This window comes from Clostridioides sp. ES-W-0016-02 (genome assembly GCF_020641035.1).
GTDB lineage: Bacteria > Bacillota > Clostridia > Peptostreptococcales > Peptostreptococcaceae > Clostridioides.
This window is the reverse complement of the sequence record NZ_CP061361.1, coordinates 536,542-594,212: the sequence shown is the minus strand read 5'-3', so window position 1 is coordinate 594,212 and position 57,671 is coordinate 536,542. Positions and strand designations below refer to the sequence as shown.

Sequence of the window (57,671 nt, the reverse complement as noted above, 5' to 3'; positions counted from 1 at the left end):
TCTATCAGAATCTCTCATTTCTTTTGCAATAGTTCTAGCTGACTCAGGATTTTCAAATACATTTGCATACTTTACCAATAAATCAGCATTTTTATTTGAAGTTTTAAGACCTTTTCTAAATCCAGATTCATATTTATCTCTACTAGAGCCTTCAACCCCTCCTATAAATCCTACTTTACCAGTGTCAGTCATTTTTCCTGCAATAAGACCTGCCAAATATCCAGTGGAATTATCTTGAAATGATACAGAAATTACATTAGCTGGTTGAACCTTATAATTATAATCAACTATTGCAAATTGCTGTTTTGGATATTTTGTAGCAGCTTGTTTAATCGGTTCTGCAAATCTAGTTCCAACTGCTATTATCAAGTCTGGTTCATATTTATATAATTTTTCTATGCTATTTGCAAAGTCATTAAAAGTCTTTGGTCTTTCAATCTTCTCTCTAATATCAAAATCCTCATCAGCTCTTTTTAAAGCTGACAGTACATTATTATTATACGATTCATTACCTAAATTTTCAGTATCTAACAATACTCCAACAGTTTTTCTTACATAAGAATCATCTTCCAATTCATCCTCATCATTGCTACTTTCACTATTTGACTTATCTTTATCAGACAAAGTTGACACATTCTTAGATTCACTTTGTTTAGACTTATTATTATTTATATTAGAATTATTATTTACTCTATTAAATCCAAAATCAAAATTACAGATAAATAGTATAAAAACTGTAAAGAGTATGACAAAACAAAACATCAATATCCTTTTTATTTTCACAAAACTCACTCCCTGACATAGAACATGAAGTCTCTATAAATTATTTATTGTTCTTATTTACATATTCTAACACATCAGGAGGAATATTTTGAGAACTATTTTGAGCAAGTCCAGTACTTCCAGACTTCATTGTATTTTCTATAACTTTACCACCCTTATAATCTCCTTTTACAAAGCTTTGTATTAAGTCATAAGTAGGCTTTTCAAAGTCCTTTACAATAGAACTTATAACATTTTCTGGAGCCAACTCATGCTGATCTTTATTAATTGCTATCACTTTTTTATTCTTTGCTCTAACCATATTTATTACACTCTTTGAATCATCTTCAGTATTAGAAAAAATAATATCTACTCCACTATCCATCATTTTTTTAGCAACAGATTCAGCAGATTTACTATCTTTAAAAATATCTACATACTCAACTGAAATATCTTTTATATTGCTATTAGAAAATTTAACACCTTCTTTAAAGCCAGATTCAAATTTATTTCTACTAGAACCCTCTACTCCACCTATAAAACCAACCTTATCTGTTTCTGTCATCTTTCCAGCAACTAATCCAGCCAAATATCCAGTCTTATTATCCTCAAAAGAAATTGAAGTTATATTAGATGGTTGTTTGTCATACTCATAATCTACAATGGCAAACTGTTGCTTTGGGTATTTCTTGGCTATCTTTTCTAGAGGCTTTGCAAATCTAGAACCAACAGCTATAATCAAGTCAGTATTATCATTACATAAAATATCTATGCTATTAGAAAAAGTTGATGAATCCTCTGATTCCACTTTATTTGTATCTATGTTAAGATTTTTTTGTGCAGTATCTAACGCTAACAAAGCTGAATTATTCATGACTCCATTATTTGACCCTTCAATATCTAATATCATAGATACAGATTTTTTTGAATTTTCTTTGTTACTTAGCTTATTTTTATTATCTTGATTAGAACTAGAATTATTACTTGAATTACTGCTACATCCAACTAACATTCCAGCAGTCATTGCTACAGTTAACATTAATACCAACAATTTTTTTAAACGCATCAAAATCCACTCCTTATATTTTTGTGACATTTTTACATACTATTTACTGATTTGTTATACCTCATTTGCAAGTATTTATTTAATTTTTTCAATAAACTTACCATAAAAAAGTGTGTAATAGATTTCTATCTATTTACACACTTCCCTAAAAACTCAACTTAATATATCAACACTTAATTCTATCTAAAACAAATCATATCTAGTGTATCAATGTTTAACATATCTTATCATAAATTAATAAAAAAATAAATAATCCCAATATAAAAAATTGTTATTTATTTTTTAGACATATAATTCCAGTTACACCAGGACCAGCATGTGCACCTATACACACACCAATTTGGAAAAATTTAATTTCCTTAGGTCTCAATTCATCCTCTATAACTTTAGACAATTGTTCTTTTTCCTTAATGTCATCACTATATCCTATATATATAACTTGGTCTGATAAATCATCCCCACAATTCGATTTTATCAAGTCCATCATCTTAGAAATTACATTCTTCTTACCTCTTACTTGAGATAATTGTGAGACTAACCCTCCTTTTATTTCAAGAATAGGTTTTATATTTAATATACTTCCTATTGCCGCCTTAGTAGATGATATTCTTCCTCCCTTTTGTAAGTACTCCAATGTATCCACTGAAAATATAACAAAAGCTTTTTCTTTTAATTCATCTAAAACAGGTAATATTTCATTAATAGATTTTCCTTCACTTGCAAGCTCTCCTGCTTTTATTACAAGCAGACCAGTTCCCATACAAAGTAAGTTAGAATCATATGTATATATTTCACCTTCTACATCATTCTTCGCCATTACAGCACTTTGATATGTTCCTGTAGCTGTAGCCGAACCAGCTATATAAAGTATTGCTCTACCTTCACTCGTGTATTTTTCAAAAACTTCCTTAAATTGGGCATAAGTAGCTTGAGAAGTTTTTGGATATGCATTTTCTTCTCTAAGTTTTTTATAAAATTCATCTCCAGATATATCAATCCTATCCTTGTATTCTTTTTCTTCTAATATAACTGTTAATGAAACAATATCTATATCATATTTATCTAACAAATCTTTTGGCACGTCCGATAAACTGTCACAGATTATCTTTAGATTTTTCATTAAGTATGCTCCTTTCTAATTTAGGATTATTTAAACTACCTCATATTAGGGTATCCTATTTGTCTTAAAGCCTCATATACTACTATAGCTACTGAATTTGATAAATTTAATGACCTAGCTTTTTCAACATCTAACATAGGTACTCTAATACAAGTATCCATATTTGCTTTCAACAAAGACTCTGGTAATCCCTTTGTTTCTTTCCCAAATACTATAAAACAATTTTCTTCATATTTTACATCTGAATGCGATTGTTTAGCCTTTGTTGTAGAAAAAAAGTATCTACTGTTTGGATATTTTTCTTGTAATTCTTCAAAGCTATCGTAATATTGTATATCAGCTATATCCCAATAGTCAAGACCACATCTTTTTAAGTGCTTATCATCCAATGAAAAACCTAATGGTTTTACTAAATGCAAAGTTGAACCTGTTGCTGCACAAGTTCTTATTATATTTCCTGTATTTTGAGGTATTTCTGGTTCTACTAATACTATATTTAATGACATTTTTATCCTCCTAAATATCGTTCTTGTTTACTAAACTTTATTTTATAAACAGAATAACAATAATATTATACTATCATATATAATAATGTTAATAATAATTTTTATTTTATTATATATAATAGTTTTCTATCTAACATTTTCATAAGTATTATTATATCAGAAAATCACTCTTGTACAACTTACTTTAGAAAAGTTATTTCATTTCTTTAAGTTCTTGATAATAATTACAATCATCTTTTATTGGACAGTTTTCACACTCTGGATTTCTAGCTTTACACATTCTTCTTCCATGAAAAATTAATACATGATGTGAGTGTGACCATCTTTCTTTTGGTATGGCTTCCATAAGTGCAAATTCTGTTTTTTGAGGGTTTGGCTCATCTACTATTCCAATTCTATTACTGACTCTAAATACATGTGTATCTACTGCTATTGCTGGATGATTAAAGGCATTACTAAGAACAACGCCTGCTGTCTTTCTCCCAACACCAGGAAGTTTTACAAGCTTTTCTAAAGTATCTGGTACCTCACCATTATATAATTCACACAACTGTTCAGATGTAGCTTTTATTTTTTGAGCCTTACTTTTATAAAGACCACAACTTTTTATCTCTTTACTAATTTCTTCAATACTTAAATCTGCAAAATCTCTTGCTGTATTGTACTTCTTAAACAATTCTGCTGTAACTTTATTTACTCTTACGTCAGTACATTGAGCGGATAATATAGTTGCTATTAAAAGTTCAAAGGCTGTCCCATAATTTAGTTCACATGTAGCATCTGGATACAATTTTTCTAATTCATCTAAAATTTTATTTACATCTTTTTCGTTTTCAGATTCTTTCTTATCCACAGATTTACTTTTAGCTTTCTTATTACTCACTTTTTGTATATTTTTACTAGATTTATTATCTTTTAATTTACTATCTTTTTCACTTTTTTGAGAATCTTTTTTGCTAACCTTGGCACTTTTTTTATTATCCTTAATATCTACAAAATTTTCTATATCTTTTTCATCAATTATTTCATCTACTTCTTTTTGAGTTTCAATTTTATTTACATCATTCTTACTTATATCTTTCTTATTTACACTTTTCATAATTATCCCCCTTAAAATACCAATTTATAAAACATTATTTATATATAGTTTAATCATATCAACAAAAAATAAACATCAACATACAAAACAAAACTTACTCTACAGATATTTCACAAAAAAAGCAAAAACTTATTAAAGTTCCTGCTTTTTATTATACATATAAATACCCATTAAATTCTATTATAAACTTATTCTTTTGCCTCAATTTGTATCTTACTAAAAGATAGTAGTTTTTCTTTGACCAATTTTTTTATTTCTTCAAATTTGACATCTGTCAATATCTCTATAGCTTCTTCTACTCTTTCAACTGTATATATTTTAAATTTTCCATCTTTTATAGCATCATTAACTTCATCTGATAAAACAAGATTTCTCTGATTTTTTTTAGGAATTATTACACCCTGTTCATTGTTTAAGCCTTTAGTTTTACATATAGAATAAAATCCTTCTACTTTTTCACTTATTCCACCAACTACTTGTATATCTCCCTTTTGATTTATAGAGCCTGTAACTGCAATATTTTGCTTAATTGCTACACCACTAAGAGATGATAACAATACATATAACTCCGCAGAAGATGCACTATCCCCATCTATACCTCCATAATTTTGCTCAAAACAAATATATGCATTTAATGACATCAATAAATCCTGTGCAAAGTTTTCAGAAAGATATCCCCCTAATATAAGCACTCCTTTATTATGTATTGAGCCACTCATATTTACTTCTCTTTCTATATTTACTATACCATTGCTTCCTGGACTAGTAGTTGCTGTAATCCTTGAAGCCCTACCAAAAGAATATTCTCCTGTACTTAAAACTGATAGCCCATTTATTACTCCAACTTTTTTCCCTTCTGTTTCTATTAGAGTAAAACCATTTTCAATTGATTCATCCATGTGTGTCTCTACTCTATTAATACGCTTTTTCTTTTCACTTATTGCTTTTTTAATATCATCTCGCTCTGTATAATTGGAACTTCTAAATTCTGCATATGCACTTCCTTCTATTATAACTTCCATTATTTTATTAAACTTAGTTGATAGCTTCTCTAAATCACCAGACAATTTAGTGCTAAACTTAACAACTTCGTCAACTGCATCTTTTGTAAAATGTTTTAAGCCATTTTTATTGCATTGATATGCTATAAATCTAGCTATTCCATCTTCATTATTTTTATTCTTATCCATTTCGCTATCAAAATCTACAAATATTTTAAAATATTTTCCAAAATCTTCTTCATATCTATATAAAATATCATATATATAATGACTTCCTATCAATATCACTTTGACATCTAAGGGCATATTTTCTGGTTTAATTGCTGTCTGTGTTTCCAAAATCACTTTTTTTGTTTGCAACGTCTTTTTAAGAATTTCCCAAGACATAGTATACTTTAATAACTGGTCTGCATAAAGCACCAAATATCCGCCATTAGCTCTATGAAATGCTCCTGATAATAATTTTGTAAAATCAGTCTTTATATTTCCGTTTGCATAATCATATTCTGCCTTTCCAAATAGGTTTGATGGGCTTGGATTTATCTCTACTATGACAGGTGCTGATTCCTTCTTTTTCGAACCTCCATTATCTACAAATAAATTAATTTTATACTTTATAAAGTGTTCTTTATCATACTTATCTTTCAATTCTTCTTCATCTAAGTAAAATAAATACATGTATTCTATGATATCTTTTTTTATATTTTCTAAGTAAAGTTGAATTTTTTCATAACATTCATATTTTTCGCACAACGTTTTAATATGAGGTTCTACTACAAGCTTAGCTATCTCTTCTTCAAGCTCTAACACAGCCTTTTCAGCTTTTTCTTCCAAGTTTCTAATTTTATATACAACTTGTATTGCCATGTTTTCGAGTTCTCTTTTAGCCTTATAAAACTCTTCATCTGATATATCACTTTCTTCTTCATCTTCCTTCAAAGGTATGAAAACTATTCCCATTTTACTTTGTTTTAGTTTAAATCCTTTTTCTTCTCCATATTTTTTAATCTGCTTTAGTAACATATCTTTTTCTATTTCATATTCATCCAAAAGTTTATTTTTCTCTATTTCAAAATCTTCACTTTCAAATGCATTTTTAAAATCTTCTAAAAGACTTTCTACTAACTTTTCCATATCTTTCTTAAGTTCTCTTCCAAACCCTTTTTCTAATTCAACTATCATAGGTTCTCTAGGGTTTTCAAAATTATATATATAGCACCAATCTTTATGTGTACTTTTTTTAGATGCATATTCATTTAAAACCTTTAAGGCATAAGTACTTTTACCTGTTCCAGATTCCCCAGCTAGGTATATGTTGTAGGCTGGATTATTTATCTTTAAACCTAACTCCATAGCTTCTACTGCTCTTTCTTGACCCAATATACTATCTAGTGGACTTATTTCAGATGTATTATTATATTTCAATATTCCCCCACCTCCTCATATTTAACTTTAATGATATAATATGACTTTTACACCATAAGTGTTAAAGTAAATACACATTAAAGTATATGAAATAGACTCTTATTATTAGTCATCATACTTATCTAAAATTATTTCCATATTTCTCTTTATTATATTTTTACCCCTCCAGCTAAAAGCTCTATCTCCATATCTCCTCTTAAATTCTTTATTTGATATATTTTGTATCTCATCATAATCCAAATAGTCTATTATATCTTCCTTAAATTCCAAGATGTGAGTTGTTGGTATTTCAATATTATGAGGACATACTTCTTGACAAATATCGCACCCAAATATCTTTTTACTTTTCTTTAAAACATACTTTTCTTCCTCTGACAAATCTCCCTTTTTTTGAGTTATATATGATAAGCATTTTTTAGGATTCATATCATAATTTCCCAATATAGCATTTCCCGGACAATATTTTACACACTTTCCACATTTAAAACAGCTTTTTTCTAGTGGTTTATCTTCTTCAAACTTATAATTATTTACTATATATCCAATAAATATATAAGAACCATATTCATCAGTTATAATATTATTATTTATTCCAAAATATCCAATACCTGATAAATAAGCTAAATATCTGTCAACTAATGGTCCATTATCAGCAAATATCTTATATTTAAAACCTTCTACATTTTTGGAAATATAATCACAAATTTGTTGTAAAAAATCTTTTACTACAATATGATAGTCCTTTCCATGACAATATTTTGATAAATTTGAATTTTTATTCTTTTCTTGTCTATTTATATGGTATGGAAAAGCACACACTATTATAGAATTAGCATCTTCCATTATATTTCTAGGATTAATTCTATTTTCAATTATGGTTTCTTCCATACCTGTTAAATAGTCTTTTTTCTGTCTATTTTCAAGTATCTCTCTCAGATTTTCATACTTATCTACTCCAGCTATTCCTACACACTTTAATCCTATGAGGTTACAAAATTCTTTTAATCTGTTATTATCCATAAAATTATTCCTTTTCAACTTAAATTCTAAAATCACAATTATGCTACATATGTTTCTTTGTTTAGACATAACAACATTTATATAGTCTAAATAGTCTAATTTTTAAAATTCACATGTCTATATAATTTATTTACTATATAATTTGACTTTTATATGCTGTTATCTTAGTATAATTTAACATCTATCTATTTTTAATTTTTAACTATTTTACTCTTATAACACTACTTATTCTTCACTATCTATATTTTGTTATTCTTCACTATTTGTATAGTTTAGCTTTCATCCATATTATATCTTTAGCTATTTTACTCTTATAACACTACTTATTTTTCACTATCTATATTTTTTTTGTTCTACAACATTATCATAATTTAACTTTCATATCTCTTCCCTCTATTGCTACCTTGTATTTCTTCTATAATATATCTTTCATATCTACAACAATCTAATATATATTACACTATTAAAATCATATCTTATCCAATTAGACTTTGTTATTCAGAAAGTTACAACAAATAAGAATTTGCTTTTAAATCATCCACAGATTATAATAAATACTGTATAAGGATGGTGAATAAATTGATTAAAATAACAATACCAGGTAGACCCATTAGTAAATCTAATTTTAAACTTCATAATATAAATGGTCAAGCATGGATGCCTTCAAAGGGAAAATATTCTAAGTATTTAGCATATGAGAACATGATTGCAGGTTTTATAAATCAACAGTATCAAGGAGAAACTGTTGAAGAAAATTTAATAACAGTGTTAAAATTATTCTTCCCTAACAAGAGAATGGGCGATTTACATAACTATCCAAAGAGCATTTGTGATGGTATTGAAAAAAGTGGAATAATAAAAAATGATAAGCAGCTTAAGCCAGTACTTTTATTTGATTTTATAGATAAGGACAATCCTAGAGTTGAAATTGAACTTTATCCAATATCTAAATACGATATATCTTATAATATTTTTGAAAAATAAAAATCTGTATATGCTATATAAATCTATATTGATGCAAAAACAATATTTATATAATAATTAATACTTGCATAAACATAACACTTAATAATTGCACAGACATAACACTTAATACTTTCATAAACACAATCTTATCATAATAATTATACTTACATAAAAAAAGAAATCGGCGTAAATTTATTACACCGATTTCAATAAGTAAAATCTATCCTAGCTTTTCAACAACAGTCTTCAACATTTCTCTTATAGGAAGTTCATATGGACATCGACTTTCACAAAGACCACAGTCAATACATTCAGTAGGTTTAACATCCATAACCTCATATTTTTCCTTAGCCCACTCCTCTAATCCATATCTAGTGTAATATCCTTCGCATAAGAAGCTTAAAGGTATATTTATTCCAACAGCACAAGGCATACAATATTCACATCTTCTACAGAATTTTTTACCTAGAGAATTTCTTATTTCTTCAATTTTTTTCTCATCATCCTCATCTAATACAAGATTTTCAAGCACAGCGACATTTTGTCTAACTTGTTCAACACTATCCATTCCTGGTATAACCACATCTATATAATCCTTAGACAATATATACTTAATAGCCAATGTAGCATTATCTAAAGCTCCACCAGCTAAAGGTTTCATTACTATTATACCAATTCCTTTTTCATGAGCTTTTTTAAATACCTCATCTGCTTGTCCTTCAACTATATTGTAAGGAAATTGTATAGTATCAAATTTGCCACTTTCTAAAGCTCTTTCTATAGTGTTTAAGTTATGGCTAGTTATACCAATATGTTTTATCTTCCCTTGTTCTTTTGCTTCTAAAAGGGCACTATAAGCCATTTTATCTTTAAAAATATTGTCATACTCTTCTTCTTTAACATTGTGAAATTGATATAAATCTATAAAATCAGTTTTAAAGTTATTTAAACTTATTTCCACATCTCTCTTCATTGAATCATAATCCCTAGACATACTTTTAGTAGCTAGGAAAAATTTATCTCTTTTTCCTTCTATAGCAATTCCAATAGCTTCTTCACTTATTGTGTATCCCCTTGCGCTATCAATAAAGTTTATTCCTTGTTTTTCTAGCTCATTTATAACTAAATTAGTATCCTCTTGTGTAATTCTTTGTATTGGAATTCCCCCAAAACCGACTCTTTTTATCTTCATACTAGTCTTGCCTAAATTTCTCATAGCTTTCCCCACCTAACTTTTAATTAATTTTAAACATTATTAACATGTTACTTTTAATTATACAACAAATTATGAGAATTTTTGCAATCTATTTATATACTATTTAAAATATATACACATTTTATCAAGTTTATTTATATAGTTTATAATATGCTCTTTTATATTACATCAAAATTTTATTTAATATGCTTCATAATATACCAATCTATATTTCACTAGCATATAATCTAAATTTAATCCAAATATAATCAAAATGCTACTTAAATAGCATCAAAATATTATTTACATCATATCAAAATACTATTTACTAGATAAAATTTCTTTAATCATCTTAATCTCTCTCTTATGACCTTCTTCATCAAAAGGTGTTTCTAAGAAGAATGGCAAATCTTTAATGCTTGGATGTTCCATAAAATCAGTTAAAGCTTTTAGCCCTATCTTACCTTCACCTATAGGAGCATGTCTATCTTTTTTATCCCCAAATGGCATCATACTATCATTTAAATGTATAGTTTTTAATCTATCTATACCTATAATCTTGTCAAATTCTCCTAAAACTCCATCCAAGTCATTAACTATATCATAACCAGCTGAAAAAATATGACATGTATCAAGACACACACCTATTCTTTCTTTATGTTCGACATTGTCTATTATGCTCTTTAACTGCTCAAAACTAAATCCTATTTCAGTCCCTTTTCCTGACATTGTTTCAAGGAGTATAGTTATATTTTCATCTCCTTTAATAGCATTGTTTAGCCCTTTTACTATCCTATCTATACCAAAGTCTACTCCACCACCTACATGACTTCCAGGGTGAAAACACATGTATTCTATACCTAGTGAATCCATTCTTCTTATATCTTCATCTATTACTCTTGTTGCGAATTCATAAACATCATCCTTCACTCCACCTAGATTCATAGTATATGGAGCATGTGCAAGTAATGGTGCAAAATTGTTTGCTTTTCTAATTTCTTGAAATTTAGCTATATCTTTCTCATCAAATTCTTTAGCATTTCCTCCTCTTGGGTTTCTACTAAAAAATTGAAATGTATTTGCATCAATATATACAGCTGTTTCAGCTGCCTTTGCAAATCCTTTTGCTATTGAAATATGTGTTCCTAATTTAATCATATTAATCTCCTTTTGGTTGTACATAATTTTAATTTATAAATTTTTGATACTTAAGTCTTAATTTTAGTATAACTATAATTAATTTCGTATATATTAATTCTAAATTTTAATATTTATAGTTTAATTATACCCATTTTGATAAATTTCAAAGAGTATATTTAGTCATTCAAATAACAAAAAAATAGAGATTAAAAATCATTATTTTACTCATGCTCAAAAGTATTTTTTGATTATTAAGTAAATTCTGATGTTCAATCTCTAATCTTATGTTTTATAACTAATACATAATTAATGATTCTAATTAGGACATTCTTCTTCAACTGTAGGAACTACAACCATAGCTATATCATACTTAGAACCTTCAACGCTGTCTTGTCTTTTATTTAAAATTTCATCTATCTTTGATTTCATAGTATCATTAAGTTCAACTAATTCATCATGAGTAAGAGAAATATCATGATAATCAACTATATTTTCATTTTCTAAAACATCTTCCTCTGCTGCTTTATAAAAAACTTCACTCATATTTTCAAATCTTGATATGTACAATTCTTCTTTTTCTTCCCCATTGTCTAAAGAAAAATTAAGTATCCTATTCCCTATAACCACATTTTTTGCACTTGGATAATAATATTTTTCCACAATCCCCGACTTTATTTTTTCCTCAACTAATTCTAAAATACCAACTTTGTATAACATTTTTATGTGGTAGTTTATTTTTGCATGAGGTTCTTCCAATAATTGAGATAATTGTTTTGCTGACAATGGCGATTTGTCAAATGCTTTTAGAATATCTATTCTACGTGGATGTGCAATAGCCTTTATGCACTCCAAATCTCGTAATACCAATACCTCTTTCATTGACCCCTCCTAAAAAATTTATTTAATTCATATTTCTTTACAATTTAATTATATATTAAATTATATGTTGTTGTCAAAAAAATCCTTTCTTAAAATTTTAAAAAATATTTAATCTGAGTTTATTTGACAACTCCTCTAAAACTTTAACTCCTGCGACGCTGTTACCTTTTTTGTCAAGTGCAGGTCCATAAACACCAATACCCATACGTCCTGGCACAGAAGCCATTATACCACCCCCAACTCCAGATTTTGCAGGAATTCCAACTTTAATAGCAAATTCCCCAGAAGCATCATACATTCCACAAGTCATCATAAATGTCTTGACAATTCTAGATACCATTTCACTCATTAAATGCTCTCCATTTTCTATGTCTACTCCATAATTAGCAAGATTTATACCAATTCTCGCTAAATCTATAGAATCCACCTCAATTGAGCATTGTTTAAAATAAAGGTCTAAAACATCTTCTACATTACCTCTGATAAATCCATCACTTTTTAACAGATAAGCCATAGCTCTATTTCTATCTCCAGTCATTTTTTCAGACTTATAGACATCATAATTTATTCCTATGTTATCATTTCTTGCCAATTTTCTAAAAAAGCTAAGCATTCTTTCTTCTTTTTCTTCCAAACAGCTCCCATTTATAAGAGAAGTGGTAACTATTGCTCCTGCATTTATCATTGGATTACAGGGCTTTTTAGTATCATTAATCTCAAGTTTCATTATAGAATTAAATGGGTCTCCACTTGGCTCCATTCCAACATTTGAAAAAACGTCTTCCCAGTCATTGTCCATAAGTGCCATGGCAAGCACAATTGGTTTTGAAATGCTTTGTATTGTAAATTTTGTGCTACAATTTCCAGCACTATAAATGTTATTTTCACTATCTATAATACAAATTCCTAAATCATTTCTACGAGCATTTTTTAATTCTGGTATGTAACTAGCAACTTGTCCATAATTTGTATATTTTTTATTAGAACTTATAATTTCTTTTAATAATGTCTCATCTAACGTATTCATATGCACCTCATCATCTTATGTTATATACTCTATTTTAGCACAAGTTTATACTATAATAAAACAGTGTTAAAAGAAATTATACTTTAAAACTATTTTTTGCAGACTTAACTTTATTTTTCAAACATATTATAAAAAATATCATAATATTATAAAAGGAGTATTAAAGTTAAATAGTATTTATTATCTATACTAATTCTCACAAAACAAAGAATTTTTGATAACTAAATAGAATTTTCACTTTAATACTCCAGCAATATTACTTAAAATATAAACCATAGATTATTCAGTATCTCTAAAAAAATATTTAGTTCAATATGAGTACAATAAAATAATCAATAATACATGCTAATCAACTATTTTACTTCCTCCAATAAATTCCCTAAGGATTGAAGTTCCTGGTATATCAGAAATATCATCTAGTTCAACAAAATACTGTAAAAACTTTAATAATCTAGTAGCTTCAATATAAGCAGGATTATCTTCATCTATTTCCTCCAATAGAGGCTTAGCAAATCGCTTTAAAACCGCTAATTCATACACACAAGCGGAATTAAATATAGCATCTGCTTCATCTTGATAAGGGAATATATTTTTCTTTTCTCCTCTTCTAACTGATGCCCATTGCAAAATAGTATTATCAGCGCTATATCCTCTAAAATTATAATCTCTAACAATTCTTCTTATCATTCTCAAATCGGCAGTAGGAATTCTATTATGGTCATCTAAATTTATTTGAGTAAGGGCACTTATGTATATCTTAAATTTATCTTCATCTGGTATAGATGCTGTTAAAATAGGGTTTAGCCCATGTATACCTTCTAATATAATTGGTTGATTTGAGTCTATCTTTATCTTTTTACCAGTATATTCTCTTTCCCCAGCTTTAAAGTTAAACCTTATATCCTCAATTTCTTCACCTGCTAAAAGTTTATTTAAATCTAAGTTGAATCTCTCTAAATCTATAGCATAAATTGACTCAAAATCATAGTTTCCATATTCATCTAAAGGAGTATGTTTTCTATCTATAAAATAATCATCTAAAGATATTGAAATCGGATTTAAGTTATTTACTCTAAGATGTATTGATAGTCTATGAGCAAAGCTTGTTTTTCCAGATGATGATGGTGCTGCTATTAAAACTACTCTCTTATTGTTATCTTTTATCATATCTGCTATTTGAGATAGTTTCTTTTCATGTAATGCTTCAAATGTTCTTATTATATCTCCATATTCATTATTTTCTATTATTCTGTTAAGTGATACTACCTTATCAATTCCCATTAGTCTTGACCATTCTTCTGCTTCATAATATACGTTTGATAGCTTAGGTTGAGGTATAAATTTCATAGGTAGAGTCTTATCTTCTTCACTAGGCCCTAAAATTATAATACCTCCATTGTAAAGTATGATATCAAACGATTTTATATAACCAGTTGATGGCAACATATATCCATAAAAATGGTCTATATAGTTTCTACATTTATATACTTTAGCACTATCATATTCCTTGTATTTCAAAAGTTCTGCTTTTTCATACATCTCATTATTTTCAAATATAGAAATAGCTTCATCCCTCGTAACTTCTATTTTTTCTATAGTGTAGTCATTATTTATTATCTCTTTCATTTTATTTTTTATATTTTCAACATCAACTTCTTTAAGTTTTCTCTCTATATGAACTTCACAATATAGTCCACCAGATAGTGAATGTTCTATTGTAACTCTGCTGTCCCAAAATATCTCTCTACAAGCCATCACAAACACAAATGACATGACTCTAAAGTAAACTCTTTCTCCATCTTCATTTGTCGTATCCAAAAACTCTATCTCACAATCCTTTTTCACTCTATAATTTAACTCTTTCAATTTATTATCTACAACCGCAAGTGTTATATATCCTTTATGTTCATCACAAAACTCTTTTGCTATATCTCCTAGTCTAATTCCCAAAGAATTTTCGTCTAATGAATACTCCTTACTTCTTCCGTCTATTTTTAAATTTATTTTCTTCACTTCAACATCTCCTTCCTTTTGATGAATATACATTTTAATCAACGAGGCATATCAACAAGATAAAGAGAGGTATTTAACCCTCTCCTACAATATGATTCAATTTACTTATAGTATCTTCAATGTCTTCGTAATTTATTTCTAATACTAAATATTCTGCATCTAATTTTAAAACCTCTTTAACACTCTCTTCAGATAAAATACCTCTTCCTATACCAACATGTATATCATTGATACCATCATTATCACTTAAATGTATCAATTTTATCTTATCTTTCAAGTTATTTAAATAATCATCCTCATCAATTAAACAGTGTCCAGTATCGTAACAAAAACAAATCTTAGAATTTTTAATCCTCTTAAATATATATTCAAAATCATAGGATATATTTCCAATATTTGAAAAATCCCCACCTTTTGAATAAGTATTCTCTATACAAATATGTGAATCTGTATTTATTTTATTAAAAAAATCTACACTATTATCTAAATACTTGTCCCTATTATTTTTAAGTCTATTTGTCATAACATAACCCAAATGAAGATTAAAGTACCTTATATCAAATCCTTTTAGCTCTAATTCTATCTTCTCAATAAAACTTATCCATGAAGCTCGTATATATTCTATATTTTCACAAGTGTTTAATTCCATAGGTAAATGTATCCCTATAGACAACCCTAGTTTAGAAATTCTCTGCTTATATTTACATAACTCACTACATTCATATATATTATCAATACCAATTTCCAAATGAGTTATTTCCTTTGTACTTTCACAAAGTTTTAAAGCACCCTCAATATTAAATAACAAAGATGCCACACCAACTGCCATACAAATCACCTACTCAAAAATACCTATTTGTGTAAAAGGAAACACTCTTAAAATAACTTTTCCTTTAATATTTTGTTCATCCACTAATCCTACTTCTTTATACCTACTATCTAAACTTACTTCTCTATTATCTCCCATAGCAAATACTTTACCTTGAGGAATCACCATATCAATCTCGCCTTCAGTATAATTATCATGTATATATGAAACTTCATTTAATAACTTACCATTTATATAAACCTTAGAATCTTTAATTTTTAAATGGTCTCCTGGTACACCTATAACCCTTTTTACTAACTCTTTTTTTCTCCCATTATCTTGCAACAAGTCAGTCTTAAATATCATTATATCTCCACATTTTGGTTCTGATAATTTATATGTTATTCTATTTGCCACTAAGTAATCGTGTGGTTTAAGTGTTGGGTACATTGATTCTCCATTTACTAATGTTGGTTTTATAAAGCGAGTTATAATAAATGCCAAAAAAAGTGCAGTAATAATTATTTTTATCCACTCTACAATCTCTTCTTTAATAGTTTCATTCATTCACAAATTCTCCTTTATAGTTATATTATCTTTATTGATAATGCTACTTTTAAGCACTATCTTTTAGATAAGTCTACTAAATAAGGTGTTGTCTTTTTTATATAGACAACTATTGTGCATGGTCTGGTGATTTCAGTTAATCAGCGATTGCTCCAAATTTTATATTTATAATGTTTAGTCAATAGTTCCTATCTTAGAAAATGGATACAATCTGACTAGAACTTTTCCTAGAACGGTGTGCTCGTCGACCAATCCAACCTCATCGTATCTACTATCTAAACTTCTTTCTCTATTGTCTCCCATTGCAAATAATTTTCCTTCTGGAACTACTATATCAATATCTCCATCAGTACGATTATTATGTATATAGGAAACTTCATCTAACAATTTATCATTTACATATACCTTGGAGTCTTTTATCTTTACATGGTCACCAGGAACCCCGATAACTCTTTTTACTAAATCTTTTTTCTTTCCATTTTCTTCTGTTAAGTCGGTTTTGAATACTATTATATCTTTGTATTTTGGCTCTCCTACTTTGTACGCAATTCTATTGACTATCAAATAATCACGTTCTACAAGCGTAGGATACATTGATTCTCCTTTAACTATTGTTGGCACTATAAAACGCGTTATTGCAAATGCCAAAACAAGAGCTATGACAATCACTTTTATCCACTCTACAACTTCTTTTTTAACTGCTTCACCCACTAAAATCGTCTCCTCTGTGTTCAATATTAAGTCAATCTACAGCAAAACTAATCTACCATAAACTTACAATATAAATATTATACTTCTTTTTTCTAATAGTTTAAAATACTTTTCTAAGACCTTTAGGGTAATGATTCTTAATTGTACCAGCAGATTCTTTTCCCCAACCTAAAGGTATATCTTCAACTGATACCAAAACCCATCCTCTACTTTCATTAGAATTTATAACATCCCCTTTTAAATATTTAAGAATTGATTCGCTTTGTACACTAAAGTTTTCAACGTTTTTTACATCTTCAACTTTTAAGTAATGAGATAATGCATGAGAAGGCTCAAATCTATTCTTCTTTAAAACCCCTAAATGCAAACCGTATCTCAATACTTTTAGTTTTTTTGTATCTGGATATATTTCAGGAAGTAGGTACAAATTTTCTCCTCTTAAATAAAATTTATTTTTTTTATTACTATAAAAATCAGTCTTTAAAAATTTCTTTTCAAACTCCCTATAATCCTTTATTTCTTTATCTAAATTTTTTATTTTTAATTCTTTTACATTACTTTCTTCTTCTTCTAATTTTTTTATCTTAGCTACAAAATGACCTTCTCCCTTTATTTTATGAGGCCATAGCCTTTCCATCTCAACAAGTTCTGCATGTGGATATTCACTGATAAACTCATTTATAACATGTTCATTCTCCTCTTTTGAAAAAGTACATGTTGAGTAAATTAAAATACCATCTTTCTTTAACATTTTATATCCATCTCTTATAATCTCTTTTTGAATAGATTGGCATTCAATTACTTTTGCCTGACTCCAATCTAAGATGGCCACTTCATCTTTTCTAAACATCCCTTGCCCAGAACAAGGAGCATCTATAATCACCTTATCAAAATACCCATTAAATGTCTTTCTTAAGCTATTAGAATCAGTATTTGTTATTATACAATTTCTCGCCCCAAATCGTTCTAAGTTTTCTCCTAGAGCTTTAATTCTACTTGTATTAATCTCATTAGAAACCAATAAACCTGTGTTGTTTAATCTAGATAATATATATGTAGATTTGCCACCAGGTGCAGCACACATATCAAGTACTTTATCTCCTTCTTTAATATCTGCTTTTGGTATTACACTCATTGCAGAAGGCTCTTGTAAATAATATGCTCCAGCCTCATGTAATGGATTTCTACCAGGCCTATTAATTTTATCATCATAATAAAAACCTTCATCTGCCCACGGTATCTGATATAAATCAAATAAATTTAAATTCAATAGTTTTTCTTTATCAATTTTTAGTGTATTTATTCTAAGACCAGTAGTCTTTTCTTCATTATAACTTTTTATAAAATCATCATATTCATCTTCTAGTATTTCTCTAATATCTTCTAAAAATTCTTTTGGTAAATTTGCCAAATTTATAATCCCCCTTTTTATCTGCGTTACTTGTTCGTCATTTATTTTCTTTTCTTTTTCTTTAAGTTTCCAAAAAACACTTTTTTAGAGTTATTCATATATTTTTCAAGTTTATCAAGATTTATTTTCCACAAAATTATGACATAAACTATAAATAATATAATAGCCCATCTATATTCTATCATCAATATAAAATCAAAAACTCCATGTAATAAAATCGGAATTAATACAGCCATAAATAAGTATTCACGTTTTTTAATTTCATTCCCCTCAAACTTATACTTAGAAATATAATATCCCATAGTAATAGCAAACATTACATGAGCTGGAATGGAGATAACTGCTCTATTAATACCAACCTGTAGTGCTAAATTTCTACTTTCAGAGAAAATATAAACTATATTTTCAATTGTTGCAAATCCTAAAGATAAAAATACAGAATAAATAATACCATCTAATTTTTCAGTAAAATGCTTTTCTTTAATCAATGAAGGAATTAGTATTAAAGCTTTTACACCTTCTTCCACAAGACCTGCAACTATAAATGATACATATAATAATTCTGAATATCCTTCAAATACATTAAACTTCATTAATAGATTTTCTAAAAGAATAATTATAACACTTAAAAAAGCACCTATCATAAAAAATTTAATTAAATGGATTAGTGGCTCTCTACAATATTTATCTTTAGATCTTATCCAAAACATACCTATTAATATAGGTACTACTGCTAATAAAAATAAATCCAGCTTCATAGGTAATTTTCCTTTCAAAGTTTTTAATTCATTCATGTTTTATAATTACTACTTATTTTTAGTTTATTTGTGTTTTAAATATACACTTACTTTTAGTTTATTTTCTTTCAGCTTTTATTTTAAATTTTTCTACACTCAAATTTATATACTAAACTCTTTATCATTTGATAGGTTAAAAATACTTAAAAAAATTTAAATTTATATCTATATTATTTAACAAATCTCAAGCCATATTCATATCTTGAAATATAAGGGAACTAAATTCATTTAAAGAAAGGGTGATTTGATGCAAGATGGTTTCTTAACAGTAAGTATAATTGATGCTACTAACAATAGACCCATTCAAAATGCAACAGTAAACATATATTCAATGTCTAATGGTAGCCAAAGCTCATCAACTTTATACCAGAACCTAATAAGTAATGAATCTGGTCAAGTGACTGGATTAGTATTACCAGCACCAGATGTAGATTACTCTCTACAACCATCTGATGTTAGACCTTACAGCCAGTATATAGTAGAAGCTATAGCAGATGGATATGAGACAGTTGTCATAGAAGGGACACAGTTACTAGCTACAATTGAGGCGAGACAAGGAGTACCTATGTTTCCTAGAACAAGAAGTAAACGTTCCTTCTCAAGACAAAGTGAATTGATTTTTGATATAGGAGAACATACTTTATATGGTACTTATCCTCCTAAAATTCCAGAAAGTAACCTAAAACCATTACCACCACCTACTGGTTTTGTTGTATTAGATAACCCTGTAGTGCCTGAATTTATAGTAGTTCATGATGGTTTGCCAGAAAATACATCAGCGGCAAATTATTGGATTCCATTTAAAGAGTACATTAAAAACATAGCCTCATCTGAAATATATTCAACTTGGCCTGAGCAGACAATCTACGCAAATGTAATAGCTATAATATCATTTACTTTAAATAGAGTCTTTACTGAATGGTACAGAAACAAAGGATATAACTTTACAATCACCTCATCAACAGCATATGACCATAAATTTATAAACAATAGAAACTTATTTGAACCAATTAACGTAGTTGTAGATGCTATATTTAATACATTTATAAAAAGACCTCCTACATCAAGACAGCCACTACTAGCTCAATATTGTGATGGTCAAAAATCTCAATGTCCTAATCAAATGACTCAATGGGGTAGTAAGGACCTAGGTGACCAAGGATACGATTATGAAAGAATACTAAGATATTTCTATGGAGACGAAATAGTGTTTGAAAAAGCTCCAGTAGTTAGTGGTGTACCAGTATCATTTCCTGGAACTACACTACAAGTTGGTTCTTCTGGACAATACGTTAGAACTATACAAAACCAGTTAAATGCTATATCTAATTCTTATCCAGCTATACCAAAAGTGAGGGAAGATGGAATCTATGGTACAGATACAGAAAATTCTGTAAAAATATTCCAAGGAATTTTTGGTTTACCTCAAACTGGAGTAGTTGACTTTAAGACATGGTATGAAATATCCAGGGTTTACGTAGCTACAACTAGAATAGCTTCTTTAAATCCTCTAATTTAGATTTTAACTAACCTATTAGCTTAACATAAAAAATGGCTGTTATAAACTACTATCTGTTATAAGTTTTTTAACCTATAATCATAATAGTCTTAGCAGCCATTTTTTGTAGTTATAACTTATTATTTTAGAACCTTAAAACTCTTAAATGGGGGATTTTAAGCTTCTTAAAAACAGCAATCAATAATTCTAACTTAATAACTCTAACTTTATTAATAATCTTAATTTGTAGCTTTAGATTTATTGGCTAATGCTAAAATTAATCCTAGAGCTATAGATGCAAAAGCAGAGGCAATTACTCTATATTCAGCAGGGAACAAGAATACAATTGTATGACATGGTATCCAGAAAAATGGTATAGTTTTCAAAACACTAAAACCAAGATAGGCATTCCAGTCTACAACATTTACTACATCTTTAAGAACTACCTTAACACCCTTTCCAACTTCATATTTTTTATCTATAAAGCAATCCATAACCTTATGGAATAAAAATACAGTTGGTGACATTAATATATTCATAGTTGCACTCTTAAATAGAGCATTTGCAAAAGCTATTCCTTCAAATGGAAGCATACCATCTACTTGTGCCTGCCCTACACCTGCTGAGTAAATTGACATAGCATATGTTGTAACTACACCTATAATTCCCCAAACTACAGCTCTGTAAAAGATTCCTACTGGTATTTTCCAGTCTTTATGCAAAATTCTAGCACCAAGTAAGTCTCCCATTGTTGCTAACACAGCAAACTTGAAAAAACCTCCAATATATGGATGTGCACCTGTTGCTTCCATAAATACCGCTCTACTACTTGGTATCACTAAAATAGCAATAAGACAAATAAGAACTCCACTCCATATAAAATCGCCTTTTTTCATATCATAAATACTATTTAATAATCTAAATAGTTCTCCTTCCTTTCAAGTATTTATTTTATTGTTATCTCTATATAAATATATTTATTAAATATTGCTTACTTAGGTATTCATTTTCCATGTTTAAATTGATAAAATTTCATTTTTAAATAACTATCTCAGTAAATAGCTATTGCATTAAATAACTATTACATATAGTTTTTTTTGCAATTATTTTTTAACCCTTTATATATTATATTTTTAATTAATCTTTCCTAACCCTTTTTGTATTATATCTATAATTAATCTTTCCTAACCCTTTGTATATTATATATAATTATTTTTTCTGATTCTTTATATAGTTTTTTATCTGTAATTTTTATTTTCTAAATATTCATCCCTTCTCTTAAAGCTTTTATATTAATTTCTATAAACTTAGGTTTAACCTGTTGTGATACTATCTTTTCCCAATCTATATCATTTTCTAACTGTAAAGCCTTAATCAATGCTCCCAAAAGTACTACATTCATAACCTTCTCATTTCCAAAACCTCTGGCAATATCAACTGCCTTTATCACTGTTACATCCACTTTTTCTTTAATATCGTCTATTATATTTTCAGGATAATCCACTCTACCTGTTAAAATTGGTGCAGAAGGCATTTCATAATCATTTACTACTAATTTACCCTCAGGCTTAAGAAAATCAAGATATCTTAAAGCCTCCATAGTCTCAAATGAAACTAATACGTCAACATCTCCTTTTCCAAGTATAGGAGAGTGTACTTTTTCTCCATATCTAACTTGTGTTGTTACACTTCCACCCCTTTGAGCCATACCATGAACCTCTGACATCTTAACATCATATCCAGCATCTATAAGACCAGCAGAAAGTATTTTACTTGCTAAAACAGTACCCTGACCTCCTACTCCTGATAACAATACATTTTTAACCTTTTTCATTACTTTTCACCAACCTTTTTTATAGCATTTACTGGACATACTTGTGCACATACTGTACATCCTACACATTGAGCCTGATTTATACTTGATTTCTTTTTAGATTTATCAAATCTCAAAGCAGGGCATCCTGTTGTAAGGCATTTCTTACATCCAATACATTTCTCATCATCTACGCTACAAATTGATGGTGTAAGGTCGAATCTTTTTTTATCATCTTCTGTAAATTTTTTTAATGCACATGGCCATCTAGTGATTATTACTGAAGGTTCATCAATTGATAAAGCCCAATTTAATGCTTCTTTAACTTCATTCAACATGTTAGGATTAACTACCTTTACATTTTTACAACCCAAAGCTTTTACTATAGTCTCAATGTCCATCATTTCAGTAACATCACCTTGCAATGAAAATCCAGTTCCAGGATTTTCTTGATGACCAGTCATTCCAGTAATTCTATTATCAAGAATACATGTTACAGTATTACTTTTGTTGTAGATTATATCTATGAGACCATTTATTCCTGTATGAAAGAATGTTGAATCTCCTATTGTAGATATAGTCCTCATGTTAATATTATTTTTAGTAAATATCTTTTGTGCTCCATGAGCTACACCTGGCCCTCCTCCCATACATATACAAGTATCTTTAGCATTTAAAGGCTCTGCTCCTCCTAGACCATAACATCCTATATCTCCACTTATAAGTACATTTTTAACCTTTCCTAGCTCATAGAAAAATCCTCTGTGTGGACATCCTGCACATAAAGTTGGAGGTCTGCCAACTATTTTTTCTTGGCTATACTCTATTAGTTTTCTTTTTTCTCCCAAAATTGATTGAGCTATAATATCTGGATTTAACTCACCTATATTAGGTATCTTTTCTTTTCCAATACATGGTATGTTATTTTCTTTAAGATGTTCTTCTATATAAGGTTCTAATTCTTCGATTACATAAACAGTTTCTACTTGTTCTGCAAAACCTCTTATCTTCTTTGTTGGAAGAGGATATGTAAATCCTAATTTTAAATATGATACAGTATCTCCAAACACATCTTTAGCATACTCATAAGAAGCTCCTGAAGTTATCACGCCTATTTTCTTATCATTCCATTCTATAAAGTTTAAGTCAGTTTCATTAGAAAACTCTTCAAGCTTTTTTAATCTATCTTCAAGTTTAATTCTTAATCCTCTTGAAGTTGCTGGAATAGCATCAAACTTAGAAAGATTTCTTTCATATTTTTTTACAATTGTTTCTTCTTTTTCTCCTAACTCAACAAGTCCTTTACTATGACATATTCTAGTCACCATTCTAAATAAAACTGTTGTATCGTATTTTTCACTTATCTCAACCGCAGCCTTTAGCATATCCTTACATTCTTGGCTGTTGCTTGGTTCTATCATAGCTATCTTTGCAAATTTAGCATAATGTCTATTATCTTGTTCATTTTGTGATGAGTGCATGCCAGGGTCATCTCCAGATACAATAATCATCGCACCATTTACTCCCATATATGCATATGTAAATATTGGGTCTGCAGCAACATTTACTCCAACATGCTTCATAGCTGCAAGGGCTCTACCTCCTGCAATAGAGGCTCCTATTGCTGACTCTACTGCTACTTTCTCATTTGGTGCCCACTCTGCAATTATGTCATCTTTATATAGTGCTATATTTTCCAATATTTCAGTACTTGGTGTTCCTGGATAAGCAGCTGCATAAGATATGCCTGCTTCGTAAGCACCACGTGCTACTGCCTCATTTCCTGTAAGCAATTGTTTCATGCTTTCCCCCTCCTTAGAAATAATACCTCTTTGATAACTTAGTGTATTTGTTAGCGATACATTTTAGAAGCTATCAACTATATATTTATTATCAATACAATTTAAATATTGATAGCAAATAATAATATGAATCCATAAATTTATAATATTGTTCTTATTTTATTTACTAAGCAATTGCCATGCCAATAGCCTTAATTTTTTTAAAACTCACTTTTAAAATACCAAATTGCCATTTTTCTTTAAATTTTAATGACTCTAATAATTAAGAATTAATTTTCGTTAGAATTTTCATAATATTTTCAATATTATTTTAAATAAAAAAAAAGTAATGTTAACATTTCTTAACATACATTAAAAAATGTTAACATTACAAGCTGAATTAGTACTCTTACTTTGTCTAGATTTACTTTTGTATCATTTAATTATTTAACGACCATAGAAACCTATCAATCCATTTCCATTGTCTATTCTAATAGGTTTCATAATCTTTAAACCTTCATTTTTTATCTTTTCTAAATCTTTTTCCATACTCTTAATTGTATTTTCAAGGTCTTGTGAACTTAAGTCTTTAACTTGTGTAGTGTCTTTAGCATACTCTTTTAATTCTTCAATACGCTTAGCATATTCTTCATAAGTGTAATACTCAACTCCATATTTTTCTAAGTCAGCAGGCTCAGTTATTCCTGATTTTATTAGAGAATCAAATTTATCTAACGTAATATTAGATACATCACTACTTCCATCTGCAAATACTGCTCCTGTTCCTCCTAATACTATAGCAGATGCCATCATTGTACTTATAAGGGATTTTTTTATTTTCATAACTCATATTCCTTTCTTAGAGATTTATTTGGGTAGTGTAGTTCACAATGACTATTGCAATAGTTATTAACTACACCTTTAGACTATCATAATAGTCATATTTATGTCAAGTATTTCTACAACGTTTTTTAGTAAAAATCCATATTTTGAATAAAAAAAGTAATGTTAACATTTCTTAATACATATAAAAAATGTTAACATTACAAACTGGGTTTAATACTTTTACTTTGACTAGATTTATTTTTATACTATTTAATTTGTTTATTTTTTACTTCTCTATCTTCATATAGACTTTAAGCCTTTTGTTATCGTTTATTTGTTACTTGTTTTGTTCTTGTTTACTATGTTTAATTACGCTTATTTAGTTTTTTAAATACTTTTTCCACCTATATCTAAAAAATTTAATATTAATTATTCAGCTCTAGATAAAGAAACTGCCAATTGAGTTCCATCTTCATTATCTATTACGATAGGTTTCATTATCTTTAAGCCTTCAGTTTTTATCTTTTCTAAATCTTTTTCCATAATCTTAATTGTATCTTCAAGGTCTTTTGAACTTACATCTTTAACTGCTGAAGAGTCTTTAGCATATGCTTTTAACTCTTCAATCTGCTTAGCGTACTCTTCATAAGTATAATACTCAACTCCATGTTTTTCTAAGTCAGCAGCATCAGTTACACCTGATTCTACTAGAGATTTAAACTTAGATAACTCAATATTAGATACATCGTCATTTCCACTTGCAAATACTGCTCCTGTTCCTCCTAGTACCATAGCAGATACCATCATTGCACTTATAAGGGATTTTTTTATTTTCATAATTTATATTCCTTTCTTAGAGATTTATTTGGGTAGTGTAGTTCATTATGACTATTGCAATAGTTATTTACTACATCTTTAGACTATCATAATAGTCATAATTGTGTCAAGTATTTCTATAAAATTTTTTAATAAAAAATACTATCTCAAAATAAATTTAATTATTTTAAGATAGTATTCCTAATTCTCAACCCATCCTTATTTGTCATATATCTAGTTGCTTTCAGAATCTTTATACTGCAATTTATTATTTGTTAAAATCTTCATACTTTTTGTTACAGATATCTTCTTAGAAATATTATCAGTTGGTACAACTGAATACTTTGACATATTAGAATACACTTCTTCTACATCAACCTTTGAAGTAATTTTCTGCATTTTATATGTTTCTGATGTACTTAAATCAATGCTTTCATCACTTTTAGCTGATAATCCCACAGAAATATTTGTATTATTTATCTTAGATTCTATTTTTAATGGCTGACCTCCTATTGAAAAGTCGTTTTTATTACTTTGCTCAATTTCCATTAGATTAAAAGATTCAACTTCATCAATTTCTTTATTTCCAGTTGCAAAAACAACACTAGTCCCACAAATTAACACAGCTGAAACTAAAAAAGTAATATAGGTTGATTTTTTAAACTTCATAACATTAACTATTCTTTCTTCTATCTTTGTCTTTCCAAATCCGTTATAAAGTGTCATTGGAAATGTATTATGTTCCTCTGCTAAACTTATAAGCGTAGTTGCATAATCAGCTCTATATTCTTCACCAACTATACTCATTACCTTTTCATCACAACTAAATTCTATATCTTTATTCAATAAAAAAAGCATTACCCAAACTAAAGGATTGAACCAATGGACAGCAAGAGCTACAATCATAAACAACTTCAATATATTGTCAAACCTATTGATATGAACCAATTCATGAGTTAAGACAAAGTTTAGAGTTTGGTTATTGCTATAGTCCATTTGTTTTGGCAAAATAATATTCGGTTTTAAAATACCAGTTGTAAGAGGTGTTTTAGTAAATTCAGAAATACAAACAAAGAATTTTCTAAGACCTCTATTATCATATGCCCACTTTTTAATAAATTCATGATTTTTTATATGTATCGAAGTTTTAAAAAGATTAATCGTCCTGGTATACTTAAAGCATAAAAACATAATAAAAGTAATAGAGATTCCAAACGTTAAAATACTTGATATTTCCAATGCTGTAAAATTCTCAAGATTGAATAAAGCCTTAGAATCTCCAAAATTATTCTTACTGATAGAATTATTATTCTTCTTAATTGAATAATCCACAGCGGATGCATTTCCCAATTGAGCATCAAAATTTGACTCAATAATGCTATAAATACTAAAAGTAGAATTTAAACTTACTGGTACTAAAAGTTTAAACAAAACAACTAACCATAATAATACAAATACTTTTTTAGGCAATTTTTTAAACAAACATGCTCTTATAAAAATAACAATTAAAATTAAAACCCCAGAAGTAACACTCATTTCTAACAATTTAGTGAACATTAATCTTACCTCACTTTAATTTCTCAACAATTTGTTTAAGTTTTGTAATCTCATCACTTGAGAGATTTTCTTTATTAATAAAAGCTGAAAGAAATTTCTCTGAAGACCCTCCAAACATTTTATTAATTAAGCTTTCTGTTTCATGCTTCTGAACTTCTTCTTTGCTTATTAAAGGTCTACAAACAAAGTTTGGTTCAATTCTTTCTATTGCACCTTTTGATACTAATTTTTTTATAACTGTATACGTAGTGTTTCTATTCCATCCTGTTTCTTCCTTTAAAACTTTTACTAATTCCCCTGCCTTACTTTCTCCTATCTCCCATAGAACTTCCATAACCTTAAGTTCTGAATCAAATAATTTTATTTCCATATAAAATCGCTCCTCAAATATGGTTATCACAATAGTCAATATTATAATTTAAAACTATCACAGTAGTCTATGTGATGTCAACCATTTATTTTTTTAATAACAAAAACTGTCCTTTAAAGAAATAGTTCTTGTAAAAGACAGTCTTGTCATTTTTATACTTTAATATCTAAATAAAGCTTTATTTTATTTAACTATAAAACCATCTTAATACATAGAATAAGATTTTTCCTTATCTAATAATATATCTTCTACATCTGGATTATCTTTTAATAATTCTCTATAGAAATTACAATTAGTAACTCCTATATATGGAATTAACCATAACAAACCTATTCCTAAAGTGAATATAGTCAATATATACCATCCTATAAAGCTAAGATTTAATATAAATAGTTTAAGTACATTACCCTTCATCATATCTAAACTAGCACCCATTGCTTTAAATACACCAAGATTATCTTTATCTTCACATATTAAAAAAGCAGCTTGAGAAATGTATAATAACAATATATAAACTGGCAACATCAACACAATTACTATAATAACTAGAGTTATGGCAGTAGAAATTACAGTTCCTACTCCAACATTATTACTTGATAGGTATTCAATTGCTCCACTAGTGAGTAAAACTCCAAATGACAAAAATGCTCCGATAATTGTGATTATAAAAGAATAAATATAAACAGCAATTGATTCTAATATATAAAGTCCAAAACTTCTTAAATAAATTCTTCCATTTACGAAGATATCTCCCATCTTGACTTTTTTATCTTTAGTAATCTTTAAAAACATACATGTAAATCCTGCTGCAACTAAAAAACCTATTATCGCTACTATGATAGTAGTTAAGGGTTCAAAAGGCAATCCTATAAATGATATAGCTACTATCAACGCAATATATATTGCCATATTAATTGCACATGTTCCCCAGTTTCCAGATAACTGAGCTTTTGATACTCTTTTTAATTCTTGCCTTGATAACATAAAAAACACCCCTTTCATTTTATATAAAAATCTCCCTAAAAGCATATAAATAAACTTTTATCATATAATATAATATTAATATATCATATTTTCGACTATATAACACACAATTATTCACCATGTTTTATCAAGATATAGCATAATTGTATTGAAAGTTTTATATAGTCAAAACTGCCAAGTATATCAAACAAATTTGAAAAATAGTATTCAATAAATAATAAAATAAACTATCTTTCAAACAGTTTATTATATGTTTAAAAGATAGTTTTAGTGTCTTTAAAATAAATTAAATTGTATATATTCCTTCACATAATTTTTGTATATTGCTAGGTGGTTGCCATTTACCATCTTTTTTTGTATATGTAATTGAAGTTGTAACATCTTTCGTTGGCTTTTTGTTATAAAGGTCTATAATCATTTTTGCCATATCATCTTGAACTTCTTTTTCTGCTTTATTGTAATTATTTTTATCAGTTACATATGATTTTACTAAATCGTTTGCCTCAGACATTACTTTACTAGTATCCAATGCTTTACTTACAACTTTTAAAGTTATCTTATCCTTACTAGAAGAATCTACTGTTACTGTTTTTTCAACACCTTGTATTAATTTAACAATTGTGTCATATATCTTTTCAGCATTCTCTTTTCCATAAAGAGGTGTTAATTGAGCAAGCATTGAAACTTTATCTGTGTTATTATAAGTTTGAATTTGTTTATATTCAGCTTCTGTTAAAGCATCAGAAATGCCTTTTTCATCGTATTTATACATTTCTAGTGCTGCTAAATTAGCTTCAAAATTCGACTTTACTTTTTCTTCTGCATTAGAACAGCCTATAGTTAGAACTAAAACTAAAGCCATAATAGAAGATAAGATTAATTTTTTTACCATTTTCATACAAATATCCTCCCTCAGTTAATTGAATAAAAAAATTTATTTATTAATATTATAGCATAATTTTGTCTAATTATAAGTTTATTTTGAAAATTTTACCATTCCCAATCTATTCCAATCCCTCTATCTTTTGCTTTATCATATATTCTTTTCGCTGTTACGACATCTTGTACACCTATTCCGACACTTTTAAACACAATTATTTCGTCATCATTTTCTCTTCCGGAAATAGTTCCATTTATAACATTTCCCAAATCACCACTAAAATCAGCTTTGCTTATTTTACCTTCTTCTAGAGGAATTAATATATCTCCTGATTCTGATAAAACTGCATCTGTTGATTCAAAAAATATCTTAGATGCTCTAGTTAAACAAGTTGGACACATCTCTTGCATATCTGGTAAGTATGAACCTACAGCACTCACTAATGCTCCCTTTTTAACCAAATTTCCATCAAATACTGGTTTTTTTGATGTTGTTGCTAAAACTATTACATCAGCATTATCTATGGCTTCATCAGATGACTCAGCTGCAACTATTTTAGTATTATATTTACTTAGCTTTAAGTTCATCTCTTTTGCAAATTTTTCTCTACTTTCTTTATTTCTACTGAAAACTCTTACTTCATCTAAATTTCTAGCTTCTAACATAGCTTCAAGTTGTGACTCACCTTGTCCTCCCAAGCCTATTAAAGCCCCTATCTTAGAATCCTTTTTAGCTAAAACATCTATAGCTGCACCAGATGCTGCACCAGTACGAACTTGAGTTATATAAGTACCATCTAAAGCAGCACATACTTCTCCAGTCTCCCCATCTAATAATAATACTGTTGCTGGAATTACTGGTTTGCCTTTTTGAGCATTTTTAGGGAATACAGATACAATTTTTATTCCTGCACACCCTAAGTCCTCTACATATCCTGGCATAAATAACATACTAGCATCCTGACTTGGAACTGGTATATTAGTTCTCAAAGGAGTTACACTTTTTCCTTCACAATAAATTCTAAAAGCCTCTTTATCAGCCTCAATTGCATCTCTCATAGTAAATACTTTTTTTATGTCGTCTTTTTTTAAAAGTAGCATTTTATATACCCCCAATTTTAATAAGTTTCTATGCTAGATATTATAACATAACATTTTAATACAAATTCTATTTCATATTAAATAAATATATTTCATATTAAATAAATATATTTCATATTAAATAAATATATTTCATATTAAATAAATATATTTCAAATTAAATAATCCTATTTCAAATTAAACAAATCTACATACTCCGATTTTAACATATAGCTTATTAGTTTTTTGTTTATTGAAAATTCTGGTATTCCTGCTGCATATGGAGTTATATCGTATAAATCAAAATATATAACTAAGTTATCATCTTGCAAATAAAAATTTTGATTTTCTTTTATCCCTTTAAAATTATATATTCCTACATTTTCTTTATCTTTCTTTTCTAAATCAGTTATTTGTTGTTTAATTTCCTCATCTATAACTTCTTTATATTTAGTATTATCTTTAAATAAGTCCATTAATTCTAAAAACTTCCCTGTTCTCATATCTACATTATAAGCTATATCTTGATAATAACCATGTGCTCCACCACTGTAAGTATAATATCTTACCTTTATACTAAGAGCAGAATCAGTATTCTTTTTAAGTTCAAAGTCTACATTTGCAACAAATTTATTTTCTTCATCAGGATTATCTTTAAGGTATTGTTTTGCCTCTTTATACGATTTGTTATAAAATTCAAATATATCATTTTTTATTCTATCATTTGTAGACCTTTCAACAATCTTATTTGAATTTGTTATTATAGGCATATTTATAGTACTTTCTATATATTCATCATTTTTCACTATTGTCTTACTTCCTATTGTACTTACTGATAAAGTTTGTTTACTATTTGTAGTATCTTTTGGCAATGATTGATTACTCATAACGCTTACAGCTTCTTTGTCTTTATTTAGATTAAGTAAAGCATCTTTCCCCAAATTATTATATCTATAGTCATGTTTAATTGCTAAAATAGCTATTATAGTCAAGGATAAAACAAACACATATCTTAAAACTCTAGCTTTCGTATTTACTTTAAAAAATTTCATCTTATTATTTTCCTCCTAAATATAAATCTCTCTTATTATATTTGGAGTTTCTAGGGTTTTTTATCCATATAATTTAATAAAAGATTAATTTTTATTTATAAAAATTAATCTTTTTCTTTTCAAATATTAAGATGACTTATCAGACAACTTGAAATTTTATCAAGTGGTAATTGGATTACAACAGAACCTCTATCAAATGCTACCATTGGCATTCCATATACAATGCAAGAATTTTTATCTTGCCCAATTGTAAATGAACCTTTCTCTCTCATTTTCAAAAGTCCAGTTGCTCCATCTGAACCCATTCCTGTAAGTATTATTCCTACTGAGTTTTTACCTGCTACTTGTGCTACTGAATCAAACAAAACATCTACAGATGGACAATGTCCACTTATTCTTTCACCTTCTTCACAAGTTACATAATACCCATCTTTATCTAAATGTAATTTCATTTGATATCCACCAGGTGCAATAAGTACATTTCCTTGCTCTACTCTATCATTATTTTTAGCTTCTCTTACATTCATAATACACTGCTTATCAAGTCGTTGTGCATACATCTCAGTAAATATAGCTGGCATATGTTGAGCTACAATAACCCCTGGTGTAGATTTTGGTAAGTCTTTTATAATCTCAAGTATTGCTTCTGTTCCACCTATAGATGCGCCTATAGCAATGACCCTGTTATTAATATTTTCCACATTACCGCCCCCACAAAATCATATATCTAAAATATTCTTCTATTTTTTATAAACAGCAGGTTTTACATAGTCGTATTTTGTATTTCTTCTATTTACTATCTCTGCATGACCTACAAATAAAAATCCATCTTTTTTAGTTACATCATAAAATTTATTTATAAGCTCTTCTTTTGTTTTTAAATCGAAATAAATCATAACATTTCTACAAAAAATCAAATCAAAAAGTTGATGTGAGAAATCTTCAATTAAATTGAATGGTTTAAAAAATACACTTTTTCTAATCTTATCACAAACTTTAAATGTACCATCTTTATTATCTATGAAATATTTTTTCTTCCATAATTTTGGAACATTATCAACATTTGCTTCTGTGTATACAGCTCTTTTAGCTTTTTCAAGTGAATTCATTGAAATATCTGTGGCTATAATTTTAATATTCCACAGGTCTTTCCTACTCCCAAAATAATCATCTAAAGTCATAGCTATTGAATATGCTTCTTCTCCACTAGAGCAACCTGCACTCCATATATTTAAGTTTCTGAGTTTATTATTTTCTTCCCAAAAAGGAAGTATATTATTATACATATACTCAAAATGCTGATGTTCTCTCATAAAAAATGTATGATTTGTGCTCAACCTATTTATTAAATTTATAGCTTCATTTCCTGTCTTATCTCTAAATAATAGGTTCATATATTGACTAAAAGAACTAAACTTTCTTTCTCGCATTGTATTATATAGTCGTCCTTCAATTAATACTCTTTTTTTGCTTAAATCAATTCCGTACTCTTTTTTTATATAGTTTACAAGAATTTTAAATTCTTCATCAGTGAGTTTTATCATACAAAAAACTTCCTCCTGCCAATTTATCAAAGCTAATTACATGCTGTCAATTAGAAACTTTCGAATATCTAAAATTAGTATAGACTTATCTCCAACTTTTACAATCTCTTTTATAACTTTATTTATATTTATGTTGTTAGAAATAGTTGTCTCTAGTAAGTTTAAGTCATCTATAAGAACGACATCAACAACTTTATCTACAATAATTCCAACTTGATACTCATCAATTTTTATAATTATTATGCATGTTCTCTCATTATAATCAACTTCAGGAAGATTGTATCTAATATGCATATCAATAACTGGTATAATTCTTCCTCTCAAATTAATAACTCCATTTATATAATTTGGAAGACGTGGTACATATGTTATTGGTTGAAACCTTATAGTCTCAATTACATTTTCTAATTCTATTCCATAAATAACATCATTAACATAAAATGTTAATACTTGTTTTATAATATCATTTGTAGACATACTTTAAATCCCCTAATATATTTCCATAATGTTATCTGCATCTATAATCAGACTTATACTTCCATCACCAAGTATTGTGCATCCTGAAAAACCATTGTTTTTCATATTAAATCTGTTAAAATAAACTGGAAATGGCTTTACTACAACCTGTTGAGTTCCTATTATTTCATCCACAAAAATACATACTGCTTTATACTCATTTTCTATGATTATCATATTTCCATTTACTAATTCAGTTATATCTGTATGAATATCATATATTTTATGCAATCTTATAATAGGAATACATGCTCCATATATTGTAATTAATTCTGTTCCACTACCATCTTTAATTACTTGGCTTAAATCTGCAAGTTTAAATGTACTTCTTATTGATGATATTGGCAAAGTAAACATCGAGTTTCCAACTTTGAACTCCATACCTTCTACTATAGAAAGTGTCAGTGGTATTTTTATAGTAAATGTTGTTCCTTCATCTTTTGTACTTTTTACACCAATTGAACCACCAACTTTTTCAATACTTTTACGAACAATATCCATCCCTACTCCTCTACCAGAAAATTCAGTTATAGATTCCTTTGTAGAAAATCCTGGAGTCATAATTAAAGAGTTAATTTCATCATCAGTATATTCATTAATTTGATGTTTAAGAAGACCTTGTTCTTTAGCTTTTTCCAAAATCTTATCTTTCATGAGACCTCTGCCATCATCTGAAATACTTATGACAGCTTCTCCGCCTAAATTTTCAGCAGATAAAATTATAGTTCCTATTTCTTTTTTACCCTTAGATATGCGTTCATCAGCAGGCTCTATTGCATGGTCCATAGCATTTCTTATAAGATGCATAAATGGTTCTGCTAAATTATCCATTACATTTTTATCTACTTCTGTTTCATTTCCTATAGTTACTAGTTCAACATTTTTATCTAATTTTTTATTCATGTCTCGTACAATTCTATGCATTTTTTGAAATACACCTGCAATTTTAACCATACGCATTGACATTACTATATCCTGCAATTCATCTGTAAGCTTATGTAATTGTCTGGTTGCTTTATTGAAATTATCTATATCAACACCTTTAGAATCTACACTATTTACAACCATTGATTCCATAATTACAATTTCTCCAACTATATTTTGAAGTAAATCTAGTTTTTCTAAATTTACAGTCATAATATTTTGTTTACTTATAGGAAGATGCTCATTTCCTTCAATTAAAACATCTTGCTCTAAGTCAATTTTCTCATTTAAGACACTTTCTTGTAATGCACTTTTTTCTTTTACAAAATTATTTTCATCTTTAGAATTTGTCTCCAAATTAGTTTTTGGGTTTTTCACCAACATATCATCCTGTTTTTCACTTGTATATATATCATCTTTATCAACATTTGAATACTCTTTTACATATAGATTATCTTTTATTGTTTTATAAATTATGTTTTTATCATCTTTAGCAATAAATTGTATATAAAATCCATATTTTTTAATATATTCTGCTGTACCTGTATTCTTTTCTATGTCTTCAGGATAAAATGCTAGAAATTCACAGTAATCTTGCAATTCAAATGTAAGCATAAAAGCTCTTACATTTTCCATCATACAATCTTGTTCAAAAACTATTTTGACTATGTCTGAACCTTCCTTATATGAAAAATTTAAATTATTTATTTCTTTTTCGTATGTGTCTTCTAAGTTCAACTTATCTTGTAATTTTGTAGAACTTGATAGTTCTAGAGTACTTACATAATCTTCAATATCTTTTATAAAGCTAGAGCAATCAGAAGTTGTACAATCTCCTGATTGTAATTTACCAATATCATATTTTATAAAATCTAATGCTTGAAAAACTAAATCAAACAATAAATCATTATCTATAATCTCTATTTTTCTTTCACGTATAATATAAAATAGGTCTTCTACACTGTGTGCTAAAGCAGACATATTATCTAGACCCATCATAGAAGCTGAGCCTTTTATTGTATGCATAATTCTAAAAGTTTCATTAATATTACTGTCGCTAAATATTCTTTCTTTTTCTGTCTGAATCATAATTTCATCTAATTGCTCAAGTAATAGACTTGTCTCAAATATAAACATATCTAACATTGGTCTCATACTTGGTTCAATGTAATTCATATTTATCACCTACAGTCGACAAATAAATTTCTATTTTTTCTTATATATAATATTCTATAATCTAAATCCACGATGATTTTCTTATCTCACTTTCTTTTAGATGAAATTTTTCTACTAATTCTTTTAAAATTTGTGCTTGAGCAGACATTTCTTCTGAAGCTGCAGCACTTTCCTCTGCTGTTGCAGAGTTCATTTGAACTACTATTGAAATTTGCTCTATTCCAGATAAAATCTGTGTAATTGCTATCTCTTGACTATGCACAGATGAAGAAATTCCATTAATATAATCAGTAGTTTTTTCTACACCATTTACAACTAAGTCTAATGCTTTTGCAGTTTCTTTTGCAATTTTGACACCATTTTCCACTGTTTTAATAGCTTCTTCTATAAGAATTGCTGTGTTTTGAGCTGCTTTAGCACTTTTTCCAGCCAAAGACCTAACTTCATCTGCAACAACTGCAAATCCTCTACCATATTGGCCTGCTCTTGCTGCTTCAACGGCTGCGTTTAATGCAAGAATATTAGTTTGAAAAGCTATCTCATCTATGGTTTTGATTATCTTTGATATTTCATTTGATTTTTCACTTATTGCCTCCATTGATGTCATCATATCATCCATACATCTACTTCCAAAACCAACTTGTAATGCTGATTGGTCAGATACTTCACATGCAAGACTAGCACTATCTGCACATTGCTTAATTCCATCAGATATCTCATTAATTGTAGAGGCTAATTCTTCTACTGAACTAGCTTGTTCAGTAGCACCCTGCGAAAGAGCTTGTGCTCCTGCTGCTACTTGTTCTGATGCACTTGCAACTTGCTCAGCTGACAGATTTATTTCATAGAAATCATCATTAAAAGAATTTATTATACTTTCTAATGATGTTTTGATTGATTTAAAATCTCCTATAAATTCTTGTTCTATGTCTATTCTTAAATCCCCTTTTGCAATGCTAGTTAATGTACTGTCTATAAGGTCTATATAATTTAATAACATATCTTGCATCTTTTTGACAGAACTTACTAACATTCCTATTTCAGATTTACTTTCTTCAACATCTATACTTGTTCTTAAATCACCCGATGCAATTCTTGAAAAATGTTTTTCTACTTTATTAATAGGAATTACTATCTTTAGTTTTATTACTGCATATTCTATTATTGTTAATATGATTAATAGTGAGAGTATAAATATCGTTCTTAGTATCAAACTTTGTAATTCTTTTTTAACTTCTACAATTTCAGAATTTGAACGAGTAACTACATCCTCTTGAAATTCATCTATTAAAGAATCCATTTTTTCCTGAGATTCTACATATTCGCTACTAAAAATTATACTTTGAGCTAAGCTCTTGTCATTACTTTCAACTGCATTTATAGCACTTTGTTCTTTTGGTACCAAAGAATCAGATATCTCCTTAGCTTCCAAAATTTTATTTGACTCAGTCTTTGTAAGACCAATTTTTTCAAGTTTATTTAAAGCAGATTCTCTTGTTTTTCCATATAGCTCTTTTTCATAGACATCTTTATCCTTTTTTTCACCTGTAAAAACGTACCTTCTTAACATGTCACAAACTTCTCTTGTTGTGTCTTTTATATACTGACTTTCATTTCTCAAATTGTTCATGTCATTGATACTTTTTTCCACTTTTTCAAATGCTTTATAAGATGAAATTGAAGAAAAAATGCCTGCCATAACAGCTAGTACTATAATAATTAGCAATACTATTGCCAATTTGGAAAGCTTTACTTCTCTTTTCATATCTATACTCCTTTATAAAGTAAGTTTATCAAGATATCAATCTATATCTTCTTTAGTCCATTCATTGTACTTACTACACTGCAATCTTTTCCTAGATTTTTTCCCTCGTACATTGCCTTATCTGCTAGGGATATATTTTCTTCTAATGATATGTTTGAGTTTACCTCTACTACTCCTAATGTAATAGTACACTTTATTTCATTTCCTTTATAGTTAAATTCAAATTCCTTTATTTCTTTGCGAATTCTCTCTGAAAGTATTTTTGCCCCTTCTATTGAAGTATTAGTGAGCATTATCAAAAATTCTTCTCCACCCCATCTTGATACAGTATCAATTTGTCTACAATTCTTTTTAATTATACTTGAGATTACTGTTAGCACAAAATCTCCTGCTTCATGACCATAAGTATCATTAATAACTTTAAAATCGTCAATATCTCCAAGAATAAGAGATACTGTTTCATGACTATATCTATTAATTTTTCTTTGTTCCATAAGCTGATTAATTATATGACGTCTATTGTAAAGACCTGTTAGATAATCCCTTACAACTAATCTATTTAATTTTTCAAGAGAAGATTCCAGTTCATTATTTATTTTTCTTAATTTATCTTGAGATTTTTTGACTTCAATATGAGCCATAACACGAGCTTTTAATTCTGTCATACTAAAAGGTTTTACCATATAGTCTATTGCTCCTACTCCAAAACCCTTTACTACATCTGTATCTGTATTTTTTGAAGTTATAAAAATTATAGGTATATCTTCTGTACGAATATTAGATTTGAGTTCTCTACACAATTCAAATCCAGAATTGTCTGGCAAAATTATATCAAGCAGAATAATGTCTGGTGTACACTCTTTAATACACTCTTTTGCTTCTATTGCATTAAATGCTTTTATGACTTTAAAATTATCTTTTGTAAGTGTTTTATCTATTAAATCGCACATTAGAACACTATCATCAACAACTAAAATTGTTCCTTGTTGCTTATTTTCCATATCCAAACCTCTCTTAAACATAATATATTCAAATTTTAATAATTTAAAATTCTTACACTTAATAATTATACCACTATAGTTCTAAATGTTCTCATTATAATATAATTACAATGCCACTAAATTATATATCTGTGTTACATGATAGTTTAATTGTATTTAAAAAGCAATTCATCTATCAAAAGTTCTTCTTCATCAGTCAAAAGCTTCTTCAAATCTAACAAGGTAATTATTTGATTGTCTATCTCTCCAATACCACTTACAAAATAATCTGAATATTCAAGAGTAACCCTTGGTGGAGGTGATATCTGATTTTCTTCTAAATCTATTATCTCCTCAACTTTATCAACCATAAATCCCACTACTAAATTTTCCAATCCGGCTATTACTATATATACATAATCAGTAGTATTTAAATTATTTTTCCTCAGTCTCAAATGCATATCTATTATCGGGATAATTTTTCCCCTCAAATTTATTATTCCTTTTGAATAGGTTGGAAGTTCTGGAATAAATATGATTTCCTGATTCCCAACAATTTCTATGACTTTTTCAAGTTCAATACCAAAGTTCTGTTCGTCCATTTTAAATTTTAGGTACTTAATCCCCTCATCTACTAACTCATAACCTAAATATGGGTCATCTGGAAATCTCATTTAATACCTCCCCCTTAAATATCTTCTAAATAAAAATAATCTATATTTTCTTCTTTCCTTTATTTATTGAGTCTACAATTAAATCGCCTGTCTCAGTATAAAAGCGTATTGTTCTTCCATAATTCATTCCTGTATCTTCTGCTATTATTGGAATTTTTAAGCTTAAAAGAGTTTTTTTTACTGCTTCAACATTCCTATACCCTATGCTTGCAATTGATGAATTACTATTTCCTAAAAACATCTGGGCTCCTCCAGCTATTTTTGCTTTTATATATGTCCTATTTGCACCTATATGCTCCATAGACTTAATAAGTTCCTTTATTCCTGTGTCAGCAAATTTATATTTATTTTCAATGTGAATAGCATCTTTACTATATGGCAACATAACATGTAACATTCCACCAATTCCTGCTGTTTTATCTATTAAACATACTCCTACACAAGAACCAAGTGCATAAGTAACCAAAACATTTGGTTTATACACTATTTTCATGTCTGCAATATTTACTACTATCTCTCTACTCATACTGATAATCCCAATCTTACTAATATGTCTTTAAGCGAGTCCATTTCTGGAATCATCAATATGTGGCTAATAAAATAATTATCGCTATTTTTAAATTTATTTTCTATAAATAAAATTTTGTCCCCAACATCAGAAAATCTTATCATAGGAACATTCAACACAGCTCCGACCATATCAATACACATATCTGGAACCGAAATACTTATGTTCATGTTTAGCATAGATGCAATAGCATTTACATAAGAACTTGCCATAATATTTCCTATTTCTTTGATTGCAGAAATTTCAATACCTGTAATTTCGTCTAAGAAAGCTTCATCTTTATTAAAAAGAGAATTAAGCATAAGTTTAGTGATTGATTCATCCAACAAAAACATAAACATCCCATTAATATCGCCTTTCATATCAAGTAGAATACATACAACCTTGTTTTCTGGACCTCCAAGTAAATTTGTAGCTTCATTATATTCAAGTATCTTGACCATGGGTATTAATACTTCTATCTTACTATTTATCATGGATGCAAGTGCAGTAATTGCATTCCCAGAGCCTATATTACCAATTTCTCTAAGAGCATCTATATGAATATTATCAAGTTGTGAATAATTTATAATATAAACCCCTCCCTCTATTGTTACATTTATGTATTTTTACTATATAAAGGTGTATTTACAGCCTTTATTTTAAGGCATTATTTACAACTTTAACCAATGTTTCTGTTTTAAATGGTTTTACTATAAAATCTAGTGCTCCAAGCTTTATAGCTTCCACAATCATATTTTCTTGCCCTATTGCAGAACACATCACCACTTTAGCATTTGAATCCAACATTTTTATTTCCTTTAATACCTCTAGACCATCTTTTTTAGGCATTGTAATATCAAGTAATGTCAAATCAGGCATTTCATCTTTAAACATATTATAAGCTTCTTCTCCATCACTTGCTTCTACTAAATTCTCGTAGCCACTTTTACTCAGAGCTTCTTTAATCATCATTCTCATAAAAATAGCATCATCTACTATTAAAATTTTATTTTCCATAAAACTAACTCCTCCATACTTGTAACAATAAATGCTATTATTTTTCAGTCATTGTTTATACTTACTGACTATTTTCCCTACATAATAAATACATTTCATCTATAAATAAAAGTACATATTCATGCTATACTATATTCAACTTTATTAATACAGTTTATAAATTAAAAAACTTATATATCTATTGTAATATATGTTTTGCATTTTGACGAGTTATTAAAAACATAATCACATAAAAACGTAAAAAACACAAAAACGTAAAAAGTTGTCAAAAACCAATTATATAGATATATAATAAATTGAAAATATTTATATAATATACATCTATTATCGGCTGAACTATAATTAAATTTATATCCTATTATTAATTAATAAATTCTTACATATTGCTAAAGGAAGATTTAAATTATGAACAAAATATTGATTATAAACGATTATAGATAATTTTGTGAACTATTCAAAAATTGTATACTTAAATAAATCACAATATTATCACTTTTAAAGATAAAATAAAAATTGGGAGTGTATAGTACACTCCCTCATGATTATCAACTTGTTTATTCCTATAATAAGTTTTATATATTAAAATTTATCAATGAATTTATCTTATTCCAATGTAAATATGAACTTCTTGCTTATTCATATCATATGTATTATTTTGATATTCTTCAAAATCACTTATATAAGTTCTATCAAAATCCATTTTCCAAAACTCAAACCAGAATTCTCCTACTGACTTTTGTATATCTCCTGTTATAGTGAATTTTGCATATTTACCACCTGGTATAACTTTGCTTATAACAAACTCTCCACAAATATCTTTTTCATTAAATTCACTTAAGTTGTTGTCCTTATCATCTTCACTATTTACTTCACAACATGCTACAAAGTTATATGGATTTGTAAAATCACCTTGATAGTCTGTATATAAACCTATTGTTTTATCATTTTTTTTACCTTTTATAGCATTATAGATACCCTTCCCCATAAAGCTTTTCCATAATTCACCTATGTCTTTTACTGCTTGTCCGTTGTTATTTGTAGTTTCTTTTGATACACCCACAACTATTTTTTCACTTATATGTACTATTTCATAATCCATACTTTATACCTCACTTTAGCTTTATTGATTGCTTTTGATTATCTGTTTCTTTAATTTAATTATAATTTATAAAATACGACATCTATATGTCATATATTTTAATATAATTAAATTTAGTAATAGTAACTTATAAGGAATACATCTTAAGCATCTCTTTCAATCTATTTATAACATTATCTCTAATGAATTTAGGTTCAAGTACTTCAACACTATCTCCAAAAGATAAGATATATCCATAAATCCACTCTCCAATTGGGAATTCTGCAATTACATCATATGTATTATCTTCATTTTTAGTTATTAAATCATTGTTAAAATCATCAAAAACTCTATAGAGCATCTTTTCCTTAAATCTTAGCCTCAGAGTTACTGTATCTTCTTTAATTATTTTAGAGTCATCTAAGTATGCCTCTTCAATTATCTTTCTTGAAAATATGTCTTCTTTTACTACTAAGTTTTTCATTCTACTGATTCTAAATATTCTAAAATCGTCCTTTAATTTGCAAAACCCATACAAGTACCAAGTCTTACTTTTATACATTAGCTTCATCGGTTCAACAGTCCTATTTGTCTGACTTGAAAAACTATTTACATAATCAAAATTTATAGTATTGCGTCTTAAAATAGCATTTTTTATTTTTGTAAATTTATCATCCTCATTAAAATTACTTCCCCATTCAGTAAAATCTATTTCAATCCAGTTTGCAAAATTACTTTCTCCAAATATTGAGCCAATTTTATCTACTACTGAATTTATTTCTGGATACTTTGTTGCTTGTAATGTTTGAAGTGCTATTATTAAACTCTCCTTATCTTCCTTTGACAATATAGTTTTGTCTATAGAATATTCTTCTATTAAAGATATTCCTCCTCCTTTGCCTTTAGTCATATATACTGGTACTCCTGACATAGACAGAGTTTCTATATCTCTATATATAGTTCTTGTAGAAACTTCAAACCTCTCAGCCAATGCTTTAGCAGTAACTAATTTTTTATTTAATAGTATTACTATTATTTCTGTTAATCTATTTATTTTCATCTATTATCACCCACTAAAATTATTATATTTATCTTTATTTTCTATAGTTATATTATTTATTTTAAAGCTTTTTATATTTTATTCATACAATATTTAAGTAAATTTTTAATAAATAAATTTATATGTTAATATTTTGAAGTTATGTAATATTTTACATATTTTTTCGTTGACAATGTTAAATTTTTGATTTATCCTTAATTAAGGACATGTTATTGACAGTTCTTAAACTTATTTGAAAAACCATTTTACTATATAATTTTATGTAATTTAGGAAAACGTATTATATTCAAGAAAACGTATTTTCTATTTCAAATTCAAATAAGTACAATATTTATTTTTTTAGGGAGGCAATCATGGAAATTAATAAAAAACACTTTATTCAAGTCTTTTTAACTTGCTTAATCTTAGTAGTAGTATGTGAATTTATAGGACAAAGAACATTAGCTATTGGCTCAGCTTCTATAATACTATTTCCAATGCTTTATGCAGTTATAATCGGACTTATAATAACACCTGACTTATTAGGAAAAAAAATTAAAGCACTTAAAAAAGTTATTGGAGAAAAAGAAATCAATATTGCTGGTGAAGTTGTTGGAATTGCGCTAGTAATGCTTGGTATAAAATATGGGACTACAGTTGGCCCAAACATCGATAAGATAATTCAAGCTGGACCTGCATTTCTTGCTCAAGAATTTGGTCACATACTTGCACCAATAGTTGCATTACCTCTTGCATTAATATTTGGTATGAAAAGAGAAGCTATTGGAGCTACTGCAAGTATAAGCCGTGAACCCTCTTTAGGAGTTATATCTGAAAAATATGGGATAAATTCTCCAGAAGGTAGTGGCGTGCTTGGTACATATTTAATGGGTACAGTTCTTGGTACTATATATTTTAGCGTATTAGGCTCAGTCTCAATTTATAGTGGCCTTCATCCATATGCTTTAGGAATGGCTTGTGGTGTTGGTAGTGGAAGTATGATGACTGCTGCCGCTGGCTCACTTTCTACCATGGTACCTCCAGAAATGGCAGATACAATACTTGCCTATGCAGCAACAAGTAATATGATGTCTAGTATAACAGGAATTATATTCTTGGTCTTTGTATCTTTACCATTTACTAATTTTATGTACAAAATTTTAGAACCTAAATTTTCAAGAAGTAAAAAAACTGACGAAACAAAAACTACAAAAGGAGAGTGCTAATAAATGTTTGCTAATTTAGATTTAAAGAAAAGTTCATATCAATTATTGGTTATGTCTATTATTGGAGTTATAATTCTTATAGGACAAAGAATTAGTGTTGGTACATCTATAGTAACAGCTTTTCCTGGAATGGTAATGTTAATATTAGCTGCTATGGCTGCTATGATTATAAAGGATTTATTTCCTAAATCAATATTTCCTGCTTTTGGATTTGCAACTATAATAGGTCTTTTACTTAGTATGCCATATAGCCCAACATCTGAAGTATTCTTAACTAACACTAATAATATTAATTTTATGGCTATAACAACTCCTCTATTAGCTTTTGCAGGAATTTCTGTTGGAAACAAAATAGAAGCTTTAAAGGAAATGTCATGGAAAATAGTTATAATATCACTTGTTGTCTTTACAACTATATTCTTTGCATGTGCAAGTATAGCTCATATAGTTTTAAGTATTCAAGGTAAAATATAGGAGGAACTTATTATGAATAAAGAACAATTAAAATCTCTAGTAATAAAGACTATCGATGAAAATAAAGAAAAAATATTAGAAATAGGTCATGGAATCTACAAAAACCCAGAATATGGATATAAAGAGTATAAAACTACAGAAGCTGTTTCAAACTTTTTTGAACAAGAACTAAACTTATCTGTCGAAAAAAATATAGCTGTTACAGGATGTAAGGCAGATGCAAATTCTAGTAAAGAAGGTCCTCATATATCTATACTTGGAGAATTAGATGGTATATCATGCAAAGAACACAAAGATTCTAATGAAATAGGTGCATCTCATACTTGTGGACATAACATACAAATAGCTGGAATGTTAGGTGCAGCTATTGGTTTAGTAAAAAGTGGGGTTTTAGAACATTTAGATGGCAAAATATCATTTATGGCTACTCCTGCTGAAGAATTTATTGAATTGGAATACAGGGAACAATTGAAAAAAGAAGGAAAAATAACTTACTTTGGTGGAAAACAAGAACTAATAAAAAGAGGTTACTTTGATGATATAGACATATCTATGATGTTTCACTCTTCAGATTTAGGAGAAGATAAGGCTCTAGTTGGTCCTGAAAGTAATGGCTTTGTCGGCAAAAAAGTTAAATTTATAGGAAAAGAATCTCATGCTGGTTCTGCTCCACATGATGGAATAAATGCTTTAAATGCAGCAATGCTTGCTATAAATAATGTAAATGCACTTAGAGAGACTTTTAAAGAATCTGAAAGAGTTAGATTCCATCCTATCATCACAAAAGGTGGAGATATAGTAAATGTTGTTCCTGCTGATGTTCATATGGAATCATATGTAAGAGCTAGAACTATAAACGGCATGATAGATGCTAATAAAAGAATAAATAAAGCATTGATGGCTGGTGGAATGGCGGTTGGAGCTGATGTTGAAATAACTGAAATTCCTGGGTATCTACCAATATTAAGATACAAAAACCTTGATAACTTATTTAAAAATAACCTTGAAGATTTAGGTTTAAAAGGAAAAATTATTGATGGTGGAGATTTCACTGGTTCATTTGATTTTGGAGATGTATCTCATATAATGCCTACCCTTCACCCTATGATTGGTGGTGTAAAAGGTGCTCTTCATACAAGAGATTTTGAAATAATTGATGAAGACTTAGCTTACATAGTACCTGCTAAGGCTATGGCACTTACAGTTATAGACCTTCTTTTTGATAATGCTAAAGAGACTAAAGGTATATTAGATGCCTTTACACCAGTTATGACTAAAGAAGAATACTTAACATTCTTAGAAAAACACGACAAAACTTTATAGGTCTATTAAGTATTCTTTTTATAATACAAAGGTGGTATATGCTTTAAAAGCTATACCATCTTTTCTTTTCCTTCGTAAAGTCCTCAATATTTATTTAGAAAAAATATAACAAATATATTCATCCTCATGTATAGTAATAGCATACATTAGTAGTTAGAGATAGCATTTACAAATACTGTATATTTCTTATAAAAAAATATTAGCTAACTCTCAATTATTAGGGTACGAAAGAAGGTGAGTTGAAATGATGACATTAAAACAAGTTTCTTCATTAACTGGTGTCAGTATACGTACTCTACAGTTTTATGACGAAGTTGGTTTATTTAAACCTACAAAAATAACTACTGATGGATTACGATTATACGATGATAACGCATTAGAAGTTCTACAAAAAGTTACATTTTTTAAAGAACTTGATTTCACATTAAAAGAAATTGAAGCAATCATGGAAAATCCTCAATTTGATTGTCTAACTGCATTTAAAAATCAAAGAGAACTAATCCAAATAAAGCGAGATAGATTAAATGCTCTATTAGAATTACTTAATAAACTTATAAAAGTAGATAAATGTGTGGATTTTAAAGATTTTAATATGAGTGAGTATTTTCATATTTTAACTGAGTTCAAAGAATCTCACACTGATGAGATTGTCGCACAAACTGAAAGCATTGAAGATTTTGATAAAATAACTTCAGAAATCAAATCATATGAAAATGAAATAGCAAATATGGCAATTAAGCAGTTTGGAAGTCTTGAAAAATACACAAAGGCTATGGAAAATAACTTTCAAAATTTTTTATCTAACAGTACTACTATTTCTCAATCAGAAGTACTTAACCTTATTAAAAAAGGTGATGATATTACAAGAAAACTTACAAAAAATCTAAGTAAAGATGTTGCATCTTTAGATGTCCAAGAATTAGTTAAAGAACTGATTTCTTTTACTAATAAAATTAATAATGGAATAGATATGGGAGATAATTATTGGCCTATTATGTCTGAAAATTATATATCAAACCCTGTATTTATTGAGGTTAACGATAATAAATATGGAGATGGAGCATCAAAATTTATTGGTCTTGCTTTAAAAGCATACCTTGAAAAATAAAAACTTGATATTACAGTTAGCACTTTATACTATAAATTTGCAAAAAATAGCATTGGTAAACATAATAGATATTTACTGATGCTACTTATTGTACTATTTACAAGGTTACCATTTTTGTAGAAAGCATACAATATTTAGAACGTTGAATTTGAACAGAGTGGCTTCCTGACTCTAGTTATAAATATGTAGAAAATATTTCAGATATAGAAGTTTACTTAAATTCATACCTACAAAATGCAGAACATGAAGTCTGGCTTCCAGTTACAAAAAAATCAGAAAAGAAAAATGGCAGTTTCAAAATTCCAGCTGAAACTACCGTTTTTCTTTTTAAAAATTATATATTACATATACATAAAAATCATGATAAAATATTAAATCAGTTTATTCGATAACACCCTTTTCCTGCTTCCTTTGCTGCATAAAGAGCTTCATCTGCCTTACTATATAAATCTTCAAAATTAGCAATGTTTTTATCACAAATTGAACATCCTAAACTAATATGAAATACATAATCATTTTGTGATAAATCTTCCATATTATCTAATGCATCAAATAATTTCTCAAAGCGTATTTTACAATTCTCCTCATTCTTTAAATCCTTAGCATAGATGGCAAATTCATCACCACCTAATCTTAAAACTACACTATCATAGAAAATATTCTTTATATTATCAGCTACAGCTTGTAAATAACGGTCACCTACAATATGACCATAGGAATCGTTGATATATTTAAAATCATCTATATCGATAAGAATAAAAGCTCCATACTTTTTTTCGTCCATAAGATGTTCAATCATTTCAACACCAGCACCTCGATTATATATACCTGTCAATAAATCAATTTCTGATTTAGTTCTATATTTAATGTAGTTTTCTACACTTTCGATACGGTCATTCAGAATAAAAAAGTTAACACCCACAGATAAAAAATAAAAAGTAACTAAATCAACTAAATCCGCCATAAACATATTTATATCCTTTGCTATAAAGCAACAAATACCATAGATTATAGCAGTTCCTGTTATGTAGAGAGTAATTCTCCACGGTTTATCCAATATGAATAGAGGAAGTACACATATAAAGACCATAATTGTGATTGATGGTTCTGTTTTATCTAGAAAAGTTCCCATCAAAATACCCATTATCATAACTGGAGTTAATGCCAAATAAAAGATAAGCGTTATATGCTGAAAGTGTTTTTTTAAGTAAAATTTAGAAATAATATAAAGAATAAAAAAGTATCCAAGTATAATAAAAAACTCTATATTAAAAGTAACAACTTCTGATAAAATCAATCCAAATACAAACACCATAGCTGAAATAGTGAGTCCTAATAATGACAAACCGCAGAAACATCTATAATTTCTCAATCTAATTTCAGATTTATACAAATTCATCTTCTTTGCTTTAAAATTCTTTAATATTATTTCTAACATCCTACCTCCCTTGTACATTCCACACTCTTGTTCATGAATTATTTTAATACTTCTATAGTTCAACTACTGTTGATACACTTATAAATGAACTCTCACATTATTTATTAATTTAAAGAGTGATTTAACTATCATATAGAGCTATTATTCATATTTTTTCATTTTTCTATTAAAATTAACCCAATGATTTCCAATTATATAAATTGATTATATTTCCAATATATTTTTTATAAAAATATAATAATATTACTATCTAGTTTACAAAAACATATAAATAACTTAATATTTTTAATTTTATTTTAATATTTCTTTACTTATTATTAGAATATATTATATCATTCTCATATACAAAAGTCATTAAAAAGAGCTCCTACATAGGTTATATCCATCATAATATAAACTTGTGTATTTTACTATTTCTCTACGATTCTTTCATCTTTTTATATTTTTCATATGACCTTATGACAATTTATCCTCTTACATATTATTTTTTAATTCTAACCTAAATACTCCACTTGAGTTGTTATTTAGTTGTTATAAAGTTTTGTATTTTATTAATTTATTCTTTTACTAACTTAATATTCCACTAGATTTTTATAAAGTTTTGTTTTAAAATTAATTTTAAAGTATATATATAATACAAATAACTTAGATATAATTCGTCATTAATCTACTTAAAGCATATTTAATTAACATCACTCATCCAGAAAATTCAGAAAATTACATTGACATAGGAAAAAGTTTATTTTATACTTTTTTTAGGACACATTGTGGACACGTCTTAAATTGACAGTCATAATTTATATTATAAATTTGACCACAATACTTATTTTCAATATTATATTTTAAAAACATAGGGAGGATATTATGAATGATAACGTAGTTAAAAAGAAGAACTTTTTTGACAGAACATTAAACAGAATAGAAATTGTTGGTAATAAGCTACCAGACCCAGTTACAATATTTCTAGGATTATGTGTACTTTTACTTATACTATCTAGCATAATCGGTTCTATGGGTATATCAGTAGTTCATCCTGGTACTGGTGAAACTATAACTGCTGTAAATTTATTAACTGTAGAACAACTTCAGATTTTATTAGGAAATATTGTTAGTAATTTTCAAGGCTTTGCACCTTTAGGACTAGTTTTAGTTACTATGATAGGCGCTGGTGTTTGTGATAAAACTGGACTTATGACAGCAACAATAAAGGCATCAGTAAGCAAAATTCCTAAAACAAAAGTAACTCTTGTTGTAATGACTATAGGTATGCTTGCAAATATTGCATCAGATGCAGGTACAATACTATTCCCACCATTGGCTGCACTTGTATATCTTGGTGTTGGAAGACATCCACTTATAGGTTTATTTTCTGGATATGCCGCAGTCTGTCTAGGATTTGCAGCAAACATCATGATAAGTGTTAACGATATACTTGCTGCAAGCTTTACAGTACCAGCAGCTCAGATGATTGATTCTGGATTTGAAGCTAATGCAACAATGAACTTATTTTTTATGATAGCATCAACTTTTGTATTAATATTGTTAGCAACTTGGGTAACAGAAAAAATTGTAGCTCCTAGATTTGGTAAATACGAAGGAAATGCAGAGTTAGATGTTGATGGTAGCCTTAATGATGTAGAAAAAAAAGGGCTTAAAAAAGCTGGTATAAGTATATTAATATATGCAGCAATTATGATAGCACTTAGTGTAATTGGTCAAAAACCATTCTTAGCAGACCCAGAAACAGGAGATTTATTATCAAATAATGCTCCTCTTATGAAAGGTATGGTACCTATAATAGCTTTAGCTTTTTTTATACCTGGTGTTGTATATGGAAAAACTATAGGTAAGATAAAAAAGGATAAAGATGTTGTCTCTATAATGGCTGGTGCAATGAGTGATATGGGCGGATATATAATACTAGCATTTGCTGCTTCACAGTTTTTGCAATTATTTACAAATAGTAATTTAGGTTTGATACTCGCTGTAAAAGGTGGAGAGTTTTTGAAATCAGCAGGAATAAATGGTCCTTTATTATTGATAGGATTTATTATATTATCATGCTTTATAAATTTATTTATAGGAAGTGCATCTGCAAAGTGGGCTATACTTGCACCAATATTCGTACCAATGTTTATGATGGTCGGATACAATCCAGCACTTACACAAATGGCTTATCGTATAGGTGACTGTATAACAAATCCACTTAGCCCCTTATTCCCATACTTCCCTATTATACTAGCATTTACAAGAAAGTATGATAAGGATGCTGGTATGGGTACTGTAATAGCTAATATGCTACCATACTCTATATCATTCTTGATAGTATGGACTATACTATTGATACTATTTATGGTGTTTAATATTCCATTAGGACCTGGAATATTCCCTTCTTATAGTATGTAATTTATTTAAATTTTTCTAAAAGGAGAAATGATTTATGTTAAGTAAAAATAGACTTATAGATAACTTTATGGATATGGTTAGGATTGACAGCCCATCTAATCAAGAATTAGAAATGTCCAAGTGGATAGTAAACTATCTAAAAGAAAGAAATATAGACGCTATTATAGATGATGCTGGTGAAAAATATGGTGGTAATACGGGAAATGTTATCGCATATATAAAAGGAGAAAAAGGAAGTAGACCTCTTTGTTTATGTGCTCATATGGACCAAGTTCAACCTTGTTTAGGTGTAAATCCAATACTAGATGGTAATGTAGTTAGAAGTGATGGAACTACTACACTTGGTGCAGATGACAAAGCTGGTATAGCTGCTATCCTAGAAGCTCTAGAACATGTTATTACAGAAAAAATACCACATAGAGATATATATCTATGTTTTACAATTTGTGAAGAAGCTGGTATGCATGGTGTTAAAAACTTTAACCCTGATAACTTACCTTGCAAGGATATGGTGATTTTAGATTCTGGTGGAGCTATTGGTTCTATAGCATATAAGGCTCCTGCACAAGAATCTATAAAAATATCTTTTGATGGTAAAAAAGCACATGCTGGTATAGAACCTGAAAAAGGTATAAATGCTATATTTGTTGCCTCTCATGCTATAAGTAATATGCATATAGGTAGAATAGATTCTCTGACAACTTCAAATATAGGTAAAATAGAAGGTGGTGGAGCTACAAATATAGTAACTGATAAGGTTACATTGACTGCTGAAATCAGGTCTCATGTCCCTGAAACTTTAGAATATGAACTTAATCATATGAAAAAATGTTGTTCAGATGCTGCATCTAAATTTAATACTACTTACACTTTTGAACATAATATGTCTTATCCAAGTTTTGAACTTAGTAGAGACAGTCATGTTTTTAAATTAAGTGAGGAAGCAATAAGACAAGTTGGTGTTGTTCCAAATCCAATGATAATTGGTGGTGGTAGTGATGCAAATATACTAGCTAATCTTGGATATAACTGTGCTATATTAAGTTTAGGGATGTATGACGTACACACAGTTAATGAATATGTAAATATAGATGAATTATATGATACTGCTAAAATAGTTTATCATATGATTAAGTTAAATGATGAATTGTAAAAAATTAACGATAAATTAGAGTACTATCACTCATATAAATACTTTTATACAATATTACTTTTTAAATCTCATAATTAAAAACCTATGTATTTTCAACTCTATAAGTACTATTTTAAAAAGTTGATTTACATAGGTTTTAGTATTTTATATGACACTTCATACAATCTTATATAATATTTTAAAACAATATCTCAGTAATATTCTTTGGTCTACCTCCACCAATACTAGTTTCTTTAGCACATATTCTCCCTAGATTTGCACTTACTATTTTATTCAGTATACGCCTTGCACTTCTTTCACTTACATTTAGATATTCTGCCAATTCTTTTGAATCGTAAATCTTGCTTTTTCTATTTTCACTTATAGCTATAATTTTTGCTACTGATTCGCAACTCATTCCAGTTTTTTTAGATATTTCTATTACTTTTTCATCAGACAATACTAAGGAGTAATTTAATTCATTTTCTGAGGCTAAAGGACCCCTTATATTTTCATCTTCATCTACTAAATATATACCAATTTCTTTTGAATCTATTGAATGTCTCAATGCTTTATGTGCATTATTTTCAGCTTGATATGCAGTTACTCCAGTCCCAATACCTATACTAAGAGAAAATCCCATGTCTTTTATATCTCTTTTTAACTTAAATAATTTATCATAATTGTACTCATTATCAGCTACACCTTTATGAACAAATACCACATAATCATTTCTTCCAAACGAAAATAAAGAACCTTGAATACTTCTTGCATAGTTTACTACAAGCTTATCCATATCTGATTTTTTTATCATATCAGAATAATAGTTTTCTATCTTCTCTTTATAATCTATTAGACTCAATATTTCTACTGCAATTTGAGAAAATCTAGCCTTACTTAGAGCATATTCACTCTTCACTTTCTCATAACTTTCTTTGATTAATTGTATAGTTGCTTGTAGCCGAAATACAGGATAACCTCTTTCCTTTAACTCATTGTACACTGCTCCAAAACCAGTTATCATTATCTCGGTCTTATTTTCTTCAAACAATTGTATATGCCACTTTGCAAGTTCAGATTCTCCTACTTCTAAAGAAAATGGCCTACAAAATATACTTGTAGCTTCAATATCAAACTCTTTAAGTGCATCTTCTACAACATATCTATCAACTACATCTATACTAAATTTATCTAGCTTTATATTTTCGCTCTTTATTGCCCAAAATGCTTTCATTATACTTGTCCCACTTCTTGGAACAAATGAATGTGGTTTACTTATTTCATGTTTAGATTTTATAAACTCATAGACTCCACATCCTGTAAATATAATAGCATCACATTCATCTTCACATTTTGAAATAACTTCTACCGTATCTACTACTTTTTCTCTTACATATATTTTAGTTTCTAAATTGCTATCTATCTGTTTTAAGTCTTCCTTTATCTTAAAGCCAGAGTCTGAAGGACCTATAATACCCACTATCATAAACTTCGCTCCTAATCCATCCATATTGTACTTACTAAAAAATTATAATGTCATTGCTTTTTATTTTTTATTTAATTTATTATCTCACATTCTATATTTACGGTAAAGAAGTTCTATACAAGCGTTTAGAATAAAAATCTCTAAAAATTAAATTTTAAATACTATAAAGCCTGTATATATTTCAACCTTGAATTATTAATTGACTGAATATATGCAGACTATCTTACATTTAATTTAGACAACCTATCACAGAATATATTACATTTAAATAAAGTATATTATTTTAAGTAGTTATTAGTTTACTATCTTGATGATTATAAAGTAAACTTTCAAAATCTGGACTTGGAATAGGCTTACAATAGTAATATCCCTGAATTACAACACAATTCAAACTAGCTAAAAATTCTGCTTGCTCTTTTGTTTCTACACCTTCTGCAACTACATCCATTTCTAGGTCCTTAGCCATGGCTATAGTATGCTTTAAAACAATTTTTTCTCTTTCTGTAATTTCTTTTTCATTGAAAAATCCACAATCTATCTTTAATGTATCAATATTTATATTTTTTAGCATATTTAATGAAGAATATGCCGAGCCAAAGTCATCCATATTTAATATAATACCATCTGTTCTAAGCTCTGCTATTATCTTGGCAAATAGCTTTATATTTTTAATAAATAAGCTTTCTGTAAGTTCTAATTCCAAAAATGATTTTGGTATATTATATTTATTTATTAGACCTAAAACGATATATCTAAATTGAGGATTATACAAATGTAATCTTGATACATTTACAGAAATAGGTATTGGCTTCTGACCTAAGTCTATCCATTTTCTTATCAAAGTACATACTTGCTCCCATATATACATGTCTAGTTTAATAATAAACCCATTCTTCTCAAATAGTGATATAAATTTATTTGGAGGTATTATACCTTTTTCTGGATGTATCCATCTAACCAAGGCCTCTGCTCCTACAATTTCATTTATTTCAAGATTATACTTAGGTTGTAAGTATACATGAAACTGTCCATTTTCCAATGCATACTCCATTTCTCTTTCCATCTGTTTTTCTTCAATTGCATCATTCCTCATAGCTTCATCATAAAGCATATGATGACTTATACTTTGCTTCTTTACATTTTTATGTGCATATCCTGCCATTTCACAGGCATTTGTAACTGATATATTATTATCCAAAATCCTATAAATTCCAAAGCATGGTACTAACATATATTCAAATTGCTTTATACTTAAACTTTTTGTAATCTTATAAATTAATTTATCTACCTCTTTATCATGATAACACTCATAAAAAATGCAAAACACATCTGCATACATACGACAACAGATTCCCTTAGAAGTAATATTTTTTTTAATCAGTTCTGCAATATATATTAATGCCCTATCTCCCTCTTGAATACCATAAATATCATTAATTACCTTGAACTTATCTATATCCATCATTATAGCAACATAATGTTTATTAGGATGTTTTTTGAGTAATAAGTTTGCTTGTTCACAGAAGCCTTCGTAATTATATAGACCTGTCAATATATCTCTTTGCCTTTTACGTATTTGCATAATATGGTCTATATTTTTAATAGAAAGCAAAATATGTGTCTGATTTTCACCAAATTTATTTTTACTGATGACATTTAGGATACACATAGATGCCCAATAGTACCTTTTATCCTCTCCTAAACATCTACATTCAAAACTCAACTTTAAGTCCTCTTGCTTGTTATTTTTTGAATCATCAAGAAACTTTGAATAAAGATTAGAGTAAAATATAGCTCTATCATCAGGATGAACTATATAGTTTCTAATGTATAAAAATGTTTTTTGTATATTCTCTTTTACAGAAATTTTAAAAATATTGTTTTCTGATTGATAGATTGGAGTAATTAAGTTTTTCTCTAAGCAAATATCTAAGATAATATCATATGTATTATAAACTAATTTTTCATAAGTTTTGGAATATCCATCACTTGTTATACTATCAAAAGATTCTTTAGACTCTAAATCTTCATATGTAGATAAAATTCTTTTTTCTGAAGCATTTAAATTGCTTATCTCCTCTAATTTATTGGTCCTTAATTTATTTTTTTCATAATATCTTTGCTTATCTTGGTACATTCTCTCATCAGCAATTTTAGTCAACATATGTATATTTATATTATCTTCACTCCAAGTGCTTCCTATTGCTACACTATATACCCTAGTATCTTTAAACTCCTCACTTAACCAAGTAACCTTTTCTTCAAATAGTTGTTTTGAAATTTCCTCACATAATACAACAAACTCATCTCCACCAATACGATAAATATTATAGGAATGAAAGTATTTTTTTATAATTACACAGGTTGATACAATAGCAGAATCGCCACTAGCATGTCCAAAGTTATCATTGATATCTTTTAATCCATTTATATCTATAAACACAACCCCCATAGATTTAGCTTTATTGCTGTAAAAATTATCTATGTATTTAATATATTTATTTCTATTGTAAACCCCAGTCAAAAAGTCATAGTAGCTCATATGATTCAATTTATTTTCTACTTCTCTCTTTTTCATTTCAGTCAATAAAAAATAAGATAGAGAAGTCAAAAGAGATGTGTCCTTAACAGCTCTCTGTGGATTGTCAACTCCAATAAATCCAATAATTTTATCATCTTGCTTTAATGAAGATGCTATTAAACTTTCAATATTTTGAGGTTTTAAAATTTCATACTCAATTGGTTGTGTTTCTTTTAAACTTTCTATATTGTCTACTATTATAAAACCTTTTTCATGAAATAATAAAAACCAATTTTTTAGTGATTCAATATCAATATCTTCAAGGAATTGTTTTTGTCCCTCAACCCCTTGATTACACCATTCATATGTATTATTTATCTTTTTACCATCTGCTGACACTTCAAAAATATATGCTCTATCAGCCTTATGAAATTTCCCAATACTGCCTAATACAAGATTTATAGCATCTGAAAAATTAGTTTCTGTTATAAGATGTTTAATACACCCAACTAGTAATTCTTTTATTTCTAATTTTTCTTCTATCGACTTACTTATATTTTCCTTATCAGTAATATCAAGAGCTATTTCCAGTCGTGCAGCTCTGCCTTCCCACTCAATTAATTTATCTTTTAATATAAAATGTCTGTCTATTTCAGTGTTTGTATTTTCCCATATGTAATATTCATCATCTTTCAAAAAAGAGTTAGTACAAAATTCACAAGGAGAATCTCTTCCTTGTAATGCTTCATAACATTTTCTATGAGAAATATCATCAAGTCCTAATAGCCTTTTCCCATTTTTATTAATATATAAAAGTTCATATGTATCCAAGGAGGAAACATATATAATTTCATCTAATTCATCTACTAAGTTTCTCACACTCATTTATGTATAACTCCTTTTATTCAATTTTTTAAATTCTTGAAACTATGTCAAGTTTTGATGTACCTTTGATGATGCTATTGTACTTTTTTATAAAAAAAAAGAATACAATAGCATCATCTTTTTTGACAAATAGAGCTCATTATCATATTACTCATTGAGACTCTCTAAAACTTAAATTATCATAAATATCTTTTGCTGTACATACTATTTTTTTAATCTTCATATAATTCTTGTTATTCAT

The 57,671-nt window shown here is 28.2% G+C and carries 51 protein-coding genes (1 of these 51 running past the window's edge); 8 read left to right on the top strand and 43 right to left on the bottom strand.

From position 1 onward, the window contains the following. The 7 genes from IC758_RS03105 to queG all read right to left on the bottom strand — a co-directional run. On the bottom strand, positions 1-783 hold the 5' portion of the coding sequence (locus IC758_RS03105) for a BMP family ABC transporter substrate-binding protein (RefSeq protein ID WP_227860740.1). Its footprint begins 327 nt before the window's first position; only the first 783 of its 1,110 coding nucleotides appear in the window; its start codon is at positions 781-783; the stop codon falls past the left edge of the window. A 40-nt stretch (positions 784-823) separates the two neighbouring features. Next, positions 824-1,828 carry a BMP family ABC transporter substrate-binding protein gene (locus tag IC758_RS03100; RefSeq protein WP_227433602.1) on the bottom strand — a complete coding sequence of 335 codons (1,005 nt, stop codon included), beginning with the start codon at positions 1,826-1,828 and terminating at the stop codon, positions 824-826. A gap of 271 nt (positions 1,829-2,099) precedes the next feature. Then, entirely contained in the window at positions 2,100-2,948 is an 849-nt protein-coding gene (locus IC758_RS03095; protein WP_227433603.1) for a DegV family protein, read from the bottom strand. A 35-nt stretch (positions 2,949-2,983) separates the two neighbouring features. Next, a complete protein-coding gene (trmL, locus tag IC758_RS03090; protein WP_227433604.1) occupies positions 2,984-3,454 on the bottom strand; it encodes a tRNA (uridine(34)/cytosine(34)/5-carboxymethylaminomethyluridine(34)-2'-O)-methyltransferase TrmL in 471 nt (156 codons plus the stop codon). A gap of 193 nt (positions 3,455-3,647) precedes the next feature. Beyond that, positions 3,648-4,553: an endonuclease III gene (nth, locus tag IC758_RS03085; protein WP_413927698.1), complete on the bottom strand. Its 906-nt coding sequence runs from the start codon at positions 4,551-4,553 to the stop codon at positions 3,648-3,650. A gap of 188 nt (positions 4,554-4,741) precedes the next feature. Then, positions 4,742-6,979, bottom strand: coding sequence for a Lon protease family protein (locus IC758_RS03080; RefSeq protein ID WP_227824631.1), 2,238 nt, complete (start codon positions 6,977-6,979; stop codon positions 4,742-4,744). A gap of 105 nt (positions 6,980-7,084) precedes the next feature. Continuing rightward, on the bottom strand, positions 7,085-7,999 hold the full coding sequence (gene queG, locus IC758_RS03075; protein ID WP_227834800.1) for a tRNA epoxyqueuosine(34) reductase QueG: 915 nt from the start codon (positions 7,997-7,999) through the stop codon (positions 7,085-7,087). Between the two features lie 579 nt (positions 8,000-8,578). Between queG and IC758_RS03070 the strand changes: the two genes are divergently transcribed. Continuing rightward, positions 8,579-8,983, top strand: a complete 405-nt coding sequence (locus IC758_RS03070) for a RusA family crossover junction endodeoxyribonuclease (RefSeq protein ID WP_227433607.1) — start codon at positions 8,579-8,581, stop codon at positions 8,981-8,983. A 202-nt stretch (positions 8,984-9,185) separates the two neighbouring features. Here IC758_RS03070 and IC758_RS03065 read toward each other — a convergent pair whose 3' ends face one another. The 10 genes from IC758_RS03065 to IC758_RS03020 form a co-directional block, all read right to left on the bottom strand. Next, positions 9,186-10,181 (bottom strand): aldo/keto reductase, encoded by a 996-nt coding sequence (locus IC758_RS03065; RefSeq protein WP_227824629.1) that lies wholly within the window; start codon positions 10,179-10,181, stop codon positions 9,186-9,188. Between the two features lie 300 nt (positions 10,182-10,481). Then, the gene (locus IC758_RS03060) at positions 10,482-11,318 is read right to left on the bottom strand and encodes a deoxyribonuclease IV (protein ID WP_227433609.1); all 837 of its coding nucleotides are present in this window, start codon (positions 11,316-11,318) and stop codon (positions 10,482-10,484) included. Positions 11,319-11,615: 297 nt separating this feature from the next. Beyond that, positions 11,616-12,179, bottom strand: coding sequence for an ArsR/SmtB family transcription factor (locus tag IC758_RS03055; RefSeq protein WP_227433610.1), 564 nt, complete (start codon positions 12,177-12,179; stop codon positions 11,616-11,618). Positions 12,180-12,276: 97 nt separating this feature from the next. Then, on the bottom strand, positions 12,277-13,206 hold the full coding sequence (gene glsA, locus IC758_RS03050; RefSeq protein WP_227483645.1) for a glutaminase A: 930 nt from the start codon (positions 13,204-13,206) through the stop codon (positions 12,277-12,279). Between the two features lie 345 nt (positions 13,207-13,551). Further along, positions 13,552-15,219, bottom strand: coding sequence for a nucleoside kinase (locus IC758_RS03045; RefSeq protein WP_227433612.1), 1,668 nt, complete (start codon positions 15,217-15,219; stop codon positions 13,552-13,554). Between the two features lie 73 nt (positions 15,220-15,292). After that, positions 15,293-16,048 carry a sugar phosphate isomerase/epimerase family protein gene (locus IC758_RS03040; protein ID WP_227433613.1) on the bottom strand — a complete coding sequence of 252 codons (756 nt, stop codon included), beginning with the start codon at positions 16,046-16,048 and terminating at the stop codon, positions 15,293-15,295. Positions 16,049-16,057: 9 nt separating this feature from the next. Further along, positions 16,058-16,594, bottom strand: a complete 537-nt coding sequence (gene lepB / locus IC758_RS03035) for a signal peptidase I (RefSeq protein WP_227433614.1) — start codon at positions 16,592-16,594, stop codon at positions 16,058-16,060. A 174-nt stretch (positions 16,595-16,768) separates the two neighbouring features. Further along, the gene (lepB, locus tag IC758_RS03030) at positions 16,769-17,305 is read right to left on the bottom strand and encodes a signal peptidase I (protein WP_227433615.1); all 537 of its coding nucleotides are present in this window, start codon (positions 17,303-17,305) and stop codon (positions 16,769-16,771) included. 100 nt (positions 17,306-17,405) lie between these two features. Then, positions 17,406-18,716, bottom strand: coding sequence for an RsmB/NOP family class I SAM-dependent RNA methyltransferase (locus IC758_RS03025; RefSeq protein WP_227433616.1), 1,311 nt, complete (start codon positions 18,714-18,716; stop codon positions 17,406-17,408). A 41-nt stretch (positions 18,717-18,757) separates the two neighbouring features. Then, complete coding sequence (locus IC758_RS03020) at positions 18,758-19,510, bottom strand: PrsW family intramembrane metalloprotease (RefSeq protein WP_227483648.1); 753 nt, start codon at positions 19,508-19,510, stop codon at positions 18,758-18,760. Between the two features lie 250 nt (positions 19,511-19,760). Between IC758_RS03020 and sleC the strand changes: the two genes are divergently transcribed. Further along, complete coding sequence (gene sleC / locus IC758_RS03015) at positions 19,761-21,032, top strand: spore cortex-lytic germination protein SleC (RefSeq protein WP_227433618.1); 1,272 nt, start codon at positions 19,761-19,763, stop codon at positions 21,030-21,032. Positions 21,033-21,250: 218 nt separating this feature from the next. On the opposite strand, the gene IC758_RS03010 is transcribed toward sleC, so the two are convergent. The 23 genes from IC758_RS03010 to IC758_RS02900 form a co-directional block, all read right to left on the bottom strand. Next, on the bottom strand, positions 21,251-21,907 hold the full coding sequence (locus IC758_RS03010; RefSeq protein WP_227433619.1) for a hypothetical protein: 657 nt from the start codon (positions 21,905-21,907) through the stop codon (positions 21,251-21,253). A 362-nt stretch (positions 21,908-22,269) separates the two neighbouring features. Continuing rightward, a complete protein-coding gene (locus tag IC758_RS03005) occupies positions 22,270-22,845 on the bottom strand; it encodes an indolepyruvate oxidoreductase subunit beta (RefSeq protein WP_227433620.1) in 576 nt (191 codons plus the stop codon). Further along, positions 22,845-24,626: an indolepyruvate ferredoxin oxidoreductase subunit alpha gene (iorA, locus tag IC758_RS03000; RefSeq protein WP_227433621.1), complete on the bottom strand. Its 1,782-nt coding sequence runs from the start codon at positions 24,624-24,626 to the stop codon at positions 22,845-22,847. The genes IC758_RS03005 and iorA overlap by 1 nt, the downstream gene beginning before the upstream one ends. Before the next feature lie 426 nt (positions 24,627-25,052). Continuing rightward, on the bottom strand, positions 25,053-25,448 hold the full coding sequence (locus tag IC758_RS02995) for a hypothetical protein (protein WP_227433622.1): 396 nt from the start codon (positions 25,446-25,448) through the stop codon (positions 25,053-25,055). A 411-nt stretch (positions 25,449-25,859) separates the two neighbouring features. After that, a complete protein-coding gene (locus IC758_RS02990) occupies positions 25,860-26,267 on the bottom strand; it encodes a hypothetical protein (protein WP_227433623.1) in 408 nt (135 codons plus the stop codon). A 213-nt stretch (positions 26,268-26,480) separates the two neighbouring features. Beyond that, positions 26,481-27,803, bottom strand: coding sequence for a M56 family metallopeptidase (locus tag IC758_RS02985; protein WP_227433624.1), 1,323 nt, complete (start codon positions 27,801-27,803; stop codon positions 26,481-26,483). A gap of 10 nt (positions 27,804-27,813) precedes the next feature. Then, the gene (locus IC758_RS02980; RefSeq protein WP_227433625.1) at positions 27,814-28,173 is read right to left on the bottom strand and encodes a BlaI/MecI/CopY family transcriptional regulator; all 360 of its coding nucleotides are present in this window, start codon (positions 28,171-28,173) and stop codon (positions 27,814-27,816) included. A gap of 204 nt (positions 28,174-28,377) precedes the next feature. Further along, entirely contained in the window at positions 28,378-29,157 is a 780-nt protein-coding gene (locus IC758_RS02975; RefSeq protein WP_227433626.1) for a DUF975 family protein, read from the bottom strand. A gap of 286 nt (positions 29,158-29,443) precedes the next feature. Further along, on the bottom strand, positions 29,444-30,055 hold the full coding sequence (locus tag IC758_RS02970; RefSeq protein WP_227433627.1) for a hypothetical protein: 612 nt from the start codon (positions 30,053-30,055) through the stop codon (positions 29,444-29,446). Positions 30,056-30,147: 92 nt separating this feature from the next. Then, positions 30,148-31,137 carry an ornithine cyclodeaminase family protein gene (locus tag IC758_RS02965; protein ID WP_227433628.1) on the bottom strand — a complete coding sequence of 330 codons (990 nt, stop codon included), beginning with the start codon at positions 31,135-31,137 and terminating at the stop codon, positions 30,148-30,150. A 167-nt stretch (positions 31,138-31,304) separates the two neighbouring features. Continuing rightward, complete coding sequence (locus IC758_RS02960) at positions 31,305-32,168, bottom strand: DUF3298 and DUF4163 domain-containing protein (protein ID WP_227433629.1); 864 nt, start codon at positions 32,166-32,168, stop codon at positions 31,305-31,307. A 119-nt stretch (positions 32,169-32,287) separates the two neighbouring features. Then, on the bottom strand, positions 32,288-32,869 hold the full coding sequence (locus IC758_RS02955) for a CheB methylesterase domain-containing protein (protein ID WP_227433630.1): 582 nt from the start codon (positions 32,867-32,869) through the stop codon (positions 32,288-32,290). 39 nt (positions 32,870-32,908) lie between these two features. Further along, entirely contained in the window at positions 32,909-33,712 is an 804-nt protein-coding gene (locus tag IC758_RS02950) for a CheR family methyltransferase (RefSeq protein WP_227433631.1), read from the bottom strand. A gap of 36 nt (positions 33,713-33,748) precedes the next feature. Continuing rightward, positions 33,749-34,189 carry a chemotaxis protein CheW gene (locus tag IC758_RS02945; protein WP_227433632.1) on the bottom strand — a complete coding sequence of 147 codons (441 nt, stop codon included), beginning with the start codon at positions 34,187-34,189 and terminating at the stop codon, positions 33,749-33,751. A gap of 12 nt (positions 34,190-34,201) precedes the next feature. Further along, positions 34,202-36,328: a chemotaxis protein CheA gene (locus IC758_RS02940; protein WP_227433633.1), complete on the bottom strand. Its 2,127-nt coding sequence runs from the start codon at positions 36,326-36,328 to the stop codon at positions 34,202-34,204. Positions 36,329-36,389: 61 nt separating this feature from the next. After that, positions 36,390-38,093: a methyl-accepting chemotaxis protein gene (locus tag IC758_RS02935; RefSeq protein ID WP_227433634.1), complete on the bottom strand. Its 1,704-nt coding sequence runs from the start codon at positions 38,091-38,093 to the stop codon at positions 36,390-36,392. 41 nt (positions 38,094-38,134) lie between these two features. Next, entirely contained in the window at positions 38,135-39,094 is a 960-nt protein-coding gene (locus IC758_RS02930; protein ID WP_227433635.1) for a diguanylate cyclase, read from the bottom strand. 146 nt (positions 39,095-39,240) lie between these two features. Beyond that, positions 39,241-39,747 carry a chemotaxis protein CheW gene (locus tag IC758_RS02925; protein ID WP_227433636.1) on the bottom strand — a complete coding sequence of 169 codons (507 nt, stop codon included), beginning with the start codon at positions 39,745-39,747 and terminating at the stop codon, positions 39,241-39,243. A 40-nt stretch (positions 39,748-39,787) separates the two neighbouring features. Next, positions 39,788-40,273, bottom strand: coding sequence for a chemotaxis protein CheD (locus IC758_RS02920; protein ID WP_227433637.1), 486 nt, complete (start codon positions 40,271-40,273; stop codon positions 39,788-39,790). After that, complete coding sequence (locus IC758_RS02915; protein WP_255619091.1) at positions 40,270-40,758, bottom strand: chemotaxis protein CheC; 489 nt, start codon at positions 40,756-40,758, stop codon at positions 40,270-40,272. Before IC758_RS02915 ends, IC758_RS02920 begins: the two co-directional genes overlap by 4 nt. Before the next feature lie 193 nt (positions 40,759-40,951). After that, positions 40,952-41,314, bottom strand: a complete 363-nt coding sequence (locus IC758_RS02910) for a response regulator (RefSeq protein WP_227433638.1) — start codon at positions 41,312-41,314, stop codon at positions 40,952-40,954. Positions 41,315-41,912: 598 nt separating this feature from the next. Continuing rightward, positions 41,913-42,413 carry a GyrI-like domain-containing protein gene (locus IC758_RS02905; RefSeq protein ID WP_227433639.1) on the bottom strand — a complete coding sequence of 167 codons (501 nt, stop codon included), beginning with the start codon at positions 42,411-42,413 and terminating at the stop codon, positions 41,913-41,915. A 127-nt stretch (positions 42,414-42,540) separates the two neighbouring features. Then, the gene (locus tag IC758_RS02900) at positions 42,541-43,452 is read right to left on the bottom strand and encodes a helix-turn-helix transcriptional regulator (protein ID WP_227433640.1); all 912 of its coding nucleotides are present in this window, start codon (positions 43,450-43,452) and stop codon (positions 42,541-42,543) included. Between the two features lie 353 nt (positions 43,453-43,805). On the opposite strand from IC758_RS02900, the gene IC758_RS02895 reads away from it, so the two are divergent. From IC758_RS02895 to IC758_RS02880, 4 genes are all read left to right on the top strand, one after another. Beyond that, positions 43,806-44,657, top strand: a complete 852-nt coding sequence (locus tag IC758_RS02895; protein WP_227433641.1) for a DUF3100 domain-containing protein — start codon at positions 43,806-43,808, stop codon at positions 44,655-44,657. Positions 44,658-44,660: 3 nt separating this feature from the next. Continuing rightward, a complete protein-coding gene (locus tag IC758_RS02890; protein WP_227433642.1) occupies positions 44,661-45,131 on the top strand; it encodes a hypothetical protein in 471 nt (156 codons plus the stop codon). Positions 45,132-45,143: 12 nt separating this feature from the next. Next, positions 45,144-46,454 (top strand): M20 family metallopeptidase, encoded by a 1,311-nt coding sequence (locus tag IC758_RS02885; RefSeq protein WP_227433643.1) that lies wholly within the window; start codon positions 45,144-45,146, stop codon positions 46,452-46,454. A gap of 244 nt (positions 46,455-46,698) precedes the next feature. After that, on the top strand, positions 46,699-47,562 hold the full coding sequence (locus IC758_RS02880) for a MerR family transcriptional regulator (protein WP_227834806.1): 864 nt from the start codon (positions 46,699-46,701) through the stop codon (positions 47,560-47,562). 376 nt (positions 47,563-47,938) lie between these two features. On the opposite strand, the gene IC758_RS02875 is transcribed toward IC758_RS02880, so the two are convergent. Continuing rightward, entirely contained in the window at positions 47,939-49,000 is a 1,062-nt protein-coding gene (locus tag IC758_RS02875; protein ID WP_227824619.1) for a GGDEF domain-containing protein, read from the bottom strand. 864 nt (positions 49,001-49,864) lie between these two features. On the opposite strand from IC758_RS02875, the gene IC758_RS02870 reads away from it, so the two are divergent. Together IC758_RS02870 and IC758_RS02865 are read left to right on the top strand one after the other, a co-directional pair. Further along, positions 49,865-51,406: an AbgT family transporter gene (locus tag IC758_RS02870; protein ID WP_227860739.1), complete on the top strand. Its 1,542-nt coding sequence runs from the start codon at positions 49,865-49,867 to the stop codon at positions 51,404-51,406. 34 nt (positions 51,407-51,440) lie between these two features. Further along, entirely contained in the window at positions 51,441-52,559 is a 1,119-nt protein-coding gene (locus tag IC758_RS02865) for a M20/M25/M40 family metallo-hydrolase (RefSeq protein ID WP_227834807.1), read from the top strand. A 178-nt stretch (positions 52,560-52,737) separates the two neighbouring features. On the opposite strand, the gene IC758_RS02860 is transcribed toward IC758_RS02865, so the two are convergent. Next, on the bottom strand, positions 52,738-54,048 hold the full coding sequence (locus IC758_RS02860; RefSeq protein ID WP_227860738.1) for a transcriptional regulator: 1,311 nt from the start codon (positions 54,046-54,048) through the stop codon (positions 52,738-52,740). 259 nt (positions 54,049-54,307) lie between these two features. Continuing rightward, positions 54,308-57,430, bottom strand: a complete 3,123-nt coding sequence (locus IC758_RS02855; RefSeq protein WP_227860737.1) for a bifunctional diguanylate cyclase/phosphodiesterase — start codon at positions 57,428-57,430, stop codon at positions 54,308-54,310. Positions 57,431-57,671 lie beyond the last annotated feature (241 nt).

What these genes read in the sequence shown, in the direction of transcription:
- IC758_RS03100 (WP_227433602.1), bottom strand. Translation starts at nt 1,828, where the DNA reads ATGCGTTTAAAAAAATTGTTGGTATTAATGTTAACTGTAGCAATGACT.
- IC758_RS03095 (WP_227433603.1), bottom strand. Translation starts at nt 2,948, where the DNA reads ATGAAAAATCTAAAGATAATCTGTGACAGTTTATCGGACGTGCCAAAA.
- trmL (WP_227433604.1), bottom strand. Translation starts at nt 3,454, where the DNA reads ATGTCATTAAATATAGTATTAGTAGAACCAGAAATACCTCAAAATACA.
- nth (WP_413927698.1), bottom strand. Translation starts at nt 4,553, where the DNA reads ATGAAAAGTGTAAATAAGAAAGATATAAGTAAGAATGATGTAAATAAA.
- queG (WP_227834800.1), bottom strand. Translation starts at nt 7,999, where the DNA reads ATGGATAATAACAGATTAAAAGAATTTTGTAACCTCATAGGATTAAAG.
- IC758_RS03065 (WP_227824629.1), bottom strand. Translation starts at nt 10,181, where the DNA reads ATGAGAAATTTAGGCAAGACTAGTATGAAGATAAAAAGAGTCGGTTTT.
- IC758_RS03060 (WP_227433609.1), bottom strand. Translation starts at nt 11,318, where the DNA reads ATGATTAAATTAGGAACACATATTTCAATAGCAAAAGGATTTGCAAAG.
- IC758_RS03055 (WP_227433610.1), bottom strand. Translation starts at nt 12,179, where the DNA reads ATGAAAGAGGTATTGGTATTACGAGATTTGGAGTGCATAAAGGCTATT.
- glsA (WP_227483645.1), bottom strand. Translation starts at nt 13,206, where the DNA reads ATGAATACGTTAGATGAGACATTATTAAAAGAAATTATAAGTTCTAAT.
- IC758_RS03040 (WP_227433613.1), bottom strand. Translation starts at nt 16,048, where the DNA reads ATGGCAGTTGGTGTGGCATCTTTGTTATTTAATATTGAGGGTGCTTTA.
- lepB (WP_227433614.1), bottom strand. Translation starts at nt 16,594, where the DNA reads ATGAATGAAACTATTAAAGAAGAGATTGTAGAGTGGATAAAAATAATT.
- IC758_RS03020 (WP_227483648.1), bottom strand. Translation starts at nt 19,510, where the DNA reads ATGAATGAATTAAAAACTTTGAAAGGAAAATTACCTATGAAGCTGGAT.
- sleC (WP_227433618.1), top strand. Translation starts at nt 19,761, where the DNA reads ATGCAAGATGGTTTCTTAACAGTAAGTATAATTGATGCTACTAACAAT.
- IC758_RS03010 (WP_227433619.1), bottom strand. Translation starts at nt 21,907, where the DNA reads ATGAAAAAAGGCGATTTTATATGGAGTGGAGTTCTTATTTGTCTTATT.
- IC758_RS03005 (WP_227433620.1), bottom strand. Translation starts at nt 22,845, where the DNA reads ATGAAAAAGGTTAAAAATGTATTGTTATCAGGAGTAGGAGGTCAGGGT.
- iorA (WP_227433621.1), bottom strand. Translation starts at nt 24,626, where the DNA reads ATGAAACAATTGCTTACAGGAAATGAGGCAGTAGCACGTGGTGCTTAC.
- IC758_RS02995 (WP_227433622.1), bottom strand. Translation starts at nt 25,448, where the DNA reads ATGAAAATAAAAAAATCCCTTATAAGTACAATGATGGCATCTGCTATA.
- IC758_RS02990 (WP_227433623.1), bottom strand. Translation starts at nt 26,267, where the DNA reads ATGAAAATAAAAAAATCCCTTATAAGTGCAATGATGGTATCTGCTATG.
- IC758_RS02985 (WP_227433624.1), bottom strand. Translation starts at nt 27,803, where the DNA reads ATGTTCACTAAATTGTTAGAAATGAGTGTTACTTCTGGGGTTTTAATT.
- IC758_RS02980 (WP_227433625.1), bottom strand. Translation starts at nt 28,173, where the DNA reads ATGGAAATAAAATTATTTGATTCAGAACTTAAGGTTATGGAAGTTCTA.
- IC758_RS02975 (WP_227433626.1), bottom strand. Translation starts at nt 29,157, where the DNA reads ATGTTATCAAGGCAAGAATTAAAAAGAGTATCAAAAGCTCAGTTATCT.
- IC758_RS02970 (WP_227433627.1), bottom strand. Translation starts at nt 30,055, where the DNA reads ATGAAAATGGTAAAAAAATTAATCTTATCTTCTATTATGGCTTTAGTT.
- IC758_RS02965 (WP_227433628.1), bottom strand. Translation starts at nt 31,137, where the DNA reads ATGCTACTTTTAAAAAAAGACGACATAAAAAAAGTATTTACTATGAGA.
- IC758_RS02960 (WP_227433629.1), bottom strand. Translation starts at nt 32,168, where the DNA reads ATGAAATTTTTTAAAGTAAATACGAAAGCTAGAGTTTTAAGATATGTG.
- IC758_RS02950 (WP_227433631.1), bottom strand. Translation starts at nt 33,712, where the DNA reads ATGATAAAACTCACTGATGAAGAATTTAAAATTCTTGTAAACTATATA.
- IC758_RS02945 (WP_227433632.1), bottom strand. Translation starts at nt 34,189, where the DNA reads ATGTCTACAAATGATATTATAAAACAAGTATTAACATTTTATGTTAAT.
- IC758_RS02940 (WP_227433633.1), bottom strand. Translation starts at nt 36,328, where the DNA reads ATGAATTACATTGAACCAAGTATGAGACCAATGTTAGATATGTTTATA.
- IC758_RS02935 (WP_227433634.1), bottom strand. Translation starts at nt 38,093, where the DNA reads ATGAAAAGAGAAGTAAAGCTTTCCAAATTGGCAATAGTATTGCTAATT.
- IC758_RS02930 (WP_227433635.1), bottom strand. Translation starts at nt 39,094, where the DNA reads ATGGAAAATAAGCAACAAGGAACAATTTTAGTTGTTGATGATAGTGTT.
- IC758_RS02925 (WP_227433636.1), bottom strand. Translation starts at nt 39,747, where the DNA reads ATGAGATTTCCAGATGACCCATATTTAGGTTATGAGTTAGTAGATGAG.
- IC758_RS02920 (WP_227433637.1), bottom strand. Translation starts at nt 40,273, where the DNA reads ATGAGTAGAGAGATAGTAGTAAATATTGCAGACATGAAAATAGTGTAT.
- IC758_RS02915 (WP_255619091.1), bottom strand. Translation starts at nt 40,758, where the DNA reads ATGGTCAAGATACTTGAATATAATGAAGCTACAAATTTACTTGGAGGT.
- IC758_RS02910 (WP_227433638.1), bottom strand. Translation starts at nt 41,314, where the DNA reads ATGGAAAATAAAATTTTAATAGTAGATGATGCTATTTTTATGAGAATG.
- IC758_RS02905 (WP_227433639.1), bottom strand. Translation starts at nt 42,413, where the DNA reads ATGGATTATGAAATAGTACATATAAGTGAAAAAATAGTTGTGGGTGTA.
- IC758_RS02900 (WP_227433640.1), bottom strand. Translation starts at nt 43,452, where the DNA reads ATGAAAATAAATAGATTAACAGAAATAATAGTAATACTATTAAATAAA.
- IC758_RS02895 (WP_227433641.1), top strand. Translation starts at nt 43,806, where the DNA reads ATGGAAATTAATAAAAAACACTTTATTCAAGTCTTTTTAACTTGCTTA.
- IC758_RS02890 (WP_227433642.1), top strand. Translation starts at nt 44,661, where the DNA reads ATGTTTGCTAATTTAGATTTAAAGAAAAGTTCATATCAATTATTGGTT.
- IC758_RS02885 (WP_227433643.1), top strand. Translation starts at nt 45,144, where the DNA reads ATGAATAAAGAACAATTAAAATCTCTAGTAATAAAGACTATCGATGAA.
- IC758_RS02880 (WP_227834806.1), top strand. Translation starts at nt 46,699, where the DNA reads ATGATGACATTAAAACAAGTTTCTTCATTAACTGGTGTCAGTATACGT.
- IC758_RS02875 (WP_227824619.1), bottom strand. Translation starts at nt 49,000, where the DNA reads ATGTTAGAAATAATATTAAAGAATTTTAAAGCAAAGAAGATGAATTTG.
- IC758_RS02870 (WP_227860739.1), top strand. Translation starts at nt 49,865, where the DNA reads ATGAATGATAACGTAGTTAAAAAGAAGAACTTTTTTGACAGAACATTA.
- IC758_RS02865 (WP_227834807.1), top strand. Translation starts at nt 51,441, where the DNA reads ATGTTAAGTAAAAATAGACTTATAGATAACTTTATGGATATGGTTAGG.
- IC758_RS02860 (WP_227860738.1), bottom strand. Translation starts at nt 54,048, where the DNA reads ATGGATGGATTAGGAGCGAAGTTTATGATAGTGGGTATTATAGGTCCT.
- IC758_RS02855 (WP_227860737.1), bottom strand. Translation starts at nt 57,430, where the DNA reads ATGAGTGTGAGAAACTTAGTAGATGAATTAGATGAAATTATATATGTT.